At 36.4% G+C, this 57,671-nt stretch carries 54 protein-coding genes (2 of these 54 running past the window's edge); 18 read left to right on the top strand and 36 right to left on the bottom strand.

Translation table 11 applies throughout. The features are described from left to right. The 3 genes from N0B16_RS03180 to nhaA form a co-directional block, all read left to right on the top strand. Nucleotides 1-67: the 3' portion of a hypothetical protein gene (locus N0B16_RS03180; RefSeq protein WP_262989277.1), read on the top strand. The gene continues 296 nt to the left of window position 1, outside the view; 67 of the gene's 363 nt are visible here — the last part of the coding sequence; its start codon lies off the left edge, out of view; the stop codon is at nucleotides 65-67. A 116-nt stretch (nucleotides 68-183) separates the two neighbouring features. Next, nucleotides 184-2,388, top strand: coding sequence for a RelA/SpoT family protein (locus N0B16_RS03175; RefSeq protein WP_262989276.1), 2,205 nt, complete (start codon nucleotides 184-186; stop codon nucleotides 2,386-2,388). Between the two features lie 7 nt (nucleotides 2,389-2,395). Further along, a complete protein-coding gene (nhaA, locus tag N0B16_RS03170; RefSeq protein WP_262989975.1) occupies nucleotides 2,396-3,562 on the top strand; it encodes a Na+/H+ antiporter NhaA in 1,167 nt (388 codons plus the stop codon). 18 nt (nucleotides 3,563-3,580) lie between these two features. Here the strand turns inward: nhaA and N0B16_RS03165 are convergent, their stop codons facing one another. The 3 genes from N0B16_RS03165 to N0B16_RS03155 all read right to left on the bottom strand — a co-directional run bounded on the left by N0B16_RS03165 (nucleotide 3,581) and on the right by N0B16_RS03155 (nucleotide 5,778). Further along, a complete protein-coding gene (locus N0B16_RS03165) occupies nucleotides 3,581-4,180 on the bottom strand; it encodes a TlpA family protein disulfide reductase (RefSeq protein WP_262989275.1) in 600 nt (199 codons plus the stop codon). Nucleotides 4,181-4,409: 229 nt separating this feature from the next. Then, a complete protein-coding gene (locus tag N0B16_RS03160; RefSeq protein ID WP_262989274.1) occupies nucleotides 4,410-4,778 on the bottom strand; it encodes a hypothetical protein in 369 nt (122 codons plus the stop codon). Next, nucleotides 4,759-5,778, bottom strand: coding sequence for a YihY/virulence factor BrkB family protein (locus tag N0B16_RS03155; RefSeq protein ID WP_262989273.1), 1,020 nt, complete (start codon nucleotides 5,776-5,778; stop codon nucleotides 4,759-4,761). Before N0B16_RS03155 ends, N0B16_RS03160 begins: the two co-directional genes overlap by 20 nt. 151 nt (nucleotides 5,779-5,929) lie before the next feature. Between N0B16_RS03155 and N0B16_RS03150 the strand changes: the two genes are divergently transcribed. Next, on the top strand, nucleotides 5,930-6,403 hold the full coding sequence (locus N0B16_RS03150; protein ID WP_262989272.1) for a 23S rRNA (pseudouridine(1915)-N(3))-methyltransferase RlmH: 474 nt from the start codon (nucleotides 5,930-5,932) through the stop codon (nucleotides 6,401-6,403). Here the strand turns inward: N0B16_RS03150 and N0B16_RS03145 are convergent. From N0B16_RS03145 to secD, 8 genes are all read right to left on the bottom strand, one after another. Beyond that, nucleotides 6,400-7,215 carry a tetratricopeptide repeat protein gene (locus N0B16_RS03145; RefSeq protein ID WP_262989271.1) on the bottom strand — a complete coding sequence of 272 codons (816 nt, stop codon included), beginning with the start codon at nucleotides 7,213-7,215 and terminating at the stop codon, nucleotides 6,400-6,402. The genes N0B16_RS03150 and N0B16_RS03145 overlap by 4 nt on opposite strands. Next, entirely contained in the window at nucleotides 7,212-7,778 is a 567-nt protein-coding gene (locus N0B16_RS03140; RefSeq protein WP_262989270.1) for a phosphatase PAP2 family protein, read from the bottom strand. Before N0B16_RS03140 ends, N0B16_RS03145 begins: the two co-directional genes overlap by 4 nt. Further along, the gene (locus N0B16_RS03135; RefSeq protein WP_262989269.1) at nucleotides 7,778-8,110 is read right to left on the bottom strand and encodes a Sec-independent protein translocase subunit TatA/TatB; all 333 of its coding nucleotides are present in this window, start codon (nucleotides 8,108-8,110) and stop codon (nucleotides 7,778-7,780) included. The genes N0B16_RS03140 and N0B16_RS03135 overlap by 1 nt, the downstream gene beginning before the upstream one ends. Before the next feature lie 68 nt (nucleotides 8,111-8,178). Next, nucleotides 8,179-8,820: an SCO family protein gene (locus tag N0B16_RS03130; protein ID WP_262989268.1), complete on the bottom strand. Its 642-nt coding sequence runs from the start codon at nucleotides 8,818-8,820 to the stop codon at nucleotides 8,179-8,181. After that, nucleotides 8,792-9,319 (bottom strand): toxin-antitoxin system YwqK family antitoxin, encoded by a 528-nt coding sequence (locus N0B16_RS03125; protein ID WP_262989267.1) that lies wholly within the window; start codon nucleotides 9,317-9,319, stop codon nucleotides 8,792-8,794. The genes N0B16_RS03130 and N0B16_RS03125 overlap by 29 nt, the downstream gene beginning before the upstream one ends. Before the next feature lie 19 nt (nucleotides 9,320-9,338). After that, nucleotides 9,339-10,100 carry a YHYH protein gene (locus tag N0B16_RS03120; protein ID WP_262989266.1) on the bottom strand — a complete coding sequence of 254 codons (762 nt, stop codon included), beginning with the start codon at nucleotides 10,098-10,100 and terminating at the stop codon, nucleotides 9,339-9,341. Between the two features lie 71 nt (nucleotides 10,101-10,171). Then, nucleotides 10,172-11,401: a TCR/Tet family MFS transporter gene (locus N0B16_RS03115; protein ID WP_262989265.1), complete on the bottom strand. Its 1,230-nt coding sequence runs from the start codon at nucleotides 11,399-11,401 to the stop codon at nucleotides 10,172-10,174. A 142-nt stretch (nucleotides 11,402-11,543) separates the two neighbouring features. Next, nucleotides 11,544-14,453 carry a protein translocase subunit SecD gene (gene secD / locus N0B16_RS03110; protein ID WP_262989264.1) on the bottom strand — a complete coding sequence of 970 codons (2,910 nt, stop codon included), beginning with the start codon at nucleotides 14,451-14,453 and terminating at the stop codon, nucleotides 11,544-11,546. Nucleotides 14,454-14,668: 215 nt separating this feature from the next. On the opposite strand from secD, the gene N0B16_RS03105 reads away from it, so the two are divergent. After that, nucleotides 14,669-16,030: a PQQ-dependent sugar dehydrogenase gene (locus N0B16_RS03105; RefSeq protein WP_262989263.1), complete on the top strand. Its 1,362-nt coding sequence runs from the start codon at nucleotides 14,669-14,671 to the stop codon at nucleotides 16,028-16,030. Nucleotides 16,031-16,044: 14 nt separating this feature from the next. Here the strand turns inward: N0B16_RS03105 and N0B16_RS03100 are convergent, their stop codons facing one another. From N0B16_RS03100 to N0B16_RS03080, 5 genes are all read right to left on the bottom strand, one after another. Next, on the bottom strand, nucleotides 16,045-17,256 hold the full coding sequence (locus N0B16_RS03100; RefSeq protein WP_497006661.1) for an Rv1490 family membrane protein: 1,212 nt from the start codon (nucleotides 17,254-17,256) through the stop codon (nucleotides 16,045-16,047). Between the two features lies 1 nt (nucleotide 17,257). Then, nucleotides 17,258-18,616, bottom strand: coding sequence for an oxygen-independent coproporphyrinogen III oxidase (gene hemN / locus N0B16_RS03095; protein ID WP_262989261.1), 1,359 nt, complete (start codon nucleotides 18,614-18,616; stop codon nucleotides 17,258-17,260). A 107-nt stretch (nucleotides 18,617-18,723) separates the two neighbouring features. Then, the gene (locus N0B16_RS03090; RefSeq protein ID WP_262989260.1) at nucleotides 18,724-19,620 is read right to left on the bottom strand and encodes a sialate O-acetylesterase; all 897 of its coding nucleotides are present in this window, start codon (nucleotides 19,618-19,620) and stop codon (nucleotides 18,724-18,726) included. Nucleotides 19,621-19,667: 47 nt separating this feature from the next. Then, nucleotides 19,668-20,681, bottom strand: a complete 1,014-nt coding sequence (locus N0B16_RS03085; protein WP_262989259.1) for a beta propeller repeat protein — start codon at nucleotides 20,679-20,681, stop codon at nucleotides 19,668-19,670. Nucleotides 20,682-20,742: 61 nt separating this feature from the next. Further along, on the bottom strand, nucleotides 20,743-22,263 hold the full coding sequence (locus N0B16_RS03080) for an APC family permease (RefSeq protein ID WP_262989258.1): 1,521 nt from the start codon (nucleotides 22,261-22,263) through the stop codon (nucleotides 20,743-20,745). Nucleotides 22,264-22,429: 166 nt separating this feature from the next. Between N0B16_RS03080 and pnuC the strand changes: the two genes are divergently transcribed. The 5 genes from pnuC to N0B16_RS03055 all read left to right on the top strand — a co-directional run bounded on the left by pnuC (nucleotide 22,430) and on the right by N0B16_RS03055 (nucleotide 28,311). Further along, a complete protein-coding gene (pnuC, locus tag N0B16_RS03075; protein WP_262989257.1) occupies nucleotides 22,430-23,095 on the top strand; it encodes a nicotinamide riboside transporter PnuC in 666 nt (221 codons plus the stop codon). Nucleotides 23,096-23,100: 5 nt separating this feature from the next. After that, nucleotides 23,101-23,721, top strand: coding sequence for a hypothetical protein (locus N0B16_RS03070; protein ID WP_262989256.1), 621 nt, complete (start codon nucleotides 23,101-23,103; stop codon nucleotides 23,719-23,721). 98 nt (nucleotides 23,722-23,819) lie between these two features. Beyond that, nucleotides 23,820-24,587 carry a diaminopimelate epimerase gene (gene dapF, locus N0B16_RS03065; RefSeq protein WP_262989255.1) on the top strand — a complete coding sequence of 256 codons (768 nt, stop codon included), beginning with the start codon at nucleotides 23,820-23,822 and terminating at the stop codon, nucleotides 24,585-24,587. Between the two features lie 27 nt (nucleotides 24,588-24,614). Next, complete coding sequence (gene mltG, locus N0B16_RS03060) at nucleotides 24,615-25,640, top strand: endolytic transglycosylase MltG (RefSeq protein ID WP_262989254.1); 1,026 nt, start codon at nucleotides 24,615-24,617, stop codon at nucleotides 25,638-25,640. Nucleotides 25,641-25,806: 166 nt separating this feature from the next. Further along, complete coding sequence (locus tag N0B16_RS03055; RefSeq protein ID WP_262989253.1) at nucleotides 25,807-28,311, top strand: TonB-dependent receptor domain-containing protein; 2,505 nt, start codon at nucleotides 25,807-25,809, stop codon at nucleotides 28,309-28,311. A gap of 61 nt (nucleotides 28,312-28,372) precedes the next feature. On the opposite strand, the gene N0B16_RS03050 is transcribed toward N0B16_RS03055, so the two are convergent. The 4 genes from N0B16_RS03050 to N0B16_RS03035 are packed head-to-tail and all read right to left on the bottom strand — an operon-like array spanning nucleotide 28,373 to nucleotide 31,460. After that, entirely contained in the window at nucleotides 28,373-28,810 is a 438-nt protein-coding gene (locus N0B16_RS03050; protein ID WP_262989252.1) for an adenylyltransferase/cytidyltransferase family protein, read from the bottom strand. Between the two features lie 22 nt (nucleotides 28,811-28,832). Beyond that, complete coding sequence (gene galE / locus N0B16_RS03045; protein WP_262989251.1) at nucleotides 28,833-29,855, bottom strand: UDP-glucose 4-epimerase GalE; 1,023 nt, start codon at nucleotides 29,853-29,855, stop codon at nucleotides 28,833-28,835. A 42-nt stretch (nucleotides 29,856-29,897) separates the two neighbouring features. Then, a complete protein-coding gene (locus N0B16_RS03040; protein WP_262989250.1) occupies nucleotides 29,898-30,332 on the bottom strand; it encodes a hypothetical protein in 435 nt (144 codons plus the stop codon). Between the two features lie 3 nt (nucleotides 30,333-30,335). Beyond that, nucleotides 30,336-31,460 (bottom strand): DegT/DnrJ/EryC1/StrS family aminotransferase, encoded by a 1,125-nt coding sequence (locus N0B16_RS03035; protein WP_262989249.1) that lies wholly within the window; start codon nucleotides 31,458-31,460, stop codon nucleotides 30,336-30,338. A 163-nt stretch (nucleotides 31,461-31,623) separates the two neighbouring features. Here N0B16_RS03035 and N0B16_RS03030 point away from each other — a divergent pair, with 163 nt between their 5' ends. Further along, nucleotides 31,624-33,228, top strand: a complete 1,605-nt coding sequence (locus N0B16_RS03030) for a S8 family serine peptidase (RefSeq protein ID WP_262989248.1) — start codon at nucleotides 31,624-31,626, stop codon at nucleotides 33,226-33,228. Between the two features lie 44 nt (nucleotides 33,229-33,272). Here the strand turns inward: N0B16_RS03030 and N0B16_RS03025 are convergent, their stop codons facing one another. Then, complete coding sequence (locus N0B16_RS03025; protein ID WP_262989247.1) at nucleotides 33,273-35,807, bottom strand: phosphoenolpyruvate carboxylase; 2,535 nt, start codon at nucleotides 35,805-35,807, stop codon at nucleotides 33,273-33,275. A 268-nt stretch (nucleotides 35,808-36,075) separates the two neighbouring features. Here N0B16_RS03025 and N0B16_RS03020 point away from each other — a divergent pair, with 268 nt between their 5' ends. The 5 genes from N0B16_RS03020 to N0B16_RS03000 all read left to right on the top strand — a co-directional run bounded on the left by N0B16_RS03020 (nucleotide 36,076) and on the right by N0B16_RS03000 (nucleotide 39,406). Further along, nucleotides 36,076-36,345, top strand: coding sequence for a hypothetical protein (locus N0B16_RS03020; RefSeq protein WP_262989246.1), 270 nt, complete (start codon nucleotides 36,076-36,078; stop codon nucleotides 36,343-36,345). A 71-nt stretch (nucleotides 36,346-36,416) separates the two neighbouring features. Next, nucleotides 36,417-37,094 carry a hypothetical protein gene (locus N0B16_RS03015; RefSeq protein WP_262989245.1) on the top strand — a complete coding sequence of 226 codons (678 nt, stop codon included), beginning with the start codon at nucleotides 36,417-36,419 and terminating at the stop codon, nucleotides 37,092-37,094. A 163-nt stretch (nucleotides 37,095-37,257) separates the two neighbouring features. Then, nucleotides 37,258-37,716 (top strand): lipocalin family protein, encoded by a 459-nt coding sequence (locus tag N0B16_RS03010; protein ID WP_262989244.1) that lies wholly within the window; start codon nucleotides 37,258-37,260, stop codon nucleotides 37,714-37,716. Nucleotides 37,717-37,773: 57 nt separating this feature from the next. After that, on the top strand, nucleotides 37,774-38,430 hold the full coding sequence (locus N0B16_RS03005) for a GDSL-type esterase/lipase family protein (protein ID WP_262989243.1): 657 nt from the start codon (nucleotides 37,774-37,776) through the stop codon (nucleotides 38,428-38,430). Nucleotides 38,431-38,479: 49 nt separating this feature from the next. Beyond that, a complete protein-coding gene (locus N0B16_RS03000; protein WP_262989242.1) occupies nucleotides 38,480-39,406 on the top strand; it encodes a tetratricopeptide repeat protein in 927 nt (308 codons plus the stop codon). Between the two features lie 37 nt (nucleotides 39,407-39,443). On the opposite strand, the gene N0B16_RS02995 is transcribed toward N0B16_RS03000, so the two are convergent. From N0B16_RS02995 to N0B16_RS02985, 3 genes are all read right to left on the bottom strand, one after another. Continuing rightward, nucleotides 39,444-40,796: a DEAD/DEAH box helicase gene (locus N0B16_RS02995; protein WP_262989241.1), complete on the bottom strand. Its 1,353-nt coding sequence runs from the start codon at nucleotides 40,794-40,796 to the stop codon at nucleotides 39,444-39,446. 111 nt (nucleotides 40,797-40,907) lie between these two features. After that, entirely contained in the window at nucleotides 40,908-41,522 is a 615-nt protein-coding gene (locus N0B16_RS02990; protein WP_262989240.1) for an NADPH-dependent F420 reductase, read from the bottom strand. Between the two features lie 181 nt (nucleotides 41,523-41,703). Next, nucleotides 41,704-42,318: a type 1 glutamine amidotransferase domain-containing protein gene (locus N0B16_RS02985; RefSeq protein WP_262989239.1), complete on the bottom strand. Its 615-nt coding sequence runs from the start codon at nucleotides 42,316-42,318 to the stop codon at nucleotides 41,704-41,706. Between the two features lie 95 nt (nucleotides 42,319-42,413). Here N0B16_RS02985 and N0B16_RS02980 point away from each other — a divergent pair, with 95 nt between their 5' ends. After that, a complete protein-coding gene (locus tag N0B16_RS02980; protein ID WP_262989238.1) occupies nucleotides 42,414-42,761 on the top strand; it encodes a winged helix-turn-helix transcriptional regulator in 348 nt (115 codons plus the stop codon). A gap of 24 nt (nucleotides 42,762-42,785) precedes the next feature. Here the strand turns inward: N0B16_RS02980 and N0B16_RS02975 are convergent, their stop codons facing one another. From N0B16_RS02975 to N0B16_RS02935, 9 genes are all read right to left on the bottom strand, one after another. Continuing rightward, nucleotides 42,786-44,429, bottom strand: coding sequence for an ABC1 kinase family protein (locus N0B16_RS02975; protein WP_262989237.1), 1,644 nt, complete (start codon nucleotides 44,427-44,429; stop codon nucleotides 42,786-42,788). 315 nt (nucleotides 44,430-44,744) lie between these two features. Further along, nucleotides 44,745-46,274, bottom strand: a complete 1,530-nt coding sequence (gene guaA, locus N0B16_RS02970) for a glutamine-hydrolyzing GMP synthase (RefSeq protein ID WP_262989236.1) — start codon at nucleotides 46,272-46,274, stop codon at nucleotides 44,745-44,747. A gap of 211 nt (nucleotides 46,275-46,485) precedes the next feature. Continuing rightward, on the bottom strand, nucleotides 46,486-47,724 hold the full coding sequence (purD, locus tag N0B16_RS02965; protein ID WP_262989235.1) for a phosphoribosylamine--glycine ligase: 1,239 nt from the start codon (nucleotides 47,722-47,724) through the stop codon (nucleotides 46,486-46,488). A gap of 92 nt (nucleotides 47,725-47,816) precedes the next feature. Then, nucleotides 47,817-49,334, bottom strand: coding sequence for a bifunctional phosphoribosylaminoimidazolecarboxamide formyltransferase/IMP cyclohydrolase (gene purH, locus N0B16_RS02960; RefSeq protein WP_262989234.1), 1,518 nt, complete (start codon nucleotides 49,332-49,334; stop codon nucleotides 47,817-47,819). A 147-nt stretch (nucleotides 49,335-49,481) separates the two neighbouring features. Further along, entirely contained in the window at nucleotides 49,482-50,045 is a 564-nt protein-coding gene (purN, locus tag N0B16_RS02955) for a phosphoribosylglycinamide formyltransferase (RefSeq protein WP_262989233.1), read from the bottom strand. A 123-nt stretch (nucleotides 50,046-50,168) separates the two neighbouring features. Further along, on the bottom strand, nucleotides 50,169-51,161 hold the full coding sequence (gene purM, locus N0B16_RS02950; protein WP_262989232.1) for a phosphoribosylformylglycinamidine cyclo-ligase: 993 nt from the start codon (nucleotides 51,159-51,161) through the stop codon (nucleotides 50,169-50,171). A 235-nt stretch (nucleotides 51,162-51,396) separates the two neighbouring features. After that, on the bottom strand, nucleotides 51,397-51,948 hold the full coding sequence (locus N0B16_RS02945) for an NADPH-dependent FMN reductase (RefSeq protein WP_262989231.1): 552 nt from the start codon (nucleotides 51,946-51,948) through the stop codon (nucleotides 51,397-51,399). A gap of 24 nt (nucleotides 51,949-51,972) precedes the next feature. Further along, on the bottom strand, nucleotides 51,973-52,701 hold the full coding sequence (locus N0B16_RS02940) for a pirin family protein (protein WP_262989230.1): 729 nt from the start codon (nucleotides 52,699-52,701) through the stop codon (nucleotides 51,973-51,975). 115 nt (nucleotides 52,702-52,816) lie between these two features. Then, nucleotides 52,817-53,188 (bottom strand): winged helix-turn-helix transcriptional regulator, encoded by a 372-nt coding sequence (locus N0B16_RS02935; RefSeq protein ID WP_262989229.1) that lies wholly within the window; start codon nucleotides 53,186-53,188, stop codon nucleotides 52,817-52,819. A gap of 91 nt (nucleotides 53,189-53,279) precedes the next feature. Between N0B16_RS02935 and N0B16_RS02930 the strand changes: the two genes are divergently transcribed. Beyond that, nucleotides 53,280-53,876 (top strand): FMN-dependent NADH-azoreductase, encoded by a 597-nt coding sequence (locus tag N0B16_RS02930; RefSeq protein ID WP_262989228.1) that lies wholly within the window; start codon nucleotides 53,280-53,282, stop codon nucleotides 53,874-53,876. Between the two features lie 75 nt (nucleotides 53,877-53,951). Here the strand turns inward: N0B16_RS02930 and N0B16_RS02925 are convergent, their stop codons facing one another. From N0B16_RS02925 to N0B16_RS02915, 3 genes are all read right to left on the bottom strand, one after another. Beyond that, on the bottom strand, nucleotides 53,952-55,352 hold the full coding sequence (locus N0B16_RS02925) for an MFS transporter (protein ID WP_262989227.1): 1,401 nt from the start codon (nucleotides 55,350-55,352) through the stop codon (nucleotides 53,952-53,954). A 1-nt stretch (nucleotide 55,353) separates the two neighbouring features. Then, a complete protein-coding gene (locus N0B16_RS02920; protein WP_262989226.1) occupies nucleotides 55,354-55,872 on the bottom strand; it encodes a nuclear transport factor 2 family protein in 519 nt (172 codons plus the stop codon). Nucleotides 55,873-55,937: 65 nt separating this feature from the next. Further along, nucleotides 55,938-57,671: the 3' portion of a glycoside hydrolase family 13 protein gene (locus N0B16_RS02915; RefSeq protein WP_262989225.1), read on the bottom strand. The gene runs 120 nt beyond the window's last position; 1,734 of the gene's 1,854 nt are visible here — the last part of the coding sequence; the start codon falls outside the window, past its right edge; its stop codon occupies nucleotides 55,938-55,940.

The raw sequence follows: 57,671 nt of genomic DNA, 5'->3' as shown, positions 1-57,671 counted from the left end.
TCACACCAGTCCGGATGTGAAAAGAAAACTTCAACACAGCGGAATAGATTCTGAGGTGAAATTTTAATTAAATAAAACTATTAACTGAAATCCGCAGCTATCCCTGCGGATTTTTCGCTTTATAAACATTGATAAATCCTATAATTTTTCGTATTTTCGTGTAAAATAAAGCCTTTTCCACAAATGAGTTATAATGTAGAGCAAGAGAGTAAAGAAATATTAGCGAGGTATAAAGACCTGATTTCTAATACATACAGGACTTTGGATGAAGAAAACAATAAACTCATTCGAAAAGCATTTGATATCGCGCTGGATGCTCATAAAGACCAGAGAAGAAAATCCGGGGAACCCTACATCTATCATCCTATTGCTGTAGCCAAGATTGTGGCCAAGGAAATAGGTTTGGGGGCGACATCCATCGCATGTGCCTTGCTTCATGATGTTATTGAAGATTCGGATTATACCTATGAAGACCTGAAGAAGATTTTCGGGGAAAGAATAGCCGGAATTGTAAACGGATTGACAAAGATATCGATCATGAACCATCAGAATATCTCTGTGCAGTCTGAAAATTACAGAAAACTGTTGCTCACGCTTTCAGAAGATTTCCGGGTTATCCTGATCAAAATCGCAGACCGCCTTCACAATATGAGGACGCTTGAAAGCATGGCGCCCGATAAACAGAAAAAAATCGCCTCAGAAACCGTATATATTTATGCTCCGATGGCGCACCGTTTAGGTTTGTATAATATTAAATCCGAACTGGAAGATCTTTCTCTGAAATACAACAGTCCTGAAGTTTTTAATGAAATTACCGAAAAATTAGAACTGGCCAAAGAAAACCGGGAACGCTACATTGATGAATTTAAGAAAGAAGTTTCTGAAAGATTACACGAAGAAGGACTGAATGTCACCATAAAAGGACGCGCCAAAGCCATCTCTTCCATTTACAGAAAAATGCTGAAGCAGGGCGTTACCTTTGAGGAAGTTTTTGACAATTACGCCATCAGGATTATTTATAAATCGGATGCTAAAAACGAAAAGTTCCTGGCCTGGAAAATTTATTCGATTGTAACCGATGTGTATCACAGTAATCCTTCCCGAATGCGGGACTGGATCACACAGCCACGTTCTACAGGATATGAAAGCCTGCATCTAACCGTACTTGGGCCGGATAAAAAATGGATCGAGGTACAGATTCGTTCCGAAAGGATGGATGATATTGCCGAAAAAGGCGTTGCAGCCCACTATAAATACAAAGAAGGGTACAAACAAACCTCCGATGACAGGAATTTTGAAAATTGGGTAACAGAAATCAGAGAAGTTCTGGAACAGCAGCAAAATCTTACCACTTCCGAACTTTTAGATAATATTAAACTGAATTTATATTCAAAAGAAGTTTTTGTCTTTACGCCAAAAGGAGAAATAAAAATTCTGCCCACTAATGCTACAGCTCTTGATTTTGCCTTTTCGGTACATTCTGATCTGGGAATGAAGTGTTTAGGCGCTAAAATAAACGGTAAACTGGTTCCGATTTCTTATGTTCTTCAAAATGGAGATCAGATTGACATTCTTTCTTCTCAAAACCAAAAACCTAAGTCTGACTGGCTCGAGTTTGTGGTAACGTCGAAAGCGAAATCAAAAATTAAGGGCTACTTAAATTCACAGAAAAACCAGCTTGTTGAAGATGGAAAAGAAATTTTACAACGAAAGCTGCGGCATGCGAAACTTAATTTTAATGATGAAGAAATCAATAAGCTGCAAAAGTTTTTTAATCTGAAAACTTCTCAGGAATTATTTTTAAAGTTCCAGACGAATGAACTGGATGCAAGCAGCATCAGAAAATACGTTGAAAGTAAAAATGTATTTAATAATCTGCTTTCCAGATTCAAAAGATCATCCAATAAAAGCCAGCATTACGAAGAGCCGAAAGAGATCAACCTTGATATGATTGTTTTCGGGAAAGATGAAGAAAAACTCAATTACAGCTATGCAAAATGCTGCACGGTAATTCCCGGAGATAAGATTTTTGGTTTTATTACCATTTCTGAAGGAATAAAAGTACACAGCGATACGTGTCCCAATGCGATTAATCTCAGAGCTCAATACGATTACCGGGTAATCCCTGCAAAATGGGTGAATGAAGAGAGCTTTAAAAACCGTATCAAAATTGAGATTGAAGGGCTCGACAGAATGGGAATGATCAATGATATTACTACCGTAATCAGCGGCGCAATGGGAATGGATATGAAAAGCATGTCGATAGAATCCAACAATGGGGTTTTTATCGGAAATATCAATCTTGAAGTTAAAAACCGGGGCCAGCTTGATGAAACTTTTAAAAAGCTGAAAGATATCAATGGCGTTTCAAAAGTCGTCAGAATTTAAGGTATTAATGAATTTAAGCATCTATTTTAAAAGATTTTTCAGCAACAGCCAGACATCGGGAATTTTGCTTATTGTCTGCGTAGGAATTGCATTGGGAATTGCCAACTCACCTTTAGCCCAGAATTTTCAGCAGTTTTTGAATCTGAAAATAGGTGTAGACGTATTTCATTTGAAATATGCTGTAAGCACTTGGATCAATGACGGCTTAATGGCTGTTTTCTTTCTATTGGTAGGTTTAGAAATTAAAAGAGAACTTTTGGAAGGTGAATTGTCATCGTTTAAAAACGCATCACTTCCTATTTTTGCCGCTGTTGGCGGGATGTTGGTTCCTGCTGTTATTTATACCCTATTTAATTATGGGACTTCGTTTGGAAGCGGTTGGGGAATTCCGATGGCAACCGATATTGCTTTTTCTCTTGCCGTTATTTCTATGCTGGGAAACAGAATCCCAAATTCTATTAAGATTTTTCTTGCCGCATTAGCGATTGTAGATGATTTGGGCGCTATTTTGGTGATTGCCATTTTTTATACAGATCAGATTCACTGGATGTATTTATTGATTTCTTTCGGGATTACGTCTTTCTTAATTTTACTGAATTTTTTAAAAGTAAAGAGAATCATTTTTTATCTTGTTCCAGGGCTTTTTCTTTGGTATTTTCTGCATCATTCCGGTATACATGCGACCATTGCAGGGGTTATTCTGGCTTTTACCATTCCAACCAACTTATCTGATACGGAAATTTCACCTCTGGAAAAACTGGAACATCAGCTTCAGATTCCGGTAGGTTTTATCATTATGCCTGTTTTTGCCCTTACCAATACCAATATTACTTTTAATAATGCAATGATTGACGGGCTTTTCAGCAATCTGGGAATGGGAATCGTCTGCGGATTAATTTTAGGTAAACTGATTGGGATTAATCTATTCTCTTGGATCGCTATACAGCTGAAAATCAGTTCGCTCCCCCAAAACAGTTTCTGGTTACAGATGTTGGGCGTTGGTCTTTTAGCAGGAATTGGCTTTACCATGTCTATTTTTATTGCTTTGCTTTCATTTAAAGACGAAACCGATATTCAGGATGAAGCTAAATTTGCCATTCTGATTGCTTCTTTTATTGCTGCAGTCGCTGGTTTTTTGGTTTTAAAGTTGAGTTCGAAGGAAAAGAGGTTATAGAGAATTAATCTTTTAAAATCACTTCTCTAATTGATCAAGTACTTTTTTAGTATACATTTGACTCACAGCATTATGATAACTTACAAAACGTATAAAATTACCGTTTTTATCTAGAATAAAACTGGTAGGATAGCTGGAAATTTCCATTTTTTCTAATAATGGTTTTTGGTCTGTTAAATGAATGAAATGATACGGTGTTTTCTGTAAAAACTGTTTTAAAAAATCTCCTTTATCAAAAGTAACCGCAATAAAATTCACTTTATCTTTATACTCTTTTTGCAAATTATTTAAATCAGGGATTTCTGACGTACAGGGATTGCAGTTCACAAACCAACAGCTTACAAAATACGGCTTTGCAGGATCTATTCTCTTATTTAAACGTATAATTTTCAGATTGGTGAAATTAATGTTCTTTTTAAAGGTTTGTTCAAAATAAATCTGATCGTTAAAATAATGCCACACAGAATTTGTAGATCTTACTTCGACATGCGGCAAAACAAAAGTGCTGTCGTTTTTCTTAAAAACCAAAGCGATTTTTTCTGTTAATTTCCCTTTTACAGAAACACTGTCTTTAAAATTCTTATATTCGGCTTCATTTAAAACCGTATTTCCTGTCACGAGATAGTACTTTTTTGAGAGAATCCCAAAATTATACAACATGTAAAGAAGAGAACAAGTATTTTTTCATCATTTTGTTTTAAAGTCTTCTTACTAACGTTAAAAAATAAAAAATTGATATGAATCAATTTAGATTTTAAGGTAAATACCAATTAATCATTAGAATAAACGGCTGAAATAGTAGTGCAATATCATGGCAAAATATTGAAAGATAGATAAGAAGTTTTAATTAGTTTTTAGCTACACTCCACGTTCCTTTCAAGGTTCCCATTTCCCAGGTTCCGGATTTGTTTTCCAAATTTCCGTACAATATAAAACCGGAAGGCGCTTTATCTACATTAAAAGAGGAGCCGATAAGTGCAGAAGAATAGATTTCCTGGCCGTTTCTGTTGATCTCAACTGTTGCATTTTTCTGAACATTAAATATTAGTGTTCCGTTTAGATCGCCTGTGTAAGAGCCTGTCCATTTTCCCATATATGCAGAAGTAAAATTTTCCTGCTCATTTTTTTCATGTATTTCGTCCAAAAAGACATCACATGACATCAACGTAAACAACAGAATGCCCGTTAAAAAATTTTTATAGATTATTATTTTCATTCGTGTGCGTTTTTTGAATAGATTTTCTTTTTTTAAGATGATTTTCATGATCTGCCATAGTAGAATGTTCTGAAGATTCTTTTTTAAGCTGATCAGACAATAACTTTTCAATTCTGAGCTTTCTGAGTGCCATATTCAGTTCGTTTCCGAAAAGAAGGAGATATACATTCACATTGATCCAAACCATCAGTAAGATCATACTTCCGATGGAACCGTATAACACGTTATATCTCGCAATATTTTTTACATAGATCGCAAACAGAAACGTGGTAAGCACAAAGAGGAATGTAGTTAAAATAGCTCCCGGAACCGCCTGTCTGAATCTGATGATTTTCACTGTTCCCAACCAATAAAACATCGCCAAAAGTAAAAAGTAAAATACCGGAAAAGAGACAAAACCAATGATTTTTGAAAGGTTCTTGACGAGCCAGGAAATATTATAAGCAGGCGTAAAAAGCTTAAGAACGACTTCAGAATAATATACTCCGAAAAGCGCCATAAAAACAATCGTGACAAACCCTATTGTTATAAAAAATGATAAAATGAATTCTTTTACATCCGTAAGTTTTTCTTCTGAATTTTCATTAAAGCCGTTAATTAAAGAAAAAGTACCGTTAGTCGCAAAAACAAGGGCAAGAAGAATTGTTAAATTACTGATTCCCTTCATGTTGGGAATAATGTTGTGTTCTATATAACTTCTTACATCACCTTCGATATTGGATGGGAAAATGTTATGCATTAACACTTCAAAAATGTAAAACTGAAGCTTATCATAATGAGGCATGTACGGAATAACAGACAGTAAAAAAAGAAGAAAAGGAAACAGGCTTAAAGTAAAACTCCATGAGATTGCGGCGGCCTTTTTACCAATTTTACCTTTGAAAACCCCTGCAAAATAGATCTGAAACAAATGCCAAAGAGATATTCCCAATACAGGAATATGTATATCTTTAAAGTATTCTTGAATTTTCAGGATAAATCCCGGAGCTTTTATACCCATTCTTTATGCGATAATTTGATCTGTTTTTTTGATTGTACGCTACAAATTTAGGTGAATTTATTTTAATCCCAATGACGACTTTTATATAGAAATAAATCTGTAAAATAAAAGTATTTAAATATCTTTGGATCCTCAAAGAAACTGCCATAATATGAGAATCAGCCTGCTCTGCATCGGGAAAACGGATGACAAAGAAATCAGCTCTTTGATCCATTATTATCTCAACCGTCTTCCCAAACACTGGAATTTTGAAATTATTGAGATTCAGGATATTAGAAATGCAAAAAATCTTTCGCCGGATCTCCTGAAAAAAGAAGAAGCTAAGTTATTCATGAATTACATCGACAAAAACGATTGGGTAACTCTCTTAGATGAAAAAGGAAAACAGTTCACAAGCAGAGAATTTTCCCAGAAAATAGACAGCTGGATGAATTCTTCAGTAAAAAAGATCCATATTCTGATTGGCGGAGCGTATGGTTTTTCAGATGAAATCTACACCAGAGCCAACGAAAAAATGTCATTATCTAAAATGACATTTACCCACCAGATGATCCGGCTGTTTATTGTTGAACAATTGTATCGTGCAGACCAGATTTTACAGGGAAAACCTTATCATAACGATTAATTTTTAACGGTGCATTTTGCATAAAGTTCCGCTAAAGCAGCTTTTTCAAACCCTGTAGCAACAGCTTTATCAAGATTGGTGCATGCTTCTTTTTCTTTTCCGCTGTCAAATAATATAGAAGCTTTCGTGACGTAAGACTGTGAGAATTTAGGATCTATTGAGATGGCCTTATTCACATCCAGAAGTGCCTCTTTATGCTTCTTAAGTTTAAGAAAAACATCTGCTCTTCCGTTATAGAGTAAAGATTCCGGTTTTTCGGAAAGTAACTGGTTGTAATCTTTCAAAGCACCTTCCAGATCATTGTTTCTTTTTTTAAGATTTGCCAATCCTGTTCTCGCAAGAATATTATCCGGCGCAAAGGTCAGAATCTGATTAAAATCCTGAGCGGCGAGATCTTTTTTGCCCAGATTTTCATATACTTTGGCGCGCGTAAGATACATTTCGGCATTTTGATTGTCGATCTGCAAGCCTTTGTTAAGATATTCCAAAGCTTTGGTCTTGCTTCCTTTCTGATTATGAATCGAACCTAAATTGGCATACACCGATGCCGATAAAGGATTTGACTTCAAAGCAGATTCATACGATTTAAAAGCCTGCGGAATTTTACCCAGACGTCTCTGTGCAGTTCCTAAATTGTTATAATATTCTGACTGAAATTTTTGGATCTGCTCTTTATCTGCCAGTTTTGCGTACTGCTCTTCGGCACATTTATAGTCTGCTTTTTTGAAGCACTCTTCTGCTGTTTTTTTATCCTGAGAATAGACGTTAAACGATAAAAGAGTTAAAGTAAGAAATAGTAATTGTTTTTTCATGGTTGTATGGTTTGTTTGCTGATTACTTTTTTTGCGAGCATAGCGAAGATCACTCCCAATAAAATTCCAACAAACGCCCCCACCAAAATATCTATCGGGAAATGCACTCCTAAATAAATGCGGCTGTATGCTACAACTGCAGCCCATACAAATATAACATAAGGAAACCAATTAAGGTTGTTTTTTAACAAAATACTTAAAAAAGTGGCCAGAAAAAACGTATTTGAAACATGGGCAGAGTAAAAGCCGAGCTCTCCGCCACATTTTATTGTTCTCATATAATGATTAACCGACGGGTCATAACAAGGGCTTAATCTTGCGACTCCGTACTTAAAAATTTCGGCTACCTGATCAGAGATGGTTACTCCGATTGCAGTAAACAGAAAAATATACAGAACATATTTCAGTTTAAAATTTTTGTAAATAAAATAGCAGAAAATAATATACAGCGGAACCCAGATCCATGTTCCGGAAATCATCGTCCAAAATGGGTCAAAAGCAGAATCTCCCAGATTATTAAGATACAGAAATATCTTTTTATCCTCAAGAATAATCTCTCTCATTATCGACTTACAGGACCTTCATAGGTTTCGTCTTCTGAAGGTTTTATTTTTGGCACTTCATCTGAAACAGGTTCCGGAAGGGTATCTTTCTGGAGATTTTTCATCGGGTCAAAATCTTTGGCTGCATCTTTTACTTTCTCGATCTCACGTTTGATTTCGGAAACGGGATTATCCGTTTCCTTCATGATTTCGGTTTTGATATCTTCTACAGCACCACGCATTTTTCTTACTCCGGATCCAAGATCACGAGCAATCTGAGGTAGTTTATCGGGTCCGAATAAAACTACAATTGCAATGGCAATGAGTGCCATTTCTCCAATGCTTAATTCCATGATGCTAAATTACAAAAGATATATGAATCCCAATATCAAATATGTAAGATTTAATAAAATATTAAGCTTTATTCTTTCTTTAAGACTGCAATATCTTCTACAAGCTGCTCAATATCTGTCTGCAAAGTTCCGTTGTAGATTCCTCTTATTTTTTTATTCTGATCTGCTAAAATTATATGTTCTGTATGCAAAAATTTTGTACTGTCACTGGTAAATCCTAAATCTTCTTCAGCAAAGTAAGACTTTCTTGCGAGGGTATAGATTTCACTTTTTTTCCCGGTCAGAAAATGCCAGTTGGGATTTTTGATCTTGTTGGCTGTTTTGAAATCTTTCAGTTTTTGCGGGGTGTCAATCCATGGGGTAACAGAATAAGAAAGCAGCATTACGTATGGATCTTTTCCGTATTTTTTATTTACAATTTCCAGATTTTTAATCATTACAGGACAAATACTTCCGCAAGACGTAAAAATAAAACTGGCGATATGTATTTTGTGATCTACCGTTTTTTCTGTAATCATTTTCTGATCCTGATCTGTGAAAGAAAATGGGGCAATTGTATGTGAAATTTCAGTTACAGCCTGCTTTTTAGAAAGAAAATGTGGTGTAAATTCAGGAGTGTTGTAATACGGTATTGTGCTGTTCTGTTTTTGACAGGAAACCATCAATATAAAAACTGCAAAACTACTTTTTAAAAATACTGTCCTTGACATTTACACAATTTTTAGTTCCTAATAATCCGTATCGTTTGCCTTTTTTCATGATATAATTTGAGCGTATTTTCCCATTATCATAAAACTGTTTCTGGCTTCCTTCTTCATAACCCATATTATAATGCATTTGCTTTACGAGTCTTCCTTCCCTGTTCCATTCTGAAAACCCTCCATGATTTTCACCCTTTAGAAAAGAACACGACAATTTCAGTTTTCCGTTATCCCACCATTCTTTCAAAGATTTAATTTTAATCCCGTTATCAAAAAAACGGCGTTGTTTTAATCTTCCGTTGGGGAAAAACTGTTTCCATTCCGCATGTTCTCTTCCATTTTTAAAACCCATTACTTCTGCCGTATCTTTCGTATTCGGATATAATGAATAAACCATACCGGTAAAAGGCTGATGATTAAGGGTAACCAAGCCGTTATTATTTTCCAGATTGATATCGCTGAAATAATAATATTTTAATTTTTTCTGGTCTTCAGGATGGCAAGCCAAAAAAAAGAACAATAAAAAACTAATTGCTGACCGTACCCGCAGTGCCATAAAACCCGTTTCCATTAATGTAAGGATCTGTACTTGTGATGTGATAATGATAGATTCCGTTTGGATAATCAGCTGTTGCCGAAGTGTGGCCGTGATACGCGTCTAACGAAGCACTCGCAACGGCGGATCCGTTTTCATCAGGGCCATAGACAGGAAAACCGTCCAATAAAAAACCTAATAATGCTGATTTTGAAGTTTTTACGGTGGTAAGATATTTTGGTTCGACATGATAATGATAATCACCACCTTGTGCAGGATGTCCCCACCACTGATCAAAAGAAACAATCTCACCCGATAAAGGCTGATTAGGACCTGCATACTGATTAAAAAACGGAACTCCGTTCAGTGAAACGCCAATCGGGCCTAAAGGGGTTGCAGAATGGGTTGAAGCAACGGTAGGATTTAAAGGAATTTTAAAAGTATAATTTTTAGTTGATATTGAATTTGGGTTTTTTGAAAACATATATCCTCCGAACGTGGTTCCCGAAAAACTTTCATATAAACTGTTGCTGGTAGGATAATAGACACTTTTATGATCGGGTGTACCGCTGGTTTTAATATATACATAGGTGCCATCTGACGTAATGCTCGAAGCGCCATATATTTTATTGTAAACAGCAGGGACCGTAGAAGAATTCGTTCCGGTTGTATCTTGGGTAGATGTTTCATCACTGCTGCAGCTTATAAAAAGGGAAGAAATCAGAAAGCTGACCAGTATTGTATTAAATTTCATATTTATGTTTTTTTCCAAATATATAAAAAAACACAATACAAAGTGACATTCTTTTTTAATATAATAAAGATTTACTCCTTTTTATGAGAATTTTGCTTATTAAAAGCAGAATAAGTAACGATGACACTTATTGTCATTAAAATGAATGCCAGAAAGAAAGGTGCTCCGGAAAATTTAAAAGGAGCTTTTTCATGGGTAAAATAATAAAACAGATTGGTCATCATGGGAGGACCTATAATTGCTGTTGCACTCATAAGACTTGTGAGTGCTCCCTGAAGCTCTCCCTGCTCATTGGATGGGACACTTTTGGTAATAACCGACTGCAATGCGGGTCCACAAATCCCTCCCAAACAGTATGGAATTAAGAAAACAAACATCATCCAACCTTCTGTGGCAAATGCAAATAACAACATTCCTAAAGCATAAAGTGCCAAACCATAGTAAATACTTTTCTCTTCGCCTAGTTTCGGGGTTGTCCAACGGATCAAACCGCCCTGTACCAAACCTACCAATAAACCTACCACTCCCAAAGAAATCCCGACCATTCTCTCGGTCCAGTCGAATTTATACATGGTGAAAAAACTCCAGTTGCTTTGTACGGCATGACCTGCAACATAGATTAAGATCAACGCGACGATCAACCCTGAAATTTCGGGATGTTTTCCCAAGAATTTAAATGATCCTACAGGATTTGCGCGTTTCCAGTCAAACTCTCTTCTTTTATCCTTATCTAAACTTTCAGGCAAAATAAAATATCCGTAAAGAAAGTTGAGCAGACACAATCCTGCCGCCGCGTAAAAAGGAACCCTGGAACCATAATGGCCTAAAATACCTCCTAAAACCGGCCCAATGATAAAACCAAGTCCGAATGCGGCACCAATAAGACCAAAATTCTTCGCACGGTCTTCATCCGTAGAAATATCTGCAATATATGCGCTTGCGGTCGTAACGCTTGCTCCGGTAACTCCTGCAATAATTCTTCCTGCAAAAAGCCACAAAATGGTGGGCGAAAGTGCCAATAAAATATAATCAATGGCAAAACCGAAAAGTGAAATTAGGATAATTGGCCTTCTTCCAAATTTATCACTTAAATTTCCAATAATCGGTGAAAACACAAACTGGGTAAAAGCATAGGCGAAACCCAGCCATCCTCCATATTTTGCCGCCTCACTGATGTCTGCATGAATGAGTTCTTTAATCAACTTCGGAACTACGGGAATAATAATTCCCCATCCCGTAATGTCGATTAAAAGCGTAATGAATATAAAGCCTATGGCTGCTTTCTTCTTTGAGTTTTCCATAACGATGCAAAAATAATCAAATCTGAAAGACAAATGATTCTAAATTACAGATACCTATAAAATGGTTTAATTAAAAAGGTGGTATCAATAAAAAAAAGCCTTTCAATTTGAAAGGCTTTTTTATTATTTATTAAAGTAATTATTACTTTGAAGCAAGTACTTCTTTATTGGAAGTTGTTTTACCGTGAACGTGATCTTCCTTCCCTGATTTCAGGAAGTCATATGCAATTGCCGAAGCAATAAATATGGATGAATACGTACCGAAAGCAATACCGATCAACATGGCAAACATAAATCCTCTCAAATTATCTCCTCCGAAGATAAAGATCGCAAGAATTACCAGAATCGTAGTAAAAGAGGTATTGAAAGTTCTACCCAATGTACTTGAAATAGAATCATCAAACAATCCTGCCAAAGTAAGAGCTTTTTTCTCTCTCAAATATTCTCTGATCCTGTCGAAGATAATTACAGTATCATTAATTGAATATCCCAATACCGTCAGAATCGCAGCAATGAAATCCTGATTGATCTCCATATTGAATGGCATAAATTTATGAAGCAATGAATAGGCTCCCAAAATAATAACCGCATCATGGAACAATGCTGCAACAGCACCGAGTGAAAACTGCCATCTTCTAAATCGTACCAGGATATAGATGAAAATACCTGCCAAAGCGGCGGCAACAGCCAGAATCCCATGTGTTTTAATATCATCTGCAACAGTAGGGCCTACTTTTTCAGAAGAAATGATTCCTGCATGGTCTTTATCAGCAGCTTTAAAATCTTTAATTGAAAGCGTTGCCGGTAAGCTTGATTTTAAACCCGTGTATAATTTCTGCTCAACAGTCTGATCTGCTTTCAGAGATTCATCTTCAATCAGATAATCCGTAGAAATTTTAAGCTGTTTTGCATTTCCGAAAGTTTTTGCTTCTACAGAAGAATTTTTTCCGTCTTCCGTTTTAAATACTTTGATCAAGTTTGCTTCAATATCTTCAGCATTAACATCTTTATCAAATCGTACTACATAGTTTCTACCTCCTGTAAAATCGATTCCGTATTTAAATCCGTGAATGGCGATTGAGGCAATACAAACTATTGTTAAAATTCCAGAAATGATATATGCATATTTTCTTTTCCCGATAAAATCGATCCAGGTATTTCTGAATAAATTTTTCGTCGGAGCCGTCCATACAGAAAGCTGCTTTCCTTTTTCTAATCTTGAGAAGATCATTACTCTTGAGATCAATACAGAAGTAAAGAAGGTCATCAAGATACCGATTCCTAACGTTAAAGCAAAACCTTTGATAGGTCCCGTTCCGAAAAGGAAAAGTACACCTGCCGTTAATAAGGTTGTTAAGTGACCGTCTACAATGGCACTCAAGGCATGTTTGAAACCATCTTTATAGGCTTCCATAATACTTTTTCCTGCAAATAATTCTTCTTTTGTCCTTTCGTAAATAATTACATTGGTATCTACCGCCATCGCCATGGTGAGCACGATCCCTGCAATACCTGGAAGGGTTAAAGTAGCATCTACGGAATCCATAATTCCGAAAATGTAGAACAAGTTGATAATCATTGCAATTACGGCAAATACACCTGCACCGCCATAATAGAAAATAATATATGCAATAATGATTAAGAACGCGATCCCGAATGAAACCATCCCCGCATCGATAGATTCCTGTCCTAATGAAGGACCTACCTGTGTTGCCTGTACTACTTTTGCACCCGCAGGTAATTTACCTGCTCCTAAAACATCTACCAATTCTTTAGCCTCTTCCTGAGAAAAATTACCTGAAATCTGCGTTCTTCCGTTTGGAATTGCATTGACAACATTAGGCGCTGTATATACTCTGTTATCCAAAGTTACGGCAACCGGTTTCCCAACATTTTTCTCTGTTAATGTTTTCCAGTCTTTGGCTCCTTTAGAGTCCATCTGCATATCTACAACCACTCTGCTCATCTGATCATAGCTGATGTTTGCACTTTCTACTGCACCGTCAACCGGAGCTTTCTGATTGATAGAACCTCTGATCGCATATAACACCAAGCTTTGATCATCGGTAGATTCCGGCTTGTAACCCCACATGAACTGGGTATATTTAATATTTGCAGGACGCAATGACTGGGCTACTTTACTGTTTAATATCTTATTAACAGCAGCCGTATCAGATAATTTTACGCTCGCTACTCCGTTTGTTTTTAATTTATCAAGCTGCAGGAGATTCATAAAGTTTACATTCTTAGCCACTCCCATGGAATCGCCTTTCACAGCAATTGTAGAAGTTAACGTCTGAAAGTAAGGAATCATTTCCGGTACTTGCTGTACTTCCCAAAACTGAAGTTTTGCTGAAGTCTGAAGCATTTTCTTTACCTTATCAATATCTTTCATTCCCGGCATTTCGACAGAAATTCTTGCCGTACCCGGAACTCTCTGAACATTGGGCTGAACTGCTCCCATTTTATCAATTCTCGTTCTGATCACCTCAAAAGCAGTTCCTACAGAAGCGTCTATTCTTCTTTTGATAATGCTCTGAACCTGCTCATCAGTTGTATTGAATTTGATCTCAGAAAGATTGGTATTTCCAAAAATTTCCGGATCTGCAAGTTTAAGATTGGCACCTCTTGCTTTGTTTACCGCATCAAACTGTACAAAGAAATTATCAATGTAAGATCTGGTAGAGTTTTTCTGTGCTTCATCAGTCTTATTTAAAGCTTCAATCAAAATAGGATTGGTAGAATAATTGGTTAAATCATTCACCAGATCTCTCTGATTGATCTCTAAAAGAACATTGATTCCCCCTTTAAGGTCAAGACCAAGTTTCATTTCCTTGTCTTTTGCTTTGGTGTAATAAAGTTCTGTAAAACCTAGATTCAGTGTATCCTTAGAAAGTCTTGCGATTTCTTTCTGATACTTTTCCGGATTGTCTCCTGCAATAGCAGTTGCCTGCCTTTCAATTTTGCCGGCGTACCATGTTGGTAATAGCTCATTTAAGCAAATTAACCCTAGTACAATAGCAACAATTGTAATAAGTCCTTTTCCTTGCATTTTGTTATAACTACGTTAAATTAAGTCGGCAAATATAATGATTTTCTTGATATTTTATGAATTTTTAAGAACAGAAATGGTTTATTTTCAGATATATCGGTATTTCTTATTCTATTAAAGATTTAATAATTTTAGGGTAGGATTTTAATGAATTTTTCAATTGTTCTTTGGTATGAAATTTTCATATAACATAAAACACTAAATATCAAAATATTATGAAAAAACTACTCTTTTCGGTAAGCATTTTTTCTTCTCTGGCTCTGAGCTCACAAAGTTTCCTTCTGGAAGAGTTTGCAACGGGTCTCACCAATCCTGTAGAGATTACCAATGCTAACGACAGCCGCCTGTTTGTAGTACAACAGAACGGAATTATAAAGATCATTCAGCCAAATGGAACCATCAATACTGCAGATTTTTTAAACATCAGCAGCAAAATAACTTTTAATGGGGAAAGAGGGCTTTTAGGACTCGCATTTCATCCTCAATATGCTACTAACGGTTATTTTTTTGTGTATTATAACAATACGGCAGGAAATATTGTAGTTGCGAGATACAGCGTGAGTGCAGGAAATTCTAATGTTGCGGATCCTGCTTCTGAAAAGATTTTATTAAATATCCCAAAACCTTTTGACAATCATAATGGCGGAAGCATTCACTTTGCTCCGGACGGAAATTTATGGATTGTCACCGGAGATGGCGGAAGTGGCGGAGATCCCAATAATAACGGGCAAAATAAAAATTCTCTTTTAGGGAAAATGCTCAGAATCGATGTGAATTCTTCCGCCGCATACAATATTCCTTCGGGAAACCCTTTTGTAGGTGTGGACGGTGCCGATGAAGTGTGGGCTTACGGATTAAGGAACGCCTGGAAATTTTCATTTGATCTGACGGCAGGAAATGTCATGATCGCAGATGTAGGTCAAGGTGCCATCGAAGAGATCAATACAATACCGCTTACAACAGCCGGTCTTAATTACGGATGGCGTTGCTATGAAGGAAACAGTGCTTACAATACTACAGGATGTGCTGCTTCTACAACGATGACTTTTCCGGTAGCGGTGTATGATCATTCCGGCGGCAAATGTTCTATTACAGGTGGATATGTATACAGAGGAACCCAATCTCCTACTCTTCAGGGAAAATATTTCTTTGCAGATTACTGTTCACAGCAAATAGGAATTTTAGATGCCGGAAATGCAATAACCTGGAGTACGGCTTATACAGGAAACAATTTTGCAACTTTCGGGGAAGATAATCTTAAAGAATTGTACGTTGCGGCAGTGAACAACGGGAAAATTTATAAAATCAAAACCAGTACCTTAGGAATACAGGAAGCAACTTTCAGTGGCGTAAAAATTTACCCAAATCCTGCTTCTGAACGAGTTTTTGTTGAAGGCTTAAAAGACCGCAATATGACCGCTGAAATTATCAGTGCAGAAGGCAGAAAAGTTGTAGACGAAATAAAATTAGACAGTGATAACGGAATTAATATCACCGGAATACCGGCAGGAGTATATTATATCAATATCAAATCTGGTGACCTGAAATCTTACAGTCAGAAATTAATCATTAAATAAAAAAAAACAAAACCTCATGATCTACTCATGGGGTTTTTTATATAGTAGATTATCCCTAAGCTTAGAGGTAATAAAATCAACATCCTATCTGTTAAAGAAAATCTTTCTGCTTCACCATCAAATAAAGGGGTAGAAACTAAAGATAAGAAAAGCATACAAACAATAAAAAGAATCCACACCCATAAAGGATTTTTTTCGGGAAATTGTTCATTTCTGTATTCCGAATTCAAAACCCAATAAGCAAGAAATAATATGATGTAAGGAAAAGACCAAATCCTGTAGGTATCCCAAGCAATTGAATGCAGTAATAATGGAAATAGTACCGAAATTCCTAGTATAATTAATAGATAAATATTAAGCGTATTAAATTTTTTATAGGTTAAAAACATCATAAATAAAATAGGAATCCCATAAAATATTGAGCATTTTGAAACAAATATTCTTTGAAAAAAATAACCGCTTTCTTCTTTCAAATAATACGTAAATGTATGAGTATAAGCTGATGCAACGGAGTCGGCGGAAAAATCACTTATAAAACTAATATTTTTTAAATATCCTATTATTTTCGTAAAATAATCACTCCCATTTATTTCCTGATAGACAGAAACGATAATGGTTGCCAAAACCGGGAGTAGTAAAAACACAGAATATTTTTTGATCACCTGTTTAGTAAAAATGTTATTAAAGGTGAATTTTTTATCTTTAAATTCAATCACTAACAAAGTAAACAGACAAATAGGGAGCATTAAAAAAAAAGAAATCTCATGAATAAAAATTGCAATTGTCATTAAAATCGATGGTATAAAAACCATTTTTTTTCTGATCAAATAGATACAAAGTATAGTCATCAGAAGAATTAAATGATCAAAGTACCCTATCAAATGTGCAGAAAATACGATATACTGGGAAAGAAAAAAAAGAATAAAAAACAAGGCATTATAGCTGATCATTTCAGGCTTTTTCAAATCCGCATTTCTTACCGCAATATATATTAAAACAAAATACAGTACACCTAAAATAGCAGCAGAAAGAATAAAAATACTGAATTCACTTTTATTTGAAAAAAGACCAAAGATTTCACCGGCAAGTCCTCTTTTTATGAACCCGAACCTGTAGTCGAGCATCCAATGTGCTTCTGACCAGTCGTTGGGAAATCTGATGGTCTTTAAAACACTAAAAATGAGTGCATAGAGCACAATCAGAATAAAGAGCGCCCTGCGATTCATATTATATGGTCATTGAAAAAATTCTGGTTTCCGGTTTATTTCTCATCATTCTCAGATCGAAGACCATGGCTACATTCCTTGTAAATGCCCTTCCTTTTTCGGTAATTCTAATCTGACGGTCATATATCTCTACCAACTCGTCTTTTTCCATTTCTCTCAGCATCTTAAATGCATTTTCAAGTTCAGGAAAAGAATTTTGGGTATCAAAACTGGTTTCCAGCTGACACATCAGGTTTAAAATATGTCTTCTTATTATTAAATCTTCTTCATTCAAAATATGCCCTTTTATTACAGGGATCCTCCCTTCTTCCACTGTTTTCTGATATTCTTCTACTGTTTTTACATTTTGGGCAAAAGCATACCACGAATCTGAGATTGCTGACATTCCTAGACCTACCATAAGCTGGGTTTTACTTGAAGTATACCCCATAAAGTTTCGGTGAAGCTTCTTCTGAATCAAAGATTGGTACAGATCATCATGTTCAAGAGAAAAATGATCCATCCCCACTTCGATATATCCTAATTCTTCCAAAAGCGTTTTTCCGTCTTCATACAAGCGCCGTTTTTCTTCACCGCTTGGCAAATCATTTTCATCGAAACCTCTCTGTCCTACTCCTTTTATCCACGGAACATGGGCATAAGAGTAAAAAGCCAGCCTGTCTGGTTTCAGTTCCATAGTTTTGCGGATCGTGTGTTCCATGGCTTCCCAACTCTGGTGCGGTAGACCGAAAACCAAATCATGGCTTATTCCTCTATATCCAATCTCGCGCGCCCATTCTGTTACTTCTTTTACCTTTTCAAAAGGCTGTATCCTGTTGATGGCTTTCTGTACTTTCGGGTCATAATCCTGAACTCCGAAGCTCACTCTTCTAAAGCCAAGATCATATAAAGTCTGGAGATGGTCTTTTGAGGTATTATTCGGATGTCCTTCGAAAGAAAATTCCGGATGTTCCGCGATTTCTACTGTTTCAAAAATTCCTTCAAGTAAAGTTTTAAGGTTCTGCGGCGAAAAAAAAGTAGGAGTTCCGCCACCCAGATGAAGCTCTTTTAACTTTGGTCTTTCGTTAAAAAGCTTCAGATATAATTTCCATTCTTTCAATACGCTTTCCAGATACGGGATTTCTACACTGTGCTGTTTCGTAATCCGTTTATGACAGGCACAAAATGTACACAATGCCTCACAGAAGGGCAAATGAATATAAATGGATATTCCTTCTTCAGCATTACTTTCATGAAAAGCTTTCACCACGGTTTTCTCCCATTTTTGAGGTGAAAATGTGCTTTCGTCCCAGAAAGGAACGGTGGGATAAGACGTGTAACGAGGTCCTGGAATATTATATTTATCGATTAAAGAATTCATTAAAATTTTAAATTTATCACAAAATCCTACGGCGAATTTCACCCTGCAAAATTAATGATAACTTGTGAATTTTAAATCATGAATTATATTAGGCTTATCTATCCTAATTATTTTATAATGAGTCTAAATACCGCTTCGGCAAAATTCTTCCCTAAATCAATATACCCTGCACTATTATAATGCCATGGATCATCTCCGTAACCATAATTCTTGGTCGAACGAACGATTGCAGCATTTTTATCTGTTCCCACAAATTTTTCCTGCGCATACTGTACGAGTTCACCCGTTTTCCAGACGCGTCCCGAAGGATCTTTTCCCGAATCTGAAATTTTTCCGATCACGACCGGAAGATCATCCGTACGTACAGCTGCTCTCATCTGGTTCATCAAAGTTTTCAGATGAACGTAATACATATTGGCAATAGCTTCGGTATAGCTTGCATCACCCTCACCCTGCATCCAGAGAATCCCTGCCGGAATGATCTCATCTTTTTTGCCGTTTCCGTCAATATCGGTTTCTGCTAAAGCGTTTTTTACCGTTTTCAGGAAATTATCATATTGGTTGATTCCATTTTTAGCTTTAAAATCACTATCCCAACAACCGAAATCTGCTGCCGCTAAAGTGTCAATTGAAGTTCCTTCCCGGGCATATTTGATCAGTGCTATTGTATCATCTGGAAACAGCTCTTTGATTCTTTTGGCAAAAGAAAGTTCCAAACCGAACCTGTCTGAAGGCGTATTTGTTTTTCCGTCAGTTTTAAATCCGGTTCCATTTCCGGGTTTCAAAACATCCCATTTTCCTGTTCCACCGTTTATATCACCATCAGGAACAGAATTTCCCTGGAATATATAAACATCTTTAAACATTTTCAGATCATTCGGAAGGTCTTTATTGTATCCGAAACCATTCATATTCGACTGCCCGGCAAGAATGAAAATTCTTATTTTCTGGGTGTAAAATAATGCGGGAACGATCAGTAACAGGAATAATTTTAAATTTTTCATTCGATAATTCATTTAAATAAATCAGCAAAATGCTTTGAAGAAATGTCTTAATTTAATTTCATCAGAGAAATTTTGTCTTTCCCGGCGAAAACAACGGTGTCTTTATCTACCCATTTGCAAACGAAAAAACCTTTTTCATCTGAAATCTTTTTCCACGTTTTCCCGAAATCTGATGAATAACTGATGTGCTGATCACCTACGGAAATAATTTCTTTTCCTTTTGATCCTGGTTTGATTTTTACACACGTCGTATATCCTGCATTTTTCCCGGAAGCCTGAATTTGCCAGGTTTTACCACCATTATTTGTGGTTGCGATATTATTGATATTGGCTTCCTGTTTTGTATAATCTCCACCAACGGCAATTCCGAACTTTTCATCAACAAAATCAATAGAATAAATTCCCTGTGATGAAATCCCCTGAATAAAAGGCGTAGCAAAAGCTTCCAATGTGTCATTTTTAAGATTCAACCTTAAAATTCTTGAAGAATTTCCTCCGGTCCCGATCCAAAGATAATTTTGTCCTCCGGAAATATTGGTATTACTCGCTGCAAAAGCCGCTTCACCGGCATTCAATTTTAAATGCGAATAACTTTTAATTTCAAACTTTCCTTTATTGATAATAAATTGCTCTAGTTTCAGATTTAAATCTTTTGAAGGATCTGAAAACGCGTAAAATTTATTTTTATTAAAATACAGGGCATCATAAAATGCTGTTTTCACCGTATCAGTAAATACAATCTCGTGAGTAAGCTTTTTCTTATCAATCTTAAAAAAATAAGCCGGACTTTCAATATTGATCGCGTAAAATGAAGTTTTATCCTGCGCTAACGTTCTGAACTGCAATTTTTTATCAGACAATACGATTTGCTTCTGGTTTTTTGGATCCTTTACATCAACGTACCCAAATTTAGAATCTGTACCGCTGTACCAGACTTTATTGTCATAAATCTCAAGCGCCCGAATGCTTATTTTATCATTCAACAAAGTTTTAAAACTCACTTTCTGAGCAAAGATAAAAACTCCAATAAGTGAACATAGAAGTGGCAATAGTTTTTTCATATCAACAAAAATAAAAAATCCACAGAATTCTGTGGATTTTATTTTCAAATATAATAATTTATTATAAATCTAAATCTGGCTTTTGTAAAGGTTCCTGTTCTGCCTTGAACGTTTCACCATACCCTATTTTATGTAATTTACTGTTTCTGAGACTGTATGTAAAGTAGATAATCACTCCAAGAGCAAGCCAGCCCATTGAAAGCAGTTTTGCATCGTGGCTCAGATTCCAGATGAGGTATATATTGATGCAGATTCCCAAAGTAGCAATTACCGGTAACGCAGGAACTTTAAAGCTTCTTGGCATTTGAGGTTCTTTCTTTCTTAAGATCCAAACGGCAACACATACCATAGTAAACGCAAATAATGTCCCGAAACTGGTCATATCCGCTAATTTGCTGATCGGCGTGAAAGCAGCTACTGTTGCAATTAAAATCCCTAAAAGCATAAGGCTTTTTGCAGGAGTTTTTTTCACAGGATGCAATTCACTGAACATTTTTGGAATAAGGCCGTCTTTTGACATTCCAAGAAAAATTCTGGATTGTCCCATGATCATTACCATCAATACGGAAATCAATCCTATAGTCGCAGCAATGGTAATAATGTAACCTGCCCAACCTTGCCCCGCAATTTCAAACGCGTACGCAACAGGCGCTTTGATTGCATCAGGATATTTTCCCTGTGGATTAAAATCTGAATAATGCATCATTCCTGTAAGAACCAATGAAACCAAAATATATAATCCTGTACACACCAAAAGAGAAACGATGATCGCAAACGGAACATCTTTTTTCGGGTTGATCGCTTCACCGGCTTGTGTAGAAACGGCATCAAAACCTACGTACGCAAAGAAAATCGCTGCCGCACCGGAAACAATCCCCTGAATTCCGTATGCTTCTTTAATTTTATCACCCTCCATCACATTCGTTACTGCAGGAATAAAAGGATTCCAGTTTTCAGTATTAATGAAGAAAGCTCCTGCTATAATTACAAAAAGTACCGCTGAAACTTTCATAATTACAATAAGGTTGTTTGCTTTAGCGGCTTCTTTTGTCCCTTTGATAAGGATTGAAATAACAAATAGTACAATTAAAAATGCGGGTAAATTCATTGAGAAACCTTCTCCTGTATAACTTGCAGGGTCTGAAGTAAGATAATCCGGCAAATGGATGCCGAACATTTTCAGAAGTTTATTAAAATATCCGGACCAGGAAACCGCCACGGTCATTGATCCCATCGCGTATTCGAGAATCAATCCCCATCCGATGATCCATGCAAAAATCTCTCCTACCGTTCCGTATGCATATGCGTAAGCAGAACCTTCTACAGGTAAAATAGAAGCAAATTCTGAATAACATAATGCGGCAAAAACACACGCAATCCCGGCAATTACAAACGAAAGCGCCAATGCAGGGCCTGCGTGATAATAAGCACCGGTTCCCGTAAGCACAAAGATTCCTCCTCCGATGATTGCTCCGATTCCGATCGCAGTAAGACTCCATTTTCCAAGCACCTTTTTTAGCTGGCTGCTTTTCATATCGTCTTCAAAAGCACTCATTGGCTTTTTGGTCCAAATTTTAGACATATTTTTTTTGTTTATTAAAGATTTACGAAAATATAAAAAATTTAGGGATCTTAACATTTATTAATAAACTTTCTTGAATAATTTAAATATAAAAATATAAAAAACTGATTTTCACCTTTTTTCAGCATATTTTAAAGTATCTAAATTTTTCTCTATTTTTGAACACATGAATGTATATGATCTTTTTATAAAACCGTATGAAACGTATACTTCCCTACAGATAATTCTTGAAGCTGCAGGTACGTTTTTCGGAATCCTGAGCGTTTTTTTTTCCATTAAAAAAAATATACTGGTTTATCCTACGGGAATTATTTCCACTGTTATTTATGTATATCTTCTCTTCAACTCTGGATTATTGGGAGATTGCATGATTAATGTTTATTATACGGTGATGAGCATTTACGGCTGGGTTTTGTGGGGTAAACATTCTGAAGACCATATTCATGTAGAAGTAAGCTGGGCTTCAAAAAAAGAATGGATGTTCGGGATTCTGTTATTTGTCATCAGTCTTCTGCTGGTTACTGTAATTTATTACTATAAACCTTATATAGATCATCATTTTTCTATGGAAAATACCACTTTAGGACTTGATCATCTGGATTGGGCAAATTGGCTGGATGTTTTGACCACTTCCATATTTTTAGTCGGCATGTGGTTTATGGCGAAACAGCGCATTGAGAACTGGTTCTTCTGGATCATAGGTGATATTATCTGTATTCCTATGATGATTTATAAAGAACTTGGCATCACTTCGGTTCAATATTTGGTATTTACTATTATGGCGGTCATAGGATACGCCAACTGGAAAAAAAGTTTTAAAAAAATACAGTAAAAGTCATGAAAAATTTAATAAAAATAACATTCGGCATTTTCATTACAGCAAGCCTAGCTTCATGCATGGCATATAACGACGGATATGCAAGTACGTACGGAGATCCGTATTATGATAACGGAAATTACTATGCACCTTCTGCCTATTACGGAAGCGGAGGATATTACGGAGACGATGGATATTACTACAGAAATGATATGAGATATTACTATGACAATGGTAATCCTTATTATTATGGAAGTAACAGAACAAAAGTATACATTCAGCGGGAAAATTCAACTTCTCCAAGACCCGCAAACGGATTCCGTGACACATCCACCAATAATGGTACTTATAATAACGGAACAAGCAGCCCGAGACCAAGAAGCGGAGGTTTCAGAAACACCGGTCAAATCAATCAGGGAAATACCGGCGTGAGAGTGACTACACCACAAAATACGCAGCCCAACAGAAGCTCGACAAACAGTGGCGGTTTCAGAAATATCAGTTCTTCTAACGGAAATTCCGGCAACAGATCGAACAGCGGTTTCAGAAATGGAACTCCTGAAAGTAATACTCAGCCACAGCCTGCTCCTCAGAATACTCCACAGAACAATTCTACTAGATCCGGTGGCGGATTCAGATAATATAACGGTTCTAAATAACAGACGAACAGCTTTAGCTGTTCGTTTTTTCGTTGAAATTAAAGTAATTTTGCAAGTCATTTTTTAGAAGTAAAAATCATATGGAATTTTATAAATATCAAGGTACCGGAAACGATTTTATTATGATTGATAACCGCGACGGTCAGTTTCCGAAGGATAAAAATTTAGTAGAAAAACTCTGCGACAGACGTTTCGGAATCGGTGCGGACGGTCTTATCTTATTGGAAAATGAAGATCATTACGATTTCAAAATGGTGTATTACAACTCCGACGGCGGAGAAAGCACCATGTGCGGAAACGGCGGCAGATGCCTCGTTGCTTTTGCGTTTTTCCTTGATCTATTTGAAGGCAGATGCACCTTTGTCGCCGCAGACGGAGAACATGAAGCTGAAATTCATAACGGCATTGTAAAATTAAAAATGATCGATGTAGATATGATTTCGTACGACGGAGAAGATGCTGTACTCAATACAGGATCACCACATTATGTAAAGTATGTGGAAGATATCGGTCATTATAATGTCTCTGCTGAAGGCTATGCCATCCGGAATTCTGAAACGTATAAAGAAAACGGCATCAATGTGAATTTTGTGGAAAAACTAAATGATGATGAAATTTTTGTAAGAACTTATGAACGGGGCGTGGAAGAAGAAACATACAGCTGCGGAACAGGCGTTACCGCTTCTGCTTTAACTTTTATTCAGAAAAACCATCTAAACCCTGTAAAAGTTCAGACTTTGGGAGGTCCTCTGAAAGTATATGCCGAAAAAACCGGAAATTCTTTCACCCAGATTTGGCTTGAAGGCCCTGCAAAACAGGTTTTTAAAGGTAAAATCGATCTTCTTTAAATACAGTATACTTTTAATCTTTAATTCATGAAGAAAACTCTTGTCATTATCGTTGTATGTATTCTTGCTGTGGCAGGATTTTTTGGGTTCAGATTTTACACTAAATATTACGGAAATAATATACAAAAAGACGGATATGTGCTGATTCCTCACGGAGCAAATTTTAAGCAGATATTAGATTCTATCACTCCATATGTTAAAAACAAGGAGACTTTTGCTGATGTTGCTAAAGATAAGGAGCTGGACCGCTATTTCAAGCCTGGCCGTTACCATTTTGAAAACGGGGCAAGCAATACCCGTCTCGTGAATATGATTAAAGCCGGAAACCAGACCGAGAATTCATTCAGAATCGGTGATTTTGGGGATATGTATCAAATGATCGGGAAAGTAACTAAAAAGACTGAATTGGATTCATTAAAATTCATCAATGATCTTAATATAATTGCTGCGGAAAAAGGTTTTAGAAATGCTGAAGATCTGAAAAAATATTTTTTCATCAATACTTATAATTTTTTCTGGACCGTTACTCCGAAAGAATTTTTTCAAAAATTTGAAAACCAATATAATGATTTCTGGACGGCTGAAAGAAAATCTAAAGAGCAGCAATCAGGCTTAACGAGAGACCAGGTCTACGCTTTAGCATCCATCGTTTATAAAGAATCCGGGGGAAAACCGGATGAGATGAAAACCATTGCCGGATTGTACCTCAATCGGTACAAAAAAGGAATGAAACTGCAGTCTGATCCTACTGTCATCTATGCGATAAATAAGCAGACCAACTTTAAAGAACCCATTAAAAGGGTTTTCTACAAACATCTTACGACACCGTCACCGTATAATACGTACGCCAATACCGGAATTCCACCAGGACCGATCTGTGTTGTCGATCAAAACTCAGTAGATGCAGTTTTAAATTCAGAAAACAACAATTATATTTTTATGTGCGCTGATCCTGCAAGATTTGGCTTCCATAAATTTACTGCAAGTGCAGAACAGCATGTTATCAATGCAAAAGCGTATCAGGATTGGCTGAATTCCAAAAATATCAAATAGTAAAAATATTTAACTTTAATTTAACAATTTTGCAATTAACATTTCGCTATATAATGCGACCTATCTCTTAGAAATAATAAACAAACAGTACTATTGATAAAATATAGGTATTAATAATTTACTATTATTATGTCTAGATTTTACAATTTTATCTAAAAAATATCTTATGAATCAAACGGAAATAATCAGCATTTTCACCAGGAAAACTCTAGGGCTCACCTTGGTATTGTCTGCAGCAGCCTTAGCATTTGCGCAGGATAAAGTAGGCGTTTCGGGAACTATCGTCACCAAAAATAATCAGCCTGTACCTTATGCATCTGTCACATTTAGCAACAAAGCAAGTAAACTGCTTAGCGATGCAGCGCTTACCGATGAAAAAGGACAATATAAGCTGGATCTTGCTCCCGGAAATTATGATATCACCGTTGAAGCGATTGATTATCAGAAAAGCGTAATTAACAAACAGATTACAGCAGCAGGAAATATTGGTGCTTTATCAATTGATCCTGAGACAAGCGCAACCAATGTTAAAACCCAGGATATTCAGGGAGTAACCATTACTGTTGCCGCAAAACCCTATAAGGTAGAACTTGACAAAAGAACTTATGATCCTTCACAGGATATCGTAAGCAAAGGGGGAAACCTTCAGGATGTCCTTGCGAATGTACCTTCGGTTTCCGTAGATACAGACGGTACGGTTTCGATGAGAGGAAGCTCTAATGTAAAATTTCTAATTAACGGAAAACCTTCTGCTTTATTGGGAATAGATGACGGAGCCAATGCATTGCAGAGTATCCCGGCTGATCAGATCGAAAGAATTGAGGTGATTACCAACCCGTCTTCAAAATTTGAAGCAAGCGGAACAGCGGGTATTTTAAATATTATTTTAAAGAAAAGTAAAAAAACAGGTTTTAACGGAAGTGTAACCGGTACTATAGGATACCTTCCTCAAACCAATTTAAATACCAATTTAAGCTGGAGAAAGGGGAATCTTACCTGGTTTTTGAATGGCGGCGGCGGTTATCGTGAGTCTAAAAATACAAACCGAAATAATGCAACGTATTTCAACGCAGCAGCAGGAACCGACCGAACACAGATCAACCAGGAATCTATATCAGAAAACAAAAATGACAATTACAATGCTTCAACAGGATTGGTATATGATATCTCTGATAAAACCTCTGTGAACGCATCTGCAACTGTAAGAACATTTGAAAGTGACAATATCGGAAATATCACCTACGATGAACGCCTTCTGAATGGCGGAGGTACTTTTACCAACAGATTTAATACCGGTAGCAACAATAATCTCGCTTTTCAGGGAGATTTTGGATTAGACCATAAATTTGATGACAAGGGGCAAAACCTTTCATTATCGCTTAGTTTGCAAAGTAACAGATCGTATAATAACACGGATGTTACTGAAACAGATAACAATGTGTTTGCGCTTCAGAATATGATTAATCAGACCACCAAAAACAAAACTTTGGTAGGGAAGGCTGATTATGAACTTCCGATTGGCGAAAATTCAAAAATTGAAGCGGGCTACAGAATAGACATCAATCAGAATAATTATGATAATGATGTATCTGAAAGAAATGTATTTTCCACGAATTTCTATTTTCTAAATAGTTATACCTATAATGCGTATTACAGAGAAATGTTTAATGCAGGTTATGTACAGTTTAAAAGTAAAATTGGAAAAGTTGCGTATCAATTAGGATTAAGAAACGAGAATTCTAAAATTGATATTAAATATTCGAATTTAGACTATTACACTCCGAATATTGACAATACTAAAAACTACAATAATCTTTTCCCTTCTGTATTCCTGAGCTATGAAGTGGCGAAAGACAATCAGTTTTTATTGAATTATTCTAGAAGAATTGACCGGCCAAGATCATTCTTTTTGATTCCGAATCCTAGTTATACTGATAACCAGAATATTTTTCAGGGAAATATAGATTTGAACCCATCTTATGTAGATTCTTATGAATTTGGATACAGCATCTCAAAGAGTAAATTTACCATTAATCCTACTTTATATTACAGACATTCTACAGATGATGTAAAAATGCTGGTGTATTCTATAGGAGACGCGTTTTATACCAAACCGATCAATTTAGGAACCGATGACCGTTATGGTCTGGATCTAAATTTCAATTTTGATGCGACAAAATGGTTGAAATTCTTAGGGAATGTAGATTTGTTTGGATATAAAACCACCGGAATCTATAATGATCCATCTATATTGAGTGAGCCGTTATCTTTTGAAGGAACTGGTTTCTCTACAAGAGCAAGGCTTACATCAACCGTTAAAATTGATAAAACATTCAGTTTCCAGATACAGGGATTCTATAGAGGCGGCCAGAAAACGCAGAACCAGGATAGAAAAGATATGTATGCGATTAATTTCGGAGCCTCAAAGACAGTCCTGAATGGTAACGGAACATTGAGTTTTAATATCCAGGATATCTTTAATACCCGTTCTATGCGAAGTGTGACCAATACTGCTGCTTTCTCGAGAGATTCTTATATGCAGTGGCAGCCAAGACAGTTTGCGCTGTCTTTCACGTACCGATTCAAACAGGGTGAGAAAATAGAGCAGCCGAAAAGAAAGAAAGACATCAATGCCAATGACGGAGGTGACGATCAACAAGGACCGATGTAGTACAATAAAATATTATTCAACATAAAACCGCCCGAAAATTAAAATTTTCGGGCGGTTTTCTTTATTTCGTAAGCTTTGCGATCTCAGCTTCATAAATCCTTCTTCTCAAGTCACTTGATGAAAAGCGGTGATCTCTTTTATTATAAAAAATCTCAATTCCTTTTTCTTCACAGTATTGTTTTCCGGTAAAATCCCGGTCCATATAATCATCACCGATAATTCTGACGTCTATAACAAAAGATTTTAAAATGTCTTCCAGATCTTGTTCTGTATAATATGGAATAATCTCATCCACAGCATTCACTGCTTTCAGCTGAATATATCTTTCTACAATAGTCTGTGTAGGTTTATTTTTATTGGGCCTGTCGTGGGACGGATCAATCTGGAGGCCTACAATTAAATAATCGCACACGGTTTTAGCTTCTTCCAGCATTTTAATATGACCTGCATGAAGGAGGTCAAAAGATGAAAATGTAATACCTATTCTATCAGTTTTCATATATATATGTTTTATGGTTTTCTTAATTAATTCTTGATGCTAAATATTTCTGCCATTCCCAGACAGTTTTCAGAGCTTCTTCCAGAGAAGTTTCAGATTTCCAACCTAGCTCTCTTTCTGCTTTACTAACATTGGCGTATGCAATGGTGATATCCCCTTCTCTTCTATCACAAATCTGGTACGGAACTTCAATATTGTTAGCCAGCTCAAAAGCTTTTACGACTTCAAGAACCGAAGATCCTTTTCCCGTCCCAAGGTTGAATATATCTGTCACCGCATCATTGCTGTTGTCATTCATCAGTTTCTTCAATGCGGCAACATGTGCTTTTGCCAAATCTACTACATAAATATAATCCCGTACTGCAGTCCCGTCTTCTGTAGGATAATCATCACCCCAAATATTCAGCTTTTCACGGATCCCCGCTGCAGTCTGCATAACATATGGAACCAGGTTATTGGGAATACCAATCGGCAATTCTCCTAGTAATGATGAAGGATGCGCGCCAATCGGATTAAAATATCTCAGTAAACAGATTTTCCTATTATAAGCCTGGGCAAAATCTTTTAAAATTTCTTCTCCCATTTGCTTTGTCTTCCCGTAAACACTTTCCGGTATTTTCAGCGGAGTATTTTCGTCAATTGGCATTTCATCAGCCTGTCCGTACACGGTACAGGATGAGCTGAAAATAAAATTTGAAAGGTTTCTTGATTTGAATTCCTGAAGAATATTAATCAGCGAAAACAAATTATTTTCATAATAATCTACTGGTTTTTCCTGGCTTTCTCCTACTGCTTTAAACGCTGCAAAATTAATACAGCCCTCTATATGATGAGCATTAAAAACTTGTGCCAAAAGCTCTTTTCTTTTAAGATCAAAAGGATAAAAAATAGGCCGCCTCCCTGTAATTTCCTCAATATTGTTTAAAATAAATTTCTCTGAGTTGGATAAATCATCTACAATAATAACTTCAAAGTTATTATTAATCAGTTCGACCACGGTGTGGGAACCGATATATCCAAGTCCGCCTGTTACAAGTATTGCCATTGTTTTGTTTATAAGTAATGTATAATTGGTAATGAATAATTTTTATTCTAATTTTCCTAAATCTTCTATTTCTAAGAAATCTATTTTTTTATACTTAAAGAAATTAATAATAAATAGAAGTGTGGAAATAATTAAAAATACAACAATAAATTTAAGGTTATCATCTACGAAATAATCATTTTCATAAATTAACTCCACTAGCGCAAAAAGAAAAAAAAATAAAATAATTGAATAATGAACGTTTAGTATTAAGATGGTTTTTCTAAATCTTAGCAAAATTGAAATTACACATAACAATGATGTAAAAGCGATCACTGAAGCAAATACAAAAGTCATATTTTCCCTTGAAAATATTTCATTAGAACCAAATTCTATAAAACTATCGTAACTTCCATAGGTAAATAAAATAAATATAAAGAGTTCTATTAAAAATAATAAAACTCCGATAATTTTATACTTAAAAACTTTCTTTTCCATTTATTATCCCATAAACTCCAACACAGCATCCGTAATATACTTAAGCTGCTCTTCATCTAATTCTGTGTGCATCGGAAGAGAGATAACCTGTTCCAACAGTTTGTCGGTATTCACAAAATCGGCATCATTGCTGTCCTGAAAATACGCTTTCTGTTTTCTTAATGCGACAGGATAATAAATCATAGCTGGAACTTCTTTTTCGGTTAAAAATTTTTGAAGTTCATTTCGTTTTCCGTTCAGGATTCTTAAAGTATATTGGTGAAAAACGTGGGTAGAATTTTCCGCTCTTTTCGGAGTCAAAATATTTTCATTTCCTGCAAAAGCTTCGTCATAATAATCGGCAGCTTTTCTCCGTGCCTCATTATACGAATCAAGATGCGGGAGTTTTTTTCTTAAAATTGCAGCCTGAATACTGTCTAGTCGTGAATTGACCCCTACTTCATCATGATAATATCTTTCGTACATGCCATGATTTACAATTCCTCTTATACGGTATGCAAGATTATCATTGTTGGTAAAAATAGCACCACCGTCACCGTAACAACCAAGGTTTTTTGAAGGAAAGAAAGAAGTGGTTCCTACTGTTGCCATCGTGCCTGCTTTTTTTACAGTTCCGTCAGAGAAGGTAAATTCTGAGCCGATCGCTTGTGCATTATCTTCAATTACATATAAATGATGTTCTTCAGCAATTTTCAGAATTTCTTCCATATCAGAAGTCTGCCCGAAAAGGTGCACCGGAATAATGGCTTTCGTTCTGGGTGTAATTGCCTTTCTGATCTCGTCCGTAGAGATGGTAAACGTGTCATAGTCTACATCTACCAGTACTGATTTTAGTTTAAGCAAATGAATAACTTCCACGGTAGCTGCAAAAGTAAAATCTGAAGTAATGACCTCATCGCCTTCCTTCAGATCTAATGCCATTAAAGCGATCTGCAATGCATCAGTTCCGTTGGCACAAGGAATTACATGCTTTACATCCAGATAGGTTTCAAGCTCATTCTGGAACGATTTCACTTCCGGGCCATTGATAAAAGCTGCAGAATCCATCACATTAAAAACCGCATTATCTACATCATTTTTTATCTTATAATACTGACTTTGCAAGTCAACCATCTGAATTTTTTTCATATGCAAATTTATTATCTTAAAAGTCATGAATCACAGTATCCATATTACGTAAAGTAAATTATGATTGCAGCAATTCATAAACAAATATTTTGTAAAAATAAGGAATTTAAAATCCTGTCAAAAATTTTATTGAATTTGTTTTATCTTTATCAAAAATTAACAAATGAAAAAAGTTTTATTCGTGTGTTTTTTAGCCGGTTACTGTTTAACGTTTGCCCAAAGCGAACTTGTTTTTGTATATTTTAAAGACAAACCCAATAAAGCGGCATTTTATGCAAATCCTTTATCTGAGCTGACCCAAAAATCACTTACCAGAAGATCGGTTTTAGGCATCGCCCTGAATGATCAGGACGCTCCGATAGAGCAGAGTTATCTTCAGAATCTTCAGAATTTAGGTTTTACGGTTACCGATTATTCTAAATGGCTGAATGGCGTTGCAGTTATAGCCAATCAGGCACAAGTGAATACGATAAAAGCACAACCTTACGTTTTGTCTGTAGAACGTTTCGCGAAAACCTCATCACTAGTGGTAAAAACTCAGAATACAAATAAATGGGACGCTTTTGAACAGGAAAATAAAAATCTAACGACCTTCAATTACGGTTCCGGATCACAACAGATTGATCAGATCAACCTGAGACCGCTGCATCTTGCGGGATTTACCGGAACTGGAGTGACCATCGCGGTGATCGATACAGGCTTTCCTACCGTCAATACCGGCTCTGCTTTTTCAAGATTATGGACGAATAACCGCATCAAAGGCGGATATGATTTTGTGTCTAAGAATACGGATATTTATAATTCATCTTTAAATAACCACGGAACCGTCGTTTTGGGAGCCATCGGCGGTTATATTCAAAACACATTTGTGGGTTCGGCTCCGGATGCGGATTTTTATCTGTACCGAAGTGAAAATGCCGTAGTAGAAATTCCTCAGGAAGAAATGTACTGGATTGAAGCGGCGGAAGAAGCCGACAGAAAAGGAGTCGATATTATTACTACTTCTTTAGGATATTCTACATTTGATGATGCCAAATACAATTATACGTATGCCGATATGAACGGTACTACCTCATTTATTGCAAGAGGGAGCGAAATAGCGGTTAATAAAGGAATTTTTGTATTAATTGCTGCGGGAAATTCCGGTGAGGATGCATGGCATTATATTACAACACCTGCAGATAATGCTAAAGTTTTCAGTATAGGAGCAGTAGATGCCACAGGAAACCCTTCATCTTTTTCTTCTTACGGCCCAAATTCATCTGGTGTTGTAAAACCTGATGGTTCCACCCGCGGAACGGGTACTTCGACGGTATACAACAACTCCTTGACCACTGTAAGCGGAACTTCCATTGCAACGCCTGTCGCTGCAGGCGGAGTTGCCTGTCTTATTCAGGCATTCCCTACCTTAAACCGTGATCTTATGCGTACAAAATTAAGAGAAACAGCATCCCTTTTTCCAAGCTATGACGATCAAATGGGTTACGGGATTTTAAACTTTGGAAGCTTTTATAATTCTGTCCTGAATACTTCTGAACTGGTGAAAAAAGATGGGCTGAGTATTTTCCCAAATCCTGTAAAAAGCATTTTAAATGTTGCGACTGAAGACGACGTTCAGTTTTTAGAGGTTTACGATCATCTCGGAAGATCTATCATAAAAGCTAAAAATCAGAAATCTGTGAAAGTTGAAGATTTTCCAAAAGGAACATATTATCTGAAAATTCAAACCAAAGAAAATGTTTATTATAAGAAGTTTCTGAAAAACTAAAAATAAATGCCTTCTGTTACGAAGGCATTTTTAATTGTATTAATTTACGCTGAATTCCTACTCGCATTAATATTTCCAAACAACGATCGTGTCACCAGTTTTTCATATGCTTCTCTGGCACCCTCACCTTTTTGAATTTTTATCAATGCATATTGCTGGATTGTCAATAAAGGAAGCACAATTTTCTCGCGGATTTTCACCGATTTCCTTGATAAAGGATCTTCTTCCTGAAGCATTGTAAAACCGGTCAGTTCCAGCATAATATCTTTTGAAAGGTTATATTCTGCGAAAAGCACATTCCAGAATTCACCGAATTTAGGATGATTTTTTATGTAATAGGTTAATGGAAAGTACGACTTATTCATGCTCATCATTGAATTGAGAACCAATGTTTTAAAGAAGTCGGAACCTCTGTATAATGCTTTGACTTCCTCAAATCTTCCCTGTTTTTTTAGTTCTTCCATTGCAAAACCGAATCCGAAGAATCCGGGAACATTCTGTTTCAGCTGCGACCAGGATCCTACAAACGGAATGGCTCTCAGATCCTCAAATTTCAGTTCGCTTCCGCCGCCACGCTTTGATGGCCGGCTTCCGATATTGGTTTTCCCGTAATATTCTAAAGTACTCATTTCCTGAAGATAAGGCACAAACATTGGGTGTGATTTCAGATCTGAGTATTTTTTGTAACTGATATCTGCCAATTCCTTAATTAATACCCTTTCTTTTTCGGTAAGATCTTTTTTATAATTTTTGAAGACATCATTTTCAATTCCGGCGGTCAGAAGCTGCTCAAAATTAAACTTTGCCTGCTGCTTATTTCCGAAAATACTTGTAATGGTCTGTCCTTGAATTGTTAATTCTATTTTGTTGTTGGCGATTGTTTTTCCTTGCGAAGCATAGAAATCATGGGTTTTGCCCCCTCCTCTTGCAGGTGGGCCGCCTCTTCCGTCGAAAAAAACGACTTTTATTCCGTTTTGCTCGGAAAGTTGGGTTAATACTTCTTTCGCCTTATAAATTTCCCAGTTGGCTTTCAGATATCCTCCATCTTTGGTTCCGTCTGAAAAACCAAGCATAATGGTTTGCTGATTTCCTCTTCTTTCCAGATGTTTCTGATAAATAGGATTCTGATACAATTCCTGCATTACACTTTCTGCATTGTCAAGACCTTCCATTGTTTCAAAAAGCGGAACGATATCGATGTTGATCTCCTCATCATGATATCCTGAAATTTTGAAAAATGCATAAACATTCATCACATCTTTTACCGCATCAGAGTTGGAAATGATATAACGGTGCATTCCGCGATGGCCATTTTCCTGCTGAATATCTTTTATTTGAGATACAGTGACCAATGTATCTTTAATAATATCTTCAAAACCGTCTGTATTTATTTTTTCTGAAGTTTGAATTAATGCTTTAAATTTATCATCATTACTCGCTTCAGAATGGCCAAATGTAGCCTTAAAAACTTCATCAATTACCTGCTGATGAATTCGGCTGTCTTGTCGCACATCCAAAGTCGCAAAATGAGTCCCGAAAATTTTGACTCTGTCGCTGAAATTTTCCAAAAGATCTATAAACAGAGAATTGTGCTGTTCGATCAGTATTTTCTTCGCTTCATTAATTTTACTGATCATTTCTTCAGCGGTAATCTTTCTACTATTAAAAATGGATGCATATAAATCATCACTGATCTGTTTCAAAATCTCAGCAACTCCTCTAAAGCTTAGTCTTCGCCTCAAATTTTTAATATGGCTGTAATACGATTTCAAAACAGCAGAACGCAGTTCTTCTGCCACTCTTTTCGTCACTTCCGCCGTTACAAAAGGATTGCCGTCCCGGTCACCTCCCGGCCAGAAACCCAGCTGAATAAGGTCTTCATGCAGATGAAAATGACTGTTTCCAAAAGTTTTTTTGACCTTTGTAAAGAGCTCGCCAATGGAGTCATAATATACATATCGCAGATAATAAATGATACTCAGTGCTTCATCAATAGGGGTTGGTTTTTCTTTATTAACAAAAGGTGTTTTGCCCAATTGCTGCAAAAGCATATCAATATCCGTAATAGAATCTGCAGTAATAGAAGTTCTGAGATCATGGAGTATTCTCTGGACCGAACTAGGATAAAATTGTGTAGGATGTGCAGTAAATACAATTTTTATGGCAAAATCTTTTAATTTTTCACGTACCTGTTCTATGGTATGATCTTGTAATGAGCGTTCAAACAGATAAGTTACTGTTCCTTTGTCGCTTTCAGAATGCAGCTCCGGAAATGCGGCATCTTCGATACTGTCAAATAACACGACCTGTCTTTCTATATATTGAATAATTTTAAATAGCAGTTCAAGTTTCTGCTCCTCAGTTTGCAAATCGGTATGATTCGTAAAGAATGCTTCCATAATATCTTGCGGTGTTTTTCCGGTCTGATAGCCATTTTTACTTTCTTCGTAAAGAAACGGAAGCAGCATCCCGATATTGGTCATTTTATCATATGGCAGACTCATAAATAACGAGTTATAAATCTGAAATTTATTTTCTACTATCTGCCTGAATTTTTCTGCGCGCTGGTCGTGTATCATCTAACAAATGTAGCAGATTTTGAGTTTTATTGAAATTAATTTCACTTAAAAAATACATAAATTATTACAAAAGAAATCTGTAGACAAAGGATCTGTACAATAATTGACATGTCATAATGAACAATGCATTGTATCACCTAATAAAAAATAAAAACTTGGTTTAAAACAATTTACATTATAAAAACTGTTTTTAAGCAATAAAAAGGGAAATTAATTCTTAAATAGCACAATATTTGCTAAGGTATGTATTCAATCACAAAAGATTATAATGCAAAAGAAAATACTTTCAGACCAAAGTCTTGAAGAACTACAGGTTACCCAAAAAAAAACGCAGTTACTCGTTATTATTTTTATTGTTGTACTCTGTATTCTGACGGGAGCTTCACTATATCTCACCTTAGAAAAAAGAATTACAATTTTTGCCTTTCTTCCGATATGCTTTTTGCCGGTTTTTATCTATTCACTGATTACCATGAAAAATGTGAAAAACGAAATTAAGACCAGGGAAAGATACATTTCAATGCTACAGAATAAATAATACAATTCGTTCAGTTTACCGTTTAAATCAATATATTTAAGGCTTTTATTAATCAAGGCCCTTATATTTTTATGAAACATATTCGGTTTCCGCTTTTAAACCTTTTGTTTGGAAGCATCAGTTTTTATGTAGGAATTTATTTTTTAAAAGAGGTCTTACTTCTATCAATCCTGTTTTTCATTGCAGCGCTTGTGAGTTTAACTCTTGCCTATAAAGAATATTGTATCCATAAAAACCAGTTAAGGAAAATCGATACATTACCGGTTGCAGAAGAAGTACAAATCAGAAAGTCTAAATTAATCCTGCTTGTAAAGATTTCAAGCTATTTCATTTTTATTATAGTAAGTGTTTTCTTTCTTATTGTTATTATTCAGAACAAAATAGAAAACCTAATCGTCATTGGGATGATGCCATTGTTCATTATCGTATTTGTTACAGTAAAAGTGTTGATAGAGCTCAAAAATATGAATGCTGTATCTATTTTTATTAACTCTCAAGGAATAAAAATACAGAATGGCGAGATGATGAATTGGGGTGACATCCAACAGGAAAAAATAACCTCAAAAGTGTTTAGATCGAAAGAATCGAAATACGATTATGCTGCTGAAGTTGAATATCTGTTTTTTTATTTTAAAAATGAAAAGATGGAAATAGCATTAAATGAACTCGACCTTACTACACAGGATTTGAATGATTATCTCAAAAAATTTCGTGAGAGATTTGACAATGAAAAATTAAATCTCCCGTAAGTTCTTATCGTCAAAAAATAATATCTACATGATTATTACACGGTCTGCAATCCACCACCCTTTTAAAATTACAATTTTTGCAAACATTAGTTTAAAAAACCTGAATTTCATTACCTATATTTCAAATTTATTTATATTTTAGCATATTCTTAAATTTGTGAAAATGAAAAAATATTTACTTTTATTTGCCTTTTCTGCGATGGCAGTAACTTCTTGTGAAGACGATGATATTCAAAACTATGAATTAGACATGCTGAAAGGCGAATGGAAGACCAGTAAATTTGAAGTAATCTCAGGAAAAGACAATAAAACGGTACTTTATACGGAAACTCCGAGCGGATGTGCTGCAAAAGACCTTACGGAATTCAGAACAGATTATTATACTTCTTATACGGCTTATTCCGGAGTGGGAGCCACTTGTACAAGTACAAAAACCGAGGGTACTTTCACCTATGACAGCGAGACTAAAGAATTAATCATTACGTATAACCAGAGCGGTCCGGAAAAATTTATCATCACTATTTTAAGCAACTCAGAATTGAGAATCATGCAGACTCAAGGCAATGTAGATTTAAATGGAGATATGGTAAACGATCCTGTCTACGTGACCTATACAAAATAAAAAAGGCTCCCGAAACATTCGGGAGTTTTTTTTGGAATATATGAAAAGCCTCAAGCAATGAAGAAGACATTATCGGCACTTTTGGTGTTTATGTTCATCCTTATTTTCTCTCAGGAAAAGAAGGCCATGTTCTGGCAGGAAATTCAGGATTTTAAAAAACTGGATCAGAAAAATGCTCCCCCTAAAGATGCCATTCTCTTAATCGGAAGCTCATCTTTTACAAAATGGAAAGATGTTTCAGACTATTTTCCCGGAAAAACAATTATCAACAGAGGTTTTGGAGGATCGAGACTAACAGACCTGAATTTTTATGCTGAAGATCTCTTACAGCCTTATCAACCGAAACAGATTATCATCTACTGCGGTGAAAACGATTTTGCAGATGATGAAAAGTTGAAAGCAGCAACCGTTTTGGAAAGATTCAAAACCTTTTACCATACAATCCGTGAAAAATTTCCCAATATTGAAGTTGATTATATTTCCATCAAATATTCTCCGAGCCGCGAGAAGCTTTGGCCGCAGATGAAAAAAGCAAATATCTTAATCGAAGAATTTTTACAGAAAGAAGCGCATGCACATTTCATTGATATTACAAAAGCAATGGAAGACAGCAGCGGAAAAGTAAGGGAAGATCTTTTTCTTGAAGACAGGCTTCACATGACACCGGAAGGCTATCAGTTGTGGGCGAAGGTAATGAATTCTTATATGAAATAATTTTTTAAATATGATCAAAAAACAGTTTACACTTATAATTGCGGTCTGTATGTCTTGTTTTGTTTTTAGCCAAAAAGATTCAGATAAAAATAAAATCATTCAGGAACTTTCAGAAAAAGCCTGTGCATGTACAGATTCGATTACTTTGCTTAACCGGGATAAAAAAGATATTCTGAAAGATGTACACGGATGCATCGATCAATACACGGGAGCATTACAAATCTCCTCTCTTCTTTCTGGAGCTGAAGAATTATCTAAAACCGCTCCTGAAGTAAATGGTAAAAAACAGGTGACTTTAAATTATGATACCAATAAAAACTCTCAACAATATACCGAAAGCTATCATGATATTGAACGATATATGATGGGGAACTGTCCTTCATTAAAGAAAATAGCTGCCGTTTCTGAAACGAAAACTGATCGTTTATCAAAAAATCCGGAAGCTTTGGAGTATTATGCGAAAGCCATAGAATTTTCTAAGGCTGAAAATTGGAAAGAAGCCATTAAAAATTCTGAAATGGCTGTGAAAAAAGATCCGAAATTTGTGTATGCATGGGATAATCTAGGAATTAATTACAGAAGGATTGCAGAATATGATAAATCTATCGATGCTTATAAAAAATCTCTTGAAATTGATCCTAACGGAAAAATGCCTCTACAGAATATCCCGATGGCCTATATCTATAAAAAAGATTTTCAGAAAGCGATTGATGCTTATTTAGCACTGGATAAAGTGTATCCCGGTGATTCTGAAGTTTATTATGGGATTGGACAAGTATATTTTTCAGGCATAAAAGACGATGAAAAAGCACTGGATTATATCTGCAAATCGTACAAAATTTACAATCAGCAAAAATCACCTTACAGAACAGATGCAGAAGCGGTTATTAATTCTATTTATAAAAATATGAAAGATGCAGGTAAAACAGAAAAATTTAAGGAAATCCTGAAAAAGAATATGATACAGTGGGATTAGTAAAAAAAAAGCTTCACCTAAATGGGTGAAGCTTTTTTTATTTTTTTCTTTTCGATTTTGATATGGCTTTCTGCTGCGCACGGTTGGCTCCGAATTTTTTAGGAACTTTTCTTTTTGTGGGCCCACCCCAGTTTTCTTTTTTATTTTTATCTTTCTTTTCATGGAAAGCACCTCCTCCATCATACAGTTTTGCCTGAGCAGGATTTTTCATGATAATCTGGTCTTCTTCTGAAACAATCTTCTTAGGATTTATTTTTACTTCTTCCGGAAAATCAATATATCTTAACTCTTTATCCATCAATAGCTCGATGTCTAAAACCAGTGTTTCTTCTTTTTTAGCTACGAAAGTGATGGCTTTACCATCTTTATCTGCTCTACCCGTTCTACCGATCCTGTGAATATATTGTTCGGGAACTTCTGGGGTTTCAAAATTAATGACATGGGTAATATTTGAGATATCCAAACCTCTCGCCATCACGTCTGTGGTAATCAATCCTCTGATTTCTTCTTTTTCAAAGCTTTTCATGGCTTTTAATCGATAATTCTGGGATTTATTAGAGTGAATCACGTCAAACTGATCCGGGAAAAGCTCACTAATTTTCGTAAACAAAAGATCAGCATGCTTCTTATTGTTATTAAAAATCAACACTTTAGACATATCTGCATTATTCTTCAGCAAATATTCCAACAGATTAATTTTGGTATTAAAATTCTCAACTTTATAAGCGGTCTGTTCTATTTTTTCAAGCGGCGTTCCTGATTTTGCCAGTGAGATTTCTATAGGCCCGGAAAAATATTGATCCAGCATTTCATCCACGGCTTCGGTCATGGTTGCAGAGAAAAGAATATTCTGTCTTTTGCTCTTCATCATTTCAAAAATGTGTGTCAATTGCGGACGGAAACCTAAATTCAGCATTTCGTCAAACTCATCAATAATCAGTTTCTGAACCTCTTTTAACGAAATGGCATTGTCGATAGATAAATCCATTACTCTGCCCGGAGTTCCCACCAGAATATCACAACCCTCATTAAACAATAGTTTTTGTGTATTAATATTTTTTCCGCCGTAGATTCCGATCACTCTTGCAGTAATGTTTGCGGTAAGCTTTTCGAGGATTTCAGTTACCTGCACGACCAACTCTCTTGTAGGGACCAACACCAAAACGGTAGGATTCCCGTTTTTGTTGTATTTCCAGGTTTTAAGCACCGGCAAAAGATAAGCAAGTGTTTTTCCGGTTCCTGTCTGCGCAATTCCCATCACATCTCTTCCTGAAAGAATCGGACCGATACTTTTTTCCTGAATCGGGGTAGGCTCAAATAAATTTAAATCTGCCAAAACATCAAGTACCTTTACCGGAAGGTCAAAATCTGCAAAAGTGAGTTTTTCCATTTTGCAAAGATAGAGAATTAATTTCTGAACTTCTTATAGAGTATGGTTTTGTGTATGAAACGAGCCTATAAATATAAAAGGCTGAATCATAACTGTAGCCTTATTCATCAATTATCTTTGCAAAACTTTAAATGCCATATTTCTTCCATTGCCCTGCATTATGGCAAGATTAATCCAGGAAAGAGCAAATTTTTCCAGTAATTCCACCTTATCGGATTTCCCAAAATCTATACAGGAACCGAAACCACAATCCAAAGCTAATTGCTTGGCAACTTCTTTTGCTTTCTCACTGTCTCCCGCCATGAACATATCTATTTTTTCACCATTATACAATGGATTAAGCATATTTTCAAAACCTGTCGTGTTGAAACATTTTACAATTTCAGCCTGGGTTCTGTCTGCCAAAGCGTGATAAACAGTTTGATACGGTTCGGGAGCATACATAATCGAATTTGTAGCATCAATTATTACTTTTCCGGATACATCTCCTAATTGCTCAATAATTTCAAAAATGGCTGTTGGCGGCATTGCAATAAGAATGACGTCACATTGTTTTACTGCATTTTCAATAACAGCAAAACGATCCTCCCCAATTTTAGTAGCAAGAGAGATATTTTTTTCACTAAGAGGAAACTGGGCGCCTATCAAAACAGTGTGCTTCATTTTAACCCATTGTTGCGCCAATGCGCCTCCTACGTTTCCAGAACCTATAATTGCTATTTTCATCGTGTTATTTTTTTTACAATATTAATTATTTTCACCGGATAATTGCTCAATCACCAATCCAGCTGCGGCGGCACCTGAGTTCTGTTGTTGCCCTGTAATCAGGTTACCGTCTGCAATTGCATAAGCACTGAAAGGAGTTTCAACTTTAAAGGTCGTTCCATCAATTTTTCTTGCTTCCGTTTCAATTCTGTACGGCTGAATTTTTTATTCCAACTGCCTGATCTGCAAAATCTTCTTCCGCATCTGCAAAACCCGTCCATATCTTCCCTTTTACCAACAACTCGTCATCAGATGTTTTAGCTTCCAGTAATAATGCCGTTGAGTGACATACTGCAGCGCTTGGCTTTCTGTTTTCGTAAAAATTTACAAATAAGCTTTCTAGATCTTTGTCACCCCTGAAAGTATACATCGGGCCCTGTCCACCGATCAGAAATATAGCATCATAATTTTTTTCATCAATTTCAGTTAGTTTCTTCGTGTTTTCAAGCATGTCATTGAATTCCGGCTTTTGCATATACCCTAAAGAAATTATATCATGAGATGAATAGCCGCTTTCATCCAGAGGATTAGAATATCCATCCATTTCCAGTTTGCCACCGTTTGTAGAAACCAATTCCACATCATATCCGGCTTCCTGAAATACTCTTAACGGATGGGTAAGCTCTGCTGCCCAAAAGCCGATTGGCCAATTGGTTTGCCGACTTATACTGGGTGAACTCGCAACCATTAAGATTTTCCCTTTTGAAGGCGCACCGTGAAAATGAACATAGCTATGTACTTCTTTTACTTTTCCCATATTTGTTTTTTTAATTGTATTGAAACAAAGATAATTCTGAGTTTTGGCTAAAACAATAATGGTTATCTTTGTAAGTAACACACAAAGATGTAAGTATGCCTGATTTTGTATCTGATAAACACCTGTTTCATAACCCCGTTGAATTTGCCATGAGCAAAATTGGAGGAATGTATAAAATGCCAATTCTCTGGCGTCTGAAAGATAAAACCTGGCGCTATTCTGAACTTGCCCATAATATTCCTCATATTTCAGACAGAATGCTTTCAAAAAGTTTAAAGGAATTGTTAAATGATGGTTTCATCTCCAAAGAAATATTCCCTGAAGTGCCGCTCCGAACAGAATACACAATTACAGAAAGAGGGAATAAAGCTGTAACAATTATTACCGCCTTACGCAATTATGGTTTTGAACTGATGAACGATTTCGGGATTAAGGAAAAATAATCGCTGAATAATCTTGTGAGCATATTATTTTCGCATAATTCTTAATAAAATAATGATTACTAAAATCATCGAAAATATAAATCCTACTACTGCAACCAAAGACATGTCACCCATTCTTGGGCCGGCTCCAGAGGAAAAAACAATGGCCGTTGCGATGATATTCGCTCCCAATACCATCGTCAAAATTAAATTGATGACGCTTGATTTTATCAGTTGATTTGTTTTTTCAATATTTTTAATCTCGCTCGAAATGGTAAATTTATTATCATCCAGCTTCTGTAAAACCGAACGCATCTCCTTTGGGATTTCATCAATATTATCCGTAAAGGTCATCATTTTCTCCATGCCGTTTTTAAGGAGCTTTTTCGGGCTTACTTTTCTGGCGAGAATTTTTTTGGTGTAAGGATGAAGACTTTTGACAATATCAAGATCCGGATTAATGGTTCTTCCTACCCCTTCTATAAGACCAATCCCTTTAAACAGGAGATAAAAATAATCCGGCATATAGAGCCTGTTTTCCTTCAGTACATCCTTCATTTTATTCATGATCGTATTCGGATCAATGTTTTTCAGTGACGTGCTGTGAACGAAATTCAATACTTCATCGACATCATTTTCAAACCTTCCTTCATCTGGAATCTCATAGCTTACCGCCATTTTTTTGAGGTACCGAACAATTTTATGAGAATTTTTAGCAACGAAAGCAACAATTAAACTTTCAAGAATTTCTTTATCATTGGGCTGAATTTTCCCTACGGCTCCGAAATCGATAAATACTACTTTCCCGTCTTTTTTTACCAATATATTTCCCGCGTGCGGATCTGCATGGAAAAAACCATACTCTAAAATCTGTGAAACAAATAACCGTAATCCTGTTTCAGAAATTACAACCGGATTGATATTATGTTTAATAAGTTCCTGTTTATCGGTAATCTTGATTCCCTCAATAAATTCCATACAGAGAACATTGTTATTGCAAAATTCGTCATATACTTTCGGAACATAGGTCTCCTTGCTATTTTTAAAATTTAAAGCAAACTGACTGATGTTATTTCTTTCATTTACTAAAGAAACTTCTTCCAGCAGTGACTTCTCAAAAGTTGCGATTGCCTGTTTGAGATTTAATTTTGAACCCATTTCGGAGTAGGTGGAAACCAGTTTTACCAAGTCTTTGATCAATAAAAGGTCGTCTTCGATCACCGACTGTACATCGGGTTTTTTAATTTTTAAGATCACTTCTTCCCCGTTCAGCAATGTCCCTTTGTAGACTTGCGCAATGGATGCAGTCGCTAAAGGTTTTGGATTGATTTCGATAAAATGATCATGTATGGAAATGTTGAATTCATTTTCCAGAATTTCCTTCGCATTCATATCGACCTCTTCTACTTTGTCCTGAAGTTTCTGCAGCTCCTGAATAAGTTCCGGCGGAAGCAGATCTTCCCGGTTGCTGAATGTTTGTCCCAGTTTGACAAATGTGGGTCCCAACTCTTCCAAAACCAGCCGGATTCTCTCGTACACGGTACCTTTTGAAATAATTTCGTCAGACGGTACAGAATGTTCTTCGGGTTTTTTCCCCATTCTGGCAATTATATCTTTAAATCCGTATTTACTCAATACTGAGATGAGTCGTCCGGATCTTTTGAGTTTTCGCTGTTGCTTGTCAAACATATTTTTAAGATAAATTGAATTACAAAGTAACTTCAAAAATTATTATATACCGTATTTTTATTATTTTATGTGTTGAATTTTTTTGTCTATCTAATTCTACTAAAATCTAAATTTATAAATAGGCAGAGAAATATATAAACTTTGCCGGACTAAGTTTTCAAATAAGTATTAATAAAAAAAACCTCCTTTGCAGGAGGCTAAACACAAATGATGAAAAAAAATTATATTTATATATTATTATAAATTATAAATATGCGTAAATCTAGGATTTACAAACAGTCTATTTTATGATCTGAATCATAAATATTTTAAAGGTTATTCCCATTCAATAGTTGCGGGCGGTTTGCTTGAAATATCGTAAGCCACCCTGTTGATTCCTCGTACTTCATTGATAATCCTGCTTGATACCGTATCTAAAAATTCATAGGGAAGCCTGCTCCACGTTGCCGTCATAAAATCGATGGTATTTGCCGAACGAACAACCGCAGTATATTCATAGGTTCTTTCATCGCCCATAACTCCTACAGACTTTACCGGGAGAAGAACTACGAAAGCCTGAGAAACTTTCTCATACAAATCATTTTTATACAATTCTTCAATAAAAATATCATCCGCTTCCTGCAGTATTTTTACTTTTTCTGCATCTACGGCACCTAAAATTCTGATTCCTAATCCGGGACCGGGAAATGGATGTCTGTGCACCAAATGATGAGGAATCCCTAATTCTTCACCTACTTTTCGTACTTCATCTTTAAATAATTCTCTTAAGGGCTCCAATAATTCAAACTCCATCTCTTCGGGAAGTCCGCCAACATTGTGATGAGATTTGATGACCGCTGAAGGTCCGTTTACCGACTGGCTTTCAATAACATCAGGATAAATCGTTCCCTGAGCGAGGAATTTTGCCCCTTCAATTTTATGGGATTCTTCATCGAATACATGAATAAATTCGTTTCCGATGATTTTTCTTTTAGTTTCAGGATCGTCAACTCCCGCCAATTTGGATAAAAATCTTTCTGAAGCGTCAACAAGTTTAATATTCATATGGAAATGCTCTCCATAATTTTCCATCACTTTTACATCTTCATTTTTCCTTAAAAGTCCTGTATCTACAAATATGCATTGAAGCTGGTCTCCTATTGCCTTATGGATTAAAACCGCAGCCACGGAAGAATCTACGCCACCAGAAAGACCAAGAATCACTTTCTGATCTCCTACTTTTTGGCGGATTTCTGCTACTGTTTTTTCGATATAATTGGTAAGTTTCCAGTTTTTTTCTGCGTTACAGATTGAAAAAACAAAATTTTCTAACATTGTGCCGCCTTCTTCCGTATGAGAAACCTCCGGATGAAACTGTACACAATATATTTTCTTATCTTCATTGGAAATAGAAGCAATAACTCCCGACTTCGCATTTAGTTCAAATCCAGGAGGCAATGCCCCCACTTCATCGAAATGGCTCATCCAAACTACTGAATTCTGAGCAACATTTTTCAGTAAAGAGCTTTCTTTTATGATTTCTAAATGTGCTTTACCGTATTCTCCTTTTTCACCTTTATGTACTTTCCCGCCTAAAAGGTGCGCAGTCAGCTGCATTCCGTAGCAGATCCCCAAAACCGGAATTTGCTGTTCGTACAATTCTTTCTGAACCAAATGGGCATTTTCTGCATTTACAGAACTGGGACCTCCGGAAAGGATAATTCCTTTCGGCTGTTTTTCCAGTATAGTTTCTAATGGTGTATTGAATGGCAATATTTCAGAGTATACTCCCATCTCACGGATTCTTCTCCCGATAAGCTGGTTGTATTGCGATCCGAAATCTAATATAATGATACCGTTGTTCATTGTATAATTGATAATGATAAATTGATAATGTATTTTTCCGTTTTTATCGGGACTTTTATAGTTTCGCCCTTTGAGAGCTTACTATCATTCTTAATGAGTTTTGGCTAAAGCTATCTGATTTACCTTTTTGATAATCGGGCTAAAGCCCGATCCTATTAATAAATCTTACAAAAAAAGACCTGGATTTCTCCAAATCTTTTTTATGATTTATTTAAAATTTCCCAATGTCTTCTCTGTAGAAACTGTAATCGAAATGAACATGACTTGCATCTTCGTATACTTTTTTGCGTGCCTCATCATAAGTCGCCCCGGTTGCTACAATATTGAGTACTCTTCCGCCGTTTGAAACGACTTTGTCTCCTTTCTTTACCGCTCCTGCGTAAAATAGCTGACTGTTTTTAACTCTTTCTCCTCCAACGATTTCAAAACCGGTTTCAATATTTCTGGGATATCCTCCTGAACACATTACCAGACAAACTGCTTTTTCGTTTTTAAATTTAAGCTGAAGATCTTTTCCATTCATACAGTCATTGATGACATCCAGCAGATTATTTTCCATTAAAGCCATTAAAACCTGCGTTTCCGGATCTCCGAATCTCATATTGTATTCCAAAAGATAAGTTCCTTTTTTAGTCACCATTAATCCGAAGAAAATAATTCCTTTAAAGCTGAATCCTTCTCCTTTAAGACCTTTTACGGTAGGCTCAAGAATATGTTTTTCAAAGTCTGCAAAATGCTCCTGCGTAAATTCCGGGCTTGGTGCTACAGAACCCATCCCTCCCGTATTGGGACCGGTATCTCCGTTTCCTGCTTTTTTATAATCTTTTGCGGCGATACAAGGGAAAATCTTTTCGCCGTTTGAGAACGCAATAATAGATGCTTCAAAACCGTGTAAAAATTCTTCAATCACCAAACGGATTCCTGCATCTCCATAGATTCTGCGAATCATAAAATCGTGAATGGTTGCTTCAGCTTCTTCAATGGTATCGCAGATTACAACCCCTTTTCCGCCTGCCAAACCGCTTGCTTTTATCACTAAAGGATATTCCTGAGTCTTTACATATTCTTTCGCTTCATTATAAGAATCGAAAACAACTGCCTTTGCCGTTTTGATATCATAGGTCTGCATAAACTTCTTAGAAAAAGCCTTACTTCCTTCAAGACTTGCCACTTTCTGAGTAGGACCAAAAACTTTAAGATCATGCTTTTTAAATTCATCTTTTAGGCCTGCAACCAAAGGCGCTTCTGGGCCTACAATCGTCAAATCTACTTTTTCTTTAATTGCGAAATCTCTAAGTTCTTTAATCTCTGATAAATGTACATTCTGCCCCATTGCATCAGTAGACGCATTTCCGTTGGCAAAAAACATTTTAGTCACTCTTGAATCCTTATGAAGTTTTGCTGCCAAAGCAGATTCTCTACCTCCTTCACCTATGATTAATATTCTCATACTTATTAATTATCTAGTCTATATTGTGTACAAATATATAATTTTGAATGGTAAAAATACAACCTCAAAATCATTTTTTAATTCTATTTTAATTAATGGAAAAAATGTCTTATTCCTGTAAACATCATAGGAATACCATGCTCATTTGCAGCTTCTATGCTGTCCTGATCCTTCACACTTCCTCCCGGCTGAATGATCGCTGTAATGCCTTCCTGAGCGCAGAAATCTACCACATCTCTGAAAGGGAAAAAAGCATCAGAAGCTAAAACCAGATCTCCTGAAAATTTCTCTTTCGCTCTTTCCACCGCCTGTTGTGTTGCCCAGATTCTGTTAACCTGGCCTCCTCCGATTCCGAAAGCCTGAATTCCATTGGAAACAACTATTGCGTTCGATTTTACATATTTTACCACTCTCTGGGAAAACAATAATGCTTTTTTCTGCTCTTCAGTAGGCTGGGTTTCTGTAACCACTTTTATATCGTCTGAAAAGATGCTGTCATTGTCCTGCACCAGAATTCCGCCATCTACCTTTACCCAAGTTTGCTTATCAGAAACAGGATTAACAATTTTAATTATTCTCAGGTTTTTTTTCTTTCGTAATACTTCAAGGGCCTCTTCATCAAAATCAGGCGCCATTACAATTTCAAGGAACGTTTTATTCAGTTCTTCCGCTGTTGCCGCATCGATTTTGTAGTTGGTAGCAACAATTCCGCCAAAGATAGAAACCGGGTCACATTCGAAGGTTTTCTGATAGGTTTCCAATGCTGAAGTTCCGATGGCCACTCCGCAAGGTGTAGAATGTTTTACCGCGCAACAAGCCATTTCTTCTTTGAACTCATTAACGACTTTCCAGCAGAGATCCATATCACGAAGATTATTGAAAGACAATTCTTTACCTCCCAATTGCTCAAAATCTTTCATCGCGCCGTTTTCGAAAGTAGAAACATAGTAAGCCGCTGTCTGATGTGGATTTTCACCATATCGAAGGTCTGAAACTTTTTTGTAAGAAGCATTTAAATAAGTAGGATAATCTTCTTCTAAGAGCATTCTGGAAATCGCCGCATCATACGCAGAGGTAAGATTGAAGACTTTCCCTGCCAGTTTTTTACGTGTCTCAATATAAGTGTCCCCATTTTGTTCCATTTCAATTTTTACGGCTGCATAATCTTCAACATCGGTAATGACTGTTACAGAACCAAAATTCTTAGCCGCTGAACGTAGCATGGACGGACCTCCAATGTCGATAAACTCTACTTTTTCGTGTAAAGAAATGTCTTTGTTTACATTTTCAAAGAATGGGTATAAATTGACAATTACCATATCGATCAATCCGATCCCGTGTTCCTGAACGGTTTTCATGTGTTCTTCATTTGAACGGACAGCCAATAACCCGCCATGAACTTTCGGATGCAGTGTTTTTACTCTTCCGTCCAGCATTTCAGGGAAATCGGTTACCTCATCAATCTGAATCGGATGTAAACCCGCTTCTTTTAAATGTTTGAAGGTACCGCCTGTAGAAATTAATTCATAATCATTGGATTCCAGAAACTTTGCAAATTCTGTCAATCCGCTTTTGTCGGAAACACTGATTAACACTCTTTTTTTACTCATTTTACTTTCGATTTTTACTTTTTACAGTTATTTCAAACTGTGAACCGGTTCTTTCACCCCCGATTCTTTATTTTTATTTAGATTTTTAATTTATTCGAAATAATTAAAATATAGTGTATTTTATCATACTTCACGCAGAAAGAACAATCAGTTTCCTAACACTTGATTTATAGCTATCGGAAAGATCTCGTATTCTATATGATGTACTTTTTCGGCTAAGGTTTCCGGAGTATCATTTTCTGTTACTTCAAAACTTTTTTGAAGAATAATGGCTCCTTCATCAATTCCCGAAGTCACAAAATGTACGGTAGCACCGCTTTGCTTTTCCTTTGCTGCAATTACCGCGTGGTGCACATTCATTCCCCACATTCCCTTTCCGCCGAATTTTGGAAGCAAAGCCGGGTGGATATTGATGATTTTACCACTCCATTTTTCACAAAACTCTTGTTTTAAAATTGATAAAAATCCTGCCAATACAATTAAATCTGTATTTTCAGGGATCATTTTGCCCAACTCGGCGCTGAAGTTTTTCCCTCTCGGAATCAGCATGTTTTCGATGTTGTGGTTTTTTGCTCTTTCTAATCCGTAACAGGCCCTGTCTGCAACTACTAAAGATATTTTCGCATCTTCAATCTCTCCACTCTCAATGGTATCAATGATTCTCTGAAGATTGGTTCCCGAACCCGAAACTAAAATGACTATATTTTTCATTAACAAACTCTGATAAAACAACTGTTTTTATAGCCCCGATTGCAGCGGCATCCTTTTTTGGCGCGGCCGGAGCGAAGCGGAGGCCGTGACAAAAAAGATATAGCGGAAAGCGGGATTAAGCTTCTAAAACTTTAAATCAATTTTTTCACTACCTTCGGTGATTTCCCCGATTTCATATGCATCATCTAATAAGTGAAGTACTTTTTCTGCGTGAGCAGGATCGACTACCACGATCATTCCTACTCCCATATTGAAGGTTCCGAACATTTCTTCACGTGCAATCTCACCTCTTTTTTCCAATTCAAGCATGATGCTCGGGATTTTAATTTTTGTCGCGTCAATTGAAGCACATAATCCTTCCCCTATGATTCTCGGAATATTTTCGTACAAACCACCGCCTGTGATATGGGCAATTCCTGAAACCTGCACTTCTTCAATCACTTTGTGAATATCTTTATAGTACAATCTCGTCGGAACCAGAAGGGTTTCATATAAAGGTTTCCCCTCAAACTCTTCTTCAAAATCAGAAAATATTTTACGTACCAGAGAAAACCCGTTGGAATGAAAACCCGAGCTTGGCAATGCGATAATTTTGTCTCCTGTCTTTATTTTGGTTCCGTCAATAATCTGATCTTTTTCTACAATTCCTACGCAGAAACCGGCCACATCATAATCTCCCGGTTGATACATTCCCGGCATTTCGGCAGTTTCACCGCCAATTAATGCGCAATTGTTGTCTTTACAGGCTTTTACCATGCCTAAAACGATTTCGGCGGCGATTTCAGAATCGAGCTTTCCACAAGCCAGATAATCTAAAAAGAAGAGCGGTTTTGCACCGTGACACAAAATATCATTGGCACACATCGCAAAACAGTCTACCCCGATAGAATCGTATCTTTTAGAATCTAAAGCTACTTTCAGCTTTGTACCTACGCCGTCTGTTCCGGAAACCAGAACAGGATTTTTGTATCCTCCGATTTCATAAAATGCGCCGAAACTTCCCAAGTGATTTAATACATTGGCATTATGCGTTTCGCCGACGGCTTTTTTAATTTTATCAACGGTTTTGTATCCTTCTTCTTTGTCTACTCCCGCAGATTTATACGTATTGCTCATTTTTTATTTAGATTTTGCTCAATTTCAGATTTACCTGATATGATGAACTGTATGACTTATCGATTTAATACAATAAAAAAGCCGACAATCTTGTTAGATTATCGGCTGGCTGTTTATCTCAGAGTTTCAGAGTCCACAGTTTTTCCGTATTTTGAAAAACATTCTTTAAAAGTGGACTGAATCTTCATCTTTTTTCTTTTTGCAAAGATATTAATTTTAAGTTAATATTCAAATTCTATTTTTCTAAGATTGTCTCGACCGCGGAAATTTTATTTATTTTTTCTCTTAACTCGCTGTCTTTTTCGGAGTTAGATATTTTCTGTGCCTCTTTATCGAAATTGTCGTTAAAAAATGGAAGCGTAAAAGTAGCAACAATATTTCCTCCGTGTAAAGGAAAACGCTTTTCCGCCGCTTCAAGCACGCCCAAACCTCCTCTTGCACCCGGAGCAGTAGCCATTAATAGCATTGGTTTTTCGTTCCAGACTGCTCTTTGTTTGATTCTTGAAGTCCAGTCGAAAACGTTTTTAAAAGCAGTTGTATATGTTCCGTTATGCTCGGATAAGGAGATAAGAAGAATATCTGCACTGTCGATTTTTGCAGCAAGGTCTTTTGCCTGTTGCGGAACTCCACTTTCCACTTCTCTCTGATGCTTATAGATCGGCATCTCAAAATCATTCATGTCTACTACCTCTACTTCTGCATTTTCAAATAATGATGCTGCGTAGGTTACCAGCTGTTTATTGATTGAGGTATCGGAATTACTTCCTGCAATTGCTAAAATTTTCATTTGAATATAAATCTTTATGTTTAATTATTTTAAATAATCCGGTAAATCCATGGGTACTTCCATCAGAAGAATTTCGGTATCTTCTACCGCTTCGATATTAAAGCTCTGTGTGTCCCAGATTCCCAAACCATCTTTTTCATTTAAAATCCGGTCTCCTACTTTTGCACTTCCTTTTAAAACAAAAGCATAAACCCCATTTCCTTTTTTATTTATTGTATAATTTTTGCCGTTTCCTTTTGTAAAATTGGCCAGGTTGAACCAGGCATCCTGATGAATCCACACGCCGTCGTCATTTTTATTGGGAGATAAGATCTGCTGAAAACCATTGATTTTCTCTCCTTCCTTAATACTTTTCTGATCATATCTCGGCTCAACACCTATTTCTCTTGGGAAAACCCAGATCTGTAAAAATTTTACAGCCTCTTCTTTATTTTGGTTGTATTCGCTATGCATTACGCCTGTTCCTGCACTCATTACCTGTATCTCTCCTTTTTTGATCACGGCAGTAGTTCCTATAGAATCTTTGTGTTCCAGATTTCCTTCCAGCGGAATCGAAATGATTTCCATATCTTTATGAGGATGCGTGCCAAATCCCATTCCCTGTGAAACGGTATCATCATTCAATACTCTCAATACTCCGAAATTGGATCTTTCTCTGTTTTGATACCCTGCAAAACTGAAGGTATGATAGCTATTTAACCATCCGTGGTCTGCATGGCCTCTGGAATCTGCTTTGTGATATACTGTTTTCATAATGTAATAATTTATGGTACAAATGTACGCTGCAAAGATCCAGAAAATGTTGATGTAAGGTAAGAAAAGCGGAAGGAAAAGAGGCTCTTTTCAACTTTTTAATAATGCAATAAAACTATTCCTCTTTTTTAACTTCGGAAGGGCTTCCAAAAATATGCTTCCGGTGATTTTCTCCCCAATCCTTCAAAGATTCTACAACGGCATGAAGTGTTTTTGTATGTTCCGTAGGGAAATATTCTATACTCACGGGATACGTATCTTTCACTATTCTTTCTACCAAGCCATTTTGTTCCAGTTCTTTTAATTCTTTGGCTAAAACTTTTGAGGTCAGCTTAGGAATACTCCTTTCAATTTCCGTAAAACGGCGGTTTCCATGGTTTAGGGAAATAATAATCTGCAGTTTCCATTTTCCGCTGATAACATCTAAAGTATCACGTACAGGCATTAAAATCTGCGAACATTCTTTGTGATTGTGTTTCTTTTCCATTTTTTCACTTTCCTTTAGGTAACTGCTATACTTTGGAAAGTAAAATTACAATAATTTTGTCAGAAATAAAAACAAAAAAAATTGTAAACACATGGCAAATATTTTAAATATCAAAACCAGCATCAGCGGAGAAAACTCTATCAGCAACCAACTTTCTCAGCGTGTTATTGATCAGCTACTGGAAAAAGATCCCGATAGCAAAGTGGTAGTGCGCGATCTTGCGGCTGATCCTATCCCTCATCTTGAAATTGAACATTTTACCGCTTCAAGAATGGCCGACGATGAGAAAAATGACGTACAGAAAATGGCTTCTCAATATTCTGATCAGTCTTTAAGAGAACTTCAAGAAGCAGATATTATCGTAATTGGAGTTCCTTTTTATAATTTTACTTTTCCGTCAACGCTAAAATCATGGATCGACAGTATTTCGGTTGCCGGTAAAACTTTTTCTTTTGCGGACGGCACCCCAAAAGGTTTAATTAAGAACAAAAAACTGTATTTAAATTTTTCAATCGGTGGCGTTTATGAAAACGGGCTTATTGAAAATATGGAATTTTATCTGAGAACACTATTCGGGTTTATCGGGATTACTGATGTAGAAGTTTTTAAAATCCAGGGAACAATGATCCCTCAGATGAAAGAAGAAAATTTTTCTAAAACAGTTTCTGAAATTGAAGCATTGGTGTAGCATTATTTAATTACATTTTAATAACAAAAGCAGGCTTACTCCCTGCTTTTGTTGATTCTTATAACATTATATTGTTTAAAAATGCACCTGCTGAATTTCTTCTTTGATTTCTTCAGGCGTTTCAGGATGAGATTTAACAAAAATCATCGTTAAAACCGCTGCAATCAGCATACAGACTCCTCCCACAACGACATAATCCATTGCCTGTTTTCCAAACATGCCACTTACGATAGGGCCTCCAAAAAGCCCGTTGAGGATTTGTGGAATCACAATGAAAAAATTAAAAATACCCATATAAACGCCCATTTTTCTTTGCGGAATCGTATCGATAAGCATTGCATAAGGCATTGCTAAAATACTTGCCCAGGCAAAACCTAACCCTACCATAGAAATCCAAAGATTATTGACATCTTTAATAAAATACATCGAAATCAAACCAAAGCCACCGCAAACCAAAGCCAATGCATGCGTCTGTTTTTTCCCTATAAATTTGGCTATTGGAGTTAAGGCAAAAGCAAAGAAAATCGCGTACAGATTATATCTTCCAAATAAATGCCCCGTCAAATCGCCTGCTTTATTAAACTGCACAGAATGTGTATCGTCAGCAGACAGCCCGAAATGATGAGTGGCCAATGCACTTGTTGTAAAAACCCACATTGTAAATAAGGCAAACCAGGAAAAGAACTGCACAATTCCTAATTTCTTCATCTGTATTGGTGCATTCTTGAAATCTTTAAAAATATCTGAGAATTTTGATTCATTTTTTACAATAGGTTTTCCGCCTTCAAAGGATGCAAATTCTTCCGGTGAATATTCTTTAGTGGTGATCATAGTATATACAATAGATATAATCAAGACTGCTGCACCGATATAAAAAGCGTAAATCACATTATCTGCCACAAAACCTTCCGGGGCAGCATTTGAAATTCCCATTTTCGTAAGCCAGTTGGGTAATTCGGAGCCGATTACCGCACCGATTCCGATCAGAATCGTCTGAACGGAAAAACCTATCGTTGCCTGATGTTTCGGAAGCATGTCTCCCACCAATGCGCGAAAGGGTTCCATAGCGACATTTATAGAAGCATCCATCATGGCTAAAAATATCACTGCTAAAACAAGAACATTTGCCGCCATCATCTGTGTTGCTGAAGCTGCATTAGGCAACATTACCAAACCGATTGCGCATAGAACAGCGCCGATTAAAAAATACGGTTTTCTTCTTCCGAGCGGGCTCCACGTATTATCTCCCATGTGACCGATAATGGGCTGAACAATGAGTCCGGTGATGGGTGCAACCAGCCAAAACCATGACAATTCATGAACGTCTGCTCCGAAATTGGCCAAGATCCTGCTTGCGTTTCCGTTTTGTAAACCGAAAGCCATTTGGATTCCCAGAAAACCCATGCTCATATTGATAATCTGAGTCATGGATAGATTTGGTTTTATCTTTTTTGAAAAAGTACTGTGAGAATTCATTTTATTTTTGTGTTTTTAATTTTTGTATCAAGAGATCTTCAATAGCTGTTTTTTCAGCAACTACCTTATCTACGACGTCATTCGGAACGGTTACTGAAAGAACATATTGCCTCACCTTCCAGGTTCCGTTTATTTTTTCGACCACTCCGGAACCACGGCAGATTTTCATTTGGGTATCCAATAATTCATCAAACCAGGCCAGTTTTCCATCTTTGCTGAAAAAGACATTTCTTTTCAGAGAAGTGAAGTTCCAGGTTTTCTTTTTATCGAAATAGGGTTTTGCCCAAACCATGAATTCTTTTTTGTTCCAGACTTCTGTGGCATCTGTGCCTATAAATGTAGATTCGTCAGCAAAATAATTAAAGTAGGTGGCAAAATCTGATTTTGCCGCTGCCGCATTAAAGCCATCCAGCATTTTACCGATTTCAACTTTTTCTTTAGCCAATTTTGCCTGGGCCGAGATTGTGGTAAAACCCAATACAAGCAGCATGAAGGTAAAAAGTAATGCCGTTTTTTTCATATTAAATTATTTTAATAAACCTAACAGGTTTTTGAAACCTGTTAGGTTTCGTTATCAATTCAAAATTACTTATTCAATTCTATAATCCATGCGGTTTTTGCAGGTACCGATAATGTATTTTCTAAAGAAATTTCTTTGTCTGAAATAATATCTTTTCCTTTGGTAAAGCTTTTAAGACCTTCTGAGAATCTTTTCAAATTCAAAACCTGAGCTTCTGGGTTATTGTTGATTATGGTCATTACCCTTTCTGTATCATTATATCTGAAGTAGACGTAAACATTATTATCAGGGACGTAATGCAAAGTTTTTCCGGTATGAATAACTTCTTTAGATTTACGCCAGTTCAGTAATTTTTTAGTAAAATCAAAATACTGATTCTGAGTTTCAGTTCTTCCTGATTTTACAAAAGCATTGTTGGAATCGCCTTTCCAGCCTCCTGGAAAATCACGGCGGATATCTCCGTCTCCTTTTCCTTTATCTCCTGCCATACCGATCTCTGAACCATAATACAACTGAGGAATTCCCCGAACGGTCAAAATAAGAGACATTGCTAATCTATAATCTTCAATTTTCGGATAAGACTGATTGAATCTTTGGGTATCGTGATTTTCGGCAAATACCAGAATATTATTAATGTTGGGATACAGAAAATCATTGGCAAAATTATCATATACTCTCTGCATCCCGGAATCCCACCCGGAATTTTCTTTAAAGACCTGACCGATAGCATCGTGCAGGGTAAAATCCATTACGGATGGCAGATAAGAGTTGTAGTTTTCTATTGCCGAAATTTTGCTGTCTTTTTGCCAATATGACATTTGCGCCTGATCATGCATCCATACTTCACCTACAATATTGAGGTTCGGGTATTCGTCAGTGATTCTCTTCGTCCATTCTGCAATGCCTTTCTTGTCGTTGTAAGAATACGTATCTACACGCAATCCGTCTAAACCTGCATATTCTGTCCACCAGATCGCATTCTGAGCCATATAATTAACAACCAATGGATTGCTTTGGTTCATATCGGGCATTGTAGTGTCAAACCATCCATCCATACAGTTTTCTGCATCTATTTTTGCGGCGTTGGTATCAAACTGTGCCGTCATTCTGTAATTGCTTCTTTTGAACCCTTTTTCTCCGTCTTTCCAATAATGAATCCAGTCTTTCGAAGGCATATCTTTGATGAGCCAGCTTTGAGAGCCCCAATGATTGGTGACATAATCCATAATAAGCTTCATGTCCCGCTGATGGAGCTCACCTGCCAATCTTTTATAATCTTCATTGGTTCCATAACGCGGGTCAATTTTGTAATAATCACTCTGGGCATAGCCGTGATAAGAATAAGCCGGCTCATTATCTTCCAGCAATGGGGTATTCCAAAGCGCGGTAACGCCCATTTCTTTAAGATAATCCAAGTTTTTGATAATTCCTTCAATATCGCCTCCATGACGCCCTCCAGGATTTTTACGGTCTGATTTTTCAGCCGTATCATTGGTATTGTCATTGGATGGATTTCCGTTGGCAAAACGATCGGGCATCAGTAAATACATGACATCTTTTGAGGTAAAAGAACTTCGGTTTGCGGAGTTCGCTTCCCTCTGTTTCAATTCATAGGTATAAGAATCTATATTCTTGTTGCCTTTTTTAATATTGATCTTAAATTTTGAAACGCCAATTTCTTTTGTATTAATTGTCACAAATACATAGTTCGGATTTTCAACTTTTTGAATATTTTTAATCTGAATGCCATCTGAAAGCTCAATTTCGTTGTTGGCAATATCTTTTCCGTAGACTAAAAT

The sequence above is a fragment of the Chryseobacterium gilvum genome, from assembly GCF_025628965.1.
GTDB lineage: Bacteria > Bacteroidota > Bacteroidia > Flavobacteriales > Weeksellaceae > Chryseobacterium > Chryseobacterium gilvum.
This window is presented reverse-complemented; position numbering and strand designations above follow the sequence as displayed.

Bases quoted from the DNA above. Each gene is read 5' to 3' on its own strand.
- N0B16_RS03150 (WP_262989272.1), top strand. From the start codon at position 5,930: ATGAGAATCAGCCTGCTCTGCATCGGGAAAACGGATGACAAAGAAATC.
- mltG (WP_262989254.1), top strand. From the start codon at position 24,615: ATGAAGAAAACTCTTGTCATTATCGTTGTATGTATTCTTGCTGTGGCA.
- N0B16_RS03020 (WP_262989246.1), top strand. From the start codon at position 36,076: ATGCAAAAGAAAATACTTTCAGACCAAAGTCTTGAAGAACTACAGGTT.
- N0B16_RS03140 (WP_262989270.1), bottom strand. From the start codon at position 7,778: ATGAGAGAGATTATTCTTGAGGATAAAAAGATATTTCTGTATCTTAAT.
- pnuC (WP_262989257.1), top strand. From the start codon at position 22,430: ATGAATGTATATGATCTTTTTATAAAACCGTATGAAACGTATACTTCC.
- N0B16_RS02985 (WP_262989239.1), bottom strand. From the start codon at position 42,318: ATGGGAAAAGTAAAAGAAGTACATAGCTATGTTCATTTTCACGGTGCG.
- purM (WP_262989232.1), bottom strand. From the start codon at position 51,161: ATGAGCAATACGTATAAATCTGCGGGAGTAGACAAAGAAGAAGGATAC.
- purD (WP_262989235.1), bottom strand. From the start codon at position 47,724: ATGAGAATATTAATCATAGGTGAAGGAGGTAGAGAATCTGCTTTGGCA.
- N0B16_RS03005 (WP_262989243.1), top strand. From the start codon at position 37,774: ATGAAGAAGACATTATCGGCACTTTTGGTGTTTATGTTCATCCTTATT.
- N0B16_RS03135 (WP_262989269.1), bottom strand. From the start codon at position 8,110: ATGGAATTAAGCATTGGAGAAATGGCACTCATTGCCATTGCAATTGTA.
- N0B16_RS03040 (WP_262989250.1), bottom strand. From the start codon at position 30,332: ATGGAAAAGAAAGTTTTTAAGTATAAAATTATCGGAGTTTTATTATTT.
- N0B16_RS03055 (WP_262989253.1), top strand. From the start codon at position 25,807: ATGAATCAAACGGAAATAATCAGCATTTTCACCAGGAAAACTCTAGGG.
- N0B16_RS02980 (WP_262989238.1), top strand. From the start codon at position 42,414: ATGCCTGATTTTGTATCTGATAAACACCTGTTTCATAACCCCGTTGAA.
- N0B16_RS02935 (WP_262989229.1), bottom strand. From the start codon at position 53,188: ATGGAAAAGAAACACAATCACAAAGAATGTTCGCAGATTTTAATGCCT.
- N0B16_RS02990 (WP_262989240.1), bottom strand. From the start codon at position 41,522: ATGAAAATAGCAATTATAGGTTCTGGAAACGTAGGAGGCGCATTGGCG.
- N0B16_RS03080 (WP_262989258.1), bottom strand. From the start codon at position 22,263: ATGTCTAAAATTTGGACCAAAAAGCCAATGAGTGCTTTTGAAGACGAT.
- N0B16_RS03115 (WP_262989265.1), bottom strand. From the start codon at position 11,401: ATGGAAAACTCAAAGAAGAAAGCAGCCATAGGCTTTATATTCATTACG.
- N0B16_RS02975 (WP_262989237.1), bottom strand. From the start codon at position 44,429: ATGTTTGACAAGCAACAGCGAAAACTCAAAAGATCCGGACGACTCATC.
- N0B16_RS03145 (WP_262989271.1), bottom strand. From the start codon at position 7,215: ATGAAAAAACAATTACTATTTCTTACTTTAACTCTTTTATCGTTTAAC.
- N0B16_RS02995 (WP_262989241.1), bottom strand. From the start codon at position 40,796: ATGGAAAAACTCACTTTTGCAGATTTTGACCTTCCGGTAAAGGTACTT.
- guaA (WP_262989236.1), bottom strand. From the start codon at position 46,274: ATGAACAACGGTATCATTATATTAGATTTCGGATCGCAATACAACCAG.
- N0B16_RS02930 (WP_262989228.1), top strand. From the start codon at position 53,280: ATGGCAAATATTTTAAATATCAAAACCAGCATCAGCGGAGAAAACTCT.
- N0B16_RS03030 (WP_262989248.1), top strand. From the start codon at position 31,624: ATGAAAAAAGTTTTATTCGTGTGTTTTTTAGCCGGTTACTGTTTAACG.
- N0B16_RS03130 (WP_262989268.1), bottom strand. From the start codon at position 8,820: ATGTCAAGGACAGTATTTTTAAAAAGTAGTTTTGCAGTTTTTATATTG.
- secD (WP_262989264.1), bottom strand. From the start codon at position 14,453: ATGCAAGGAAAAGGACTTATTACAATTGTTGCTATTGTACTAGGGTTA.
- N0B16_RS03090 (WP_262989260.1), bottom strand. From the start codon at position 19,620: ATGAAAAATTTAAAATTATTCCTGTTACTGATCGTTCCCGCATTATTT.
- N0B16_RS02945 (WP_262989231.1), bottom strand. From the start codon at position 51,948: ATGAAAATTTTAGCAATTGCAGGAAGTAATTCCGATACCTCAATCAAT.
- N0B16_RS03035 (WP_262989249.1), bottom strand. From the start codon at position 31,460: ATGAAAAAAATTCAGATGGTTGACTTGCAAAGTCAGTATTATAAGATA.
- N0B16_RS02920 (WP_262989226.1), bottom strand. From the start codon at position 55,872: ATGAAAAAAACGGCATTACTTTTTACCTTCATGCTGCTTGTATTGGGT.
- N0B16_RS03120 (WP_262989266.1), bottom strand. From the start codon at position 10,100: ATGAAATTTAATACAATACTGGTCAGCTTTCTGATTTCTTCCCTTTTT.
- N0B16_RS03050 (WP_262989252.1), bottom strand. From the start codon at position 28,810: ATGAAAACTGATAGAATAGGTATTACATTTTCATCTTTTGACCTCCTT.
- purN (WP_262989233.1), bottom strand. From the start codon at position 50,045: ATGAAAAATATAGTCATTTTAGTTTCGGGTTCGGGAACCAATCTTCAG.
- N0B16_RS03175 (WP_262989276.1), top strand. From the start codon at position 184: ATGAGTTATAATGTAGAGCAAGAGAGTAAAGAAATATTAGCGAGGTAT.
- N0B16_RS03000 (WP_262989242.1), top strand. From the start codon at position 38,480: ATGTCTTGTTTTGTTTTTAGCCAAAAAGATTCAGATAAAAATAAAATC.
- N0B16_RS03100 (WP_497006661.1), bottom strand. From the start codon at position 17,256: ATGAATCGCAGGGCGCTCTTTATTCTGATTGTGCTCTATGCACTCATT.
- N0B16_RS03025 (WP_262989247.1), bottom strand. From the start codon at position 35,807: ATGATACACGACCAGCGCGCAGAAAAATTCAGGCAGATAGTAGAAAAT.
- nhaA (WP_262989975.1), top strand. From the start codon at position 2,396: ATGAATTTAAGCATCTATTTTAAAAGATTTTTCAGCAACAGCCAGACA.
- N0B16_RS03085 (WP_262989259.1), bottom strand. From the start codon at position 20,681: ATGAAAAAACTATTGCCACTTCTATGTTCACTTATTGGAGTTTTTATC.
- N0B16_RS03160 (WP_262989274.1), bottom strand. From the start codon at position 4,778: ATGAAAATAATAATCTATAAAAATTTTTTAACGGGCATTCTGTTGTTT.
- hemN (WP_262989261.1), bottom strand. From the start codon at position 18,616: ATGAATTCTTTAATCGATAAATATAATATTCCAGGACCTCGTTACACG.
- dapF (WP_262989255.1), top strand. From the start codon at position 23,820: ATGGAATTTTATAAATATCAAGGTACCGGAAACGATTTTATTATGATT.
- N0B16_RS02940 (WP_262989230.1), bottom strand. From the start codon at position 52,701: ATGAAAACAGTATATCACAAAGCAGATTCCAGAGGCCATGCAGACCAC.
- N0B16_RS03105 (WP_262989263.1), top strand. From the start codon at position 14,669: ATGAAAAAACTACTCTTTTCGGTAAGCATTTTTTCTTCTCTGGCTCTG.
- N0B16_RS03155 (WP_262989273.1), bottom strand. From the start codon at position 5,778: ATGGGTATAAAAGCTCCGGGATTTATCCTGAAAATTCAAGAATACTTT.
- N0B16_RS03010 (WP_262989244.1), top strand. From the start codon at position 37,258: ATGAAAAAATATTTACTTTTATTTGCCTTTTCTGCGATGGCAGTAACT.
- N0B16_RS02925 (WP_262989227.1), bottom strand. From the start codon at position 55,352: ATGAATTCTCACAGTACTTTTTCAAAAAAGATAAAACCAAATCTATCC.
- galE (WP_262989251.1), bottom strand. From the start codon at position 29,855: ATGGCAATACTTGTAACAGGCGGACTTGGATATATCGGTTCCCACACC.
- N0B16_RS03015 (WP_262989245.1), top strand. From the start codon at position 36,417: ATGAAACATATTCGGTTTCCGCTTTTAAACCTTTTGTTTGGAAGCATC.
- N0B16_RS03070 (WP_262989256.1), top strand. From the start codon at position 23,101: ATGAAAAATTTAATAAAAATAACATTCGGCATTTTCATTACAGCAAGC.
- purH (WP_262989234.1), bottom strand. From the start codon at position 49,334: ATGAGTAAAAAAAGAGTGTTAATCAGTGTTTCCGACAAAAGCGGATTG.